The 57,671-nt window shown below is 60.8% G+C and carries 48 protein-coding genes, 1 tRNA gene, 2 rRNA genes and 1 pseudogene (2 of these 52 cut by a window edge); 38 read left to right on the forward strand and 14 right to left on the reverse strand.

Going from position 1 to position 57,671, the window contains the following annotated elements; translation table 11 throughout:
• From RB548_RS18830 to RB548_RS18865, 8 genes are all read left to right on the forward strand, one after another.
• Positions 1-2,605 (forward strand): 23S ribosomal RNA (locus RB548_RS18830) (it extends 296 nt beyond the left edge of the window).
• Between the two features lie 222 nt (positions 2,606-2,827).
• Positions 2,828-2,942 (forward strand): 5S ribosomal RNA (gene rrf, locus RB548_RS18835).
• Between the two features lie 89 nt (positions 2,943-3,031).
• Positions 3,032-3,108: transfer RNA gene (locus RB548_RS18840), tRNA-Met, on the forward strand.
• 352 nt (positions 3,109-3,460) lie between these two features.
• Positions 3,461-3,784 carry a transposase gene (locus RB548_RS18845; protein ID WP_040669324.1) on the forward strand — a complete coding sequence of 108 codons (324 nt, stop codon included), beginning with the start codon at positions 3,461-3,463 and terminating at the stop codon, positions 3,782-3,784.
• A gap of 23 nt (positions 3,785-3,807) precedes the next feature.
• Entirely contained in the window at positions 3,808-4,125 is a 318-nt protein-coding gene (gene tnpB / locus RB548_RS18850) for an IS66 family insertion sequence element accessory protein TnpB (protein ID WP_158539472.1), read from the forward strand.
• A gap of 74 nt (positions 4,126-4,199) precedes the next feature.
• Positions 4,200-5,798 (forward strand): IS66 family transposase, encoded by a 1,599-nt coding sequence (gene tnpC, locus RB548_RS18855; RefSeq protein ID WP_331371316.1) that lies wholly within the window; start codon positions 4,200-4,202, stop codon positions 5,796-5,798.
• 85 nt (positions 5,799-5,883) lie between these two features.
• Positions 5,884-6,165, forward strand: a complete 282-nt coding sequence (locus RB548_RS18860; protein ID WP_331372728.1) for a hypothetical protein — start codon at positions 5,884-5,886, stop codon at positions 6,163-6,165.
• 798 nt (positions 6,166-6,963) lie between these two features.
• Entirely contained in the window at positions 6,964-7,134 is a 171-nt protein-coding gene (locus RB548_RS18865) for a hypothetical protein (protein WP_331372729.1), read from the forward strand.
• 199 nt (positions 7,135-7,333) lie between these two features.
• On the opposite strand, the gene RB548_RS18870 is transcribed toward RB548_RS18865, so the two are convergent.
• The 3 genes from RB548_RS18870 to RB548_RS18880 all read right to left on the reverse strand — a co-directional run bounded on the left by RB548_RS18870 (position 7,334) and on the right by RB548_RS18880 (position 13,313).
• A complete protein-coding gene (locus tag RB548_RS18870) occupies positions 7,334-9,178 on the reverse strand; it encodes a peroxidase family protein (RefSeq protein WP_331372730.1) in 1,845 nt (614 codons plus the stop codon).
• Between the two features lie 510 nt (positions 9,179-9,688).
• Complete coding sequence (locus tag RB548_RS18875; protein WP_331372731.1) at positions 9,689-10,063, reverse strand: hypothetical protein; 375 nt, start codon at positions 10,061-10,063, stop codon at positions 9,689-9,691.
• Between the two features lie 64 nt (positions 10,064-10,127).
• The gene (locus RB548_RS18880; protein ID WP_331372732.1) at positions 10,128-13,313 is read right to left on the reverse strand and encodes an ATP-binding protein; all 3,186 of its coding nucleotides are present in this window, start codon (positions 13,311-13,313) and stop codon (positions 10,128-10,130) included.
• Positions 13,314-13,742: 429 nt separating this feature from the next.
• On the opposite strand from RB548_RS18880, the gene RB548_RS18885 reads away from it, so the two are divergent.
• The 5 genes and pseudogenes from RB548_RS18885 to RB548_RS18905 all read left to right on the forward strand — a co-directional run.
• The gene (locus RB548_RS18885) at positions 13,743-15,347 is read left to right on the forward strand and encodes an ABC transporter substrate-binding protein (RefSeq protein WP_331372733.1); all 1,605 of its coding nucleotides are present in this window, start codon (positions 13,743-13,745) and stop codon (positions 15,345-15,347) included.
• Between the two features lie 156 nt (positions 15,348-15,503).
• The gene (locus tag RB548_RS18890) at positions 15,504-16,520 is read left to right on the forward strand and encodes an ABC transporter permease (protein WP_331372734.1); all 1,017 of its coding nucleotides are present in this window, start codon (positions 15,504-15,506) and stop codon (positions 16,518-16,520) included.
• Entirely contained in the window at positions 16,517-17,359 is an 843-nt protein-coding gene (locus RB548_RS18895; RefSeq protein ID WP_331372735.1) for an ABC transporter permease, read from the forward strand. The genes RB548_RS18890 and RB548_RS18895 overlap by 4 nt, the downstream gene beginning before the upstream one ends.
• The gene (locus tag RB548_RS18900; protein WP_331372736.1) at positions 17,356-19,203 is read left to right on the forward strand and encodes an ABC transporter ATP-binding protein; all 1,848 of its coding nucleotides are present in this window, start codon (positions 17,356-17,358) and stop codon (positions 19,201-19,203) included. Before RB548_RS18895 ends, RB548_RS18900 begins: the two co-directional genes overlap by 4 nt.
• Positions 19,204-19,456: 253 nt before the next feature.
• Positions 19,457-21,070, forward strand: a pseudogene (locus RB548_RS18905) (PAS domain-containing sensor histidine kinase); the annotation flags it as partial.
• Between the two features lie 46 nt (positions 21,071-21,116).
• On the opposite strand, the gene RB548_RS18910 reads toward RB548_RS18905, so the two are convergent.
• From RB548_RS18910 to RB548_RS18945, 8 genes are all read right to left on the reverse strand, one after another.
• Positions 21,117-21,740 carry a TetR/AcrR family transcriptional regulator gene (locus RB548_RS18910; protein ID WP_331372738.1) on the reverse strand — a complete coding sequence of 208 codons (624 nt, stop codon included), beginning with the start codon at positions 21,738-21,740 and terminating at the stop codon, positions 21,117-21,119.
• A gap of 92 nt (positions 21,741-21,832) precedes the next feature.
• Complete coding sequence (locus tag RB548_RS18915) at positions 21,833-22,831, reverse strand: Ldh family oxidoreductase (RefSeq protein ID WP_331372739.1); 999 nt, start codon at positions 22,829-22,831, stop codon at positions 21,833-21,835.
• Positions 22,831-24,816 carry an oxidoreductase gene (locus RB548_RS18920; RefSeq protein WP_331372740.1) on the reverse strand — a complete coding sequence of 662 codons (1,986 nt, stop codon included), beginning with the start codon at positions 24,814-24,816 and terminating at the stop codon, positions 22,831-22,833. The genes RB548_RS18915 and RB548_RS18920 overlap by 1 nt, the downstream gene beginning before the upstream one ends.
• 70 nt (positions 24,817-24,886) lie before the next feature.
• Entirely contained in the window at positions 24,887-25,966 is a 1,080-nt protein-coding gene (locus tag RB548_RS18925; RefSeq protein ID WP_331372741.1) for a quaternary amine ABC transporter ATP-binding protein, read from the reverse strand.
• A complete protein-coding gene (locus tag RB548_RS18930; RefSeq protein WP_331372742.1) occupies positions 25,959-26,840 on the reverse strand; it encodes an ABC transporter permease in 882 nt (293 codons plus the stop codon). The genes RB548_RS18925 and RB548_RS18930 overlap by 8 nt, the downstream gene beginning before the upstream one ends.
• 96 nt (positions 26,841-26,936) lie before the next feature.
• Positions 26,937-27,938, reverse strand: a complete 1,002-nt coding sequence (locus RB548_RS18935; RefSeq protein WP_331372743.1) for an ABC transporter substrate-binding protein — start codon at positions 27,936-27,938, stop codon at positions 26,937-26,939.
• Between the two features lie 80 nt (positions 27,939-28,018).
• Positions 28,019-28,813: a pyrroline-5-carboxylate reductase family protein gene (locus RB548_RS18940; RefSeq protein ID WP_331372744.1), complete on the reverse strand. Its 795-nt coding sequence runs from the start codon at positions 28,811-28,813 to the stop codon at positions 28,019-28,021.
• A 6-nt stretch (positions 28,814-28,819) separates the two neighbouring features.
• Positions 28,820-29,458 carry a TetR/AcrR family transcriptional regulator gene (locus RB548_RS18945; RefSeq protein WP_331372745.1) on the reverse strand — a complete coding sequence of 213 codons (639 nt, stop codon included), beginning with the start codon at positions 29,456-29,458 and terminating at the stop codon, positions 28,820-28,822.
• Positions 29,459-29,604: 146 nt separating this feature from the next.
• On the opposite strand from RB548_RS18945, the gene RB548_RS18950 reads away from it, so the two are divergent.
• The 4 genes from RB548_RS18950 to RB548_RS18965 all read left to right on the forward strand — a co-directional run bounded on the left by RB548_RS18950 (position 29,605) and on the right by RB548_RS18965 (position 34,142).
• Positions 29,605-31,641, forward strand: coding sequence for an NADH:flavin oxidoreductase (locus RB548_RS18950; RefSeq protein WP_331372746.1), 2,037 nt, complete (start codon positions 29,605-29,607; stop codon positions 31,639-31,641).
• Between the two features lie 156 nt (positions 31,642-31,797).
• Complete coding sequence (locus RB548_RS18955; protein ID WP_331372747.1) at positions 31,798-32,400, forward strand: dimethylsulfoniopropionate lyase; 603 nt, start codon at positions 31,798-31,800, stop codon at positions 32,398-32,400.
• Positions 32,401-32,437: 37 nt separating this feature from the next.
• Positions 32,438-33,187 carry an electron transfer flavoprotein subunit beta/FixA family protein gene (locus RB548_RS18960; protein WP_331372063.1) on the forward strand — a complete coding sequence of 250 codons (750 nt, stop codon included), beginning with the start codon at positions 32,438-32,440 and terminating at the stop codon, positions 33,185-33,187.
• A gap of 25 nt (positions 33,188-33,212) precedes the next feature.
• Complete coding sequence (locus tag RB548_RS18965) at positions 33,213-34,142, forward strand: electron transfer flavoprotein subunit alpha/FixB family protein (protein ID WP_331372748.1); 930 nt, start codon at positions 33,213-33,215, stop codon at positions 34,140-34,142.
• A gap of 143 nt (positions 34,143-34,285) precedes the next feature.
• Here RB548_RS18965 and RB548_RS18970 read toward each other — a convergent pair whose 3' ends face one another.
• Together RB548_RS18970 and RB548_RS18975 are read right to left on the reverse strand one after the other, a co-directional pair.
• Entirely contained in the window at positions 34,286-35,374 is a 1,089-nt protein-coding gene (locus RB548_RS18970; RefSeq protein ID WP_331372749.1) for a hybrid-cluster NAD(P)-dependent oxidoreductase, read from the reverse strand.
• Complete coding sequence (locus RB548_RS18975; RefSeq protein WP_331372750.1) at positions 35,364-36,617, reverse strand: aromatic ring-hydroxylating oxygenase subunit alpha; 1,254 nt, start codon at positions 36,615-36,617, stop codon at positions 35,364-35,366. The genes RB548_RS18970 and RB548_RS18975 overlap by 11 nt, the downstream gene beginning before the upstream one ends.
• 115 nt (positions 36,618-36,732) lie before the next feature.
• On the opposite strand from RB548_RS18975, the gene RB548_RS18980 reads away from it, so the two are divergent.
• The 20 genes from RB548_RS18980 to RB548_RS19075 all read left to right on the forward strand — a co-directional run bounded on the left by RB548_RS18980 (position 36,733) and on the right by RB548_RS19075 (position 56,490).
• Positions 36,733-37,698: a LysR substrate-binding domain-containing protein gene (locus RB548_RS18980; protein ID WP_331372751.1), complete on the forward strand. Its 966-nt coding sequence runs from the start codon at positions 36,733-36,735 to the stop codon at positions 37,696-37,698.
• A 466-nt stretch (positions 37,699-38,164) separates the two neighbouring features.
• Positions 38,165-38,824: a GntR family transcriptional regulator gene (locus RB548_RS18985; protein ID WP_331375014.1), complete on the forward strand. Its 660-nt coding sequence runs from the start codon at positions 38,165-38,167 to the stop codon at positions 38,822-38,824.
• Positions 38,821-39,729 carry a dihydrodipicolinate synthase family protein gene (locus tag RB548_RS18990; protein WP_331372752.1) on the forward strand — a complete coding sequence of 303 codons (909 nt, stop codon included), beginning with the start codon at positions 38,821-38,823 and terminating at the stop codon, positions 39,727-39,729. Before RB548_RS18985 ends, RB548_RS18990 begins: the two co-directional genes overlap by 4 nt.
• Complete coding sequence (locus tag RB548_RS18995) at positions 39,722-41,239, forward strand: aldehyde dehydrogenase (protein WP_331372753.1); 1,518 nt, start codon at positions 39,722-39,724, stop codon at positions 41,237-41,239. Before RB548_RS18990 ends, RB548_RS18995 begins: the two co-directional genes overlap by 8 nt.
• Positions 41,236-42,582 (forward strand): NAD(P)/FAD-dependent oxidoreductase, encoded by a 1,347-nt coding sequence (locus RB548_RS19000; RefSeq protein ID WP_331372754.1) that lies wholly within the window; start codon positions 41,236-41,238, stop codon positions 42,580-42,582. The genes RB548_RS18995 and RB548_RS19000 overlap by 4 nt, the downstream gene beginning before the upstream one ends.
• A gap of 75 nt (positions 42,583-42,657) precedes the next feature.
• Positions 42,658-43,509 (forward strand): glycine betaine ABC transporter substrate-binding protein, encoded by an 852-nt coding sequence (locus tag RB548_RS19005; RefSeq protein ID WP_331372755.1) that lies wholly within the window; start codon positions 42,658-42,660, stop codon positions 43,507-43,509.
• Positions 43,510-43,617: 108 nt separating this feature from the next.
• Positions 43,618-44,706, forward strand: a complete 1,089-nt coding sequence (locus RB548_RS19010; protein ID WP_331372756.1) for a quaternary amine ABC transporter ATP-binding protein — start codon at positions 43,618-43,620, stop codon at positions 44,704-44,706.
• Between the two features lie 13 nt (positions 44,707-44,719).
• Positions 44,720-45,568, forward strand: a complete 849-nt coding sequence (locus tag RB548_RS19015) for an ABC transporter permease (protein WP_331372757.1) — start codon at positions 44,720-44,722, stop codon at positions 45,566-45,568.
• Entirely contained in the window at positions 45,565-46,416 is an 852-nt protein-coding gene (locus RB548_RS19020; RefSeq protein WP_331372758.1) for an ABC transporter permease, read from the forward strand. Before RB548_RS19015 ends, RB548_RS19020 begins: the two co-directional genes overlap by 4 nt.
• 12 nt (positions 46,417-46,428) lie before the next feature.
• A complete protein-coding gene (locus RB548_RS19025) occupies positions 46,429-47,427 on the forward strand; it encodes a 4-hydroxyproline epimerase (RefSeq protein WP_331372759.1) in 999 nt (332 codons plus the stop codon).
• Between the two features lie 81 nt (positions 47,428-47,508).
• Positions 47,509-48,573 carry a GlxA family transcriptional regulator gene (locus tag RB548_RS19030; protein ID WP_331372760.1) on the forward strand — a complete coding sequence of 355 codons (1,065 nt, stop codon included), beginning with the start codon at positions 47,509-47,511 and terminating at the stop codon, positions 48,571-48,573.
• Positions 48,574-48,693: 120 nt separating this feature from the next.
• A complete protein-coding gene (locus tag RB548_RS19035; protein WP_408642383.1) occupies positions 48,694-49,962 on the forward strand; it encodes an ABC transporter substrate-binding protein in 1,269 nt (422 codons plus the stop codon).
• 63 nt (positions 49,963-50,025) lie between these two features.
• Positions 50,026-51,003 carry a YVTN family beta-propeller repeat protein gene (locus tag RB548_RS19040; protein WP_331372762.1) on the forward strand — a complete coding sequence of 326 codons (978 nt, stop codon included), beginning with the start codon at positions 50,026-50,028 and terminating at the stop codon, positions 51,001-51,003.
• Positions 51,004-51,148: 145 nt separating this feature from the next.
• A complete protein-coding gene (locus RB548_RS19045; RefSeq protein ID WP_331372763.1) occupies positions 51,149-51,937 on the forward strand; it encodes an ABC transporter ATP-binding protein in 789 nt (262 codons plus the stop codon).
• 2 nt (positions 51,938-51,939) lie between these two features.
• Entirely contained in the window at positions 51,940-52,806 is an 867-nt protein-coding gene (locus tag RB548_RS19050; protein WP_408642424.1) for an ABC transporter permease, read from the forward strand.
• Positions 52,806-53,438: a hypothetical protein gene (locus RB548_RS19055; protein ID WP_331372764.1), complete on the forward strand. Its 633-nt coding sequence runs from the start codon at positions 52,806-52,808 to the stop codon at positions 53,436-53,438. Before RB548_RS19050 ends, RB548_RS19055 begins: the two co-directional genes overlap by 1 nt.
• 294 nt (positions 53,439-53,732) lie before the next feature.
• A complete protein-coding gene (locus tag RB548_RS19060; RefSeq protein WP_331372765.1) occupies positions 53,733-53,942 on the forward strand; it encodes a hypothetical protein in 210 nt (69 codons plus the stop codon).
• 25 nt (positions 53,943-53,967) lie between these two features.
• Positions 53,968-54,957 (forward strand): ABC transporter substrate-binding protein, encoded by a 990-nt coding sequence (locus RB548_RS19065; RefSeq protein WP_331372766.1) that lies wholly within the window; start codon positions 53,968-53,970, stop codon positions 54,955-54,957.
• 77 nt (positions 54,958-55,034) lie between these two features.
• Entirely contained in the window at positions 55,035-55,781 is a 747-nt protein-coding gene (locus RB548_RS19070; protein ID WP_408642425.1) for an ABC transporter permease, read from the forward strand.
• Positions 55,750-56,490 carry an ABC transporter ATP-binding protein gene (locus RB548_RS19075; RefSeq protein ID WP_331375016.1) on the forward strand — a complete coding sequence of 247 codons (741 nt, stop codon included), beginning with the start codon at positions 55,750-55,752 and terminating at the stop codon, positions 56,488-56,490. The genes RB548_RS19070 and RB548_RS19075 overlap by 32 nt, the downstream gene beginning before the upstream one ends.
• Before the next feature lie 39 nt (positions 56,491-56,529).
• On the opposite strand, the gene RB548_RS19080 is transcribed toward RB548_RS19075, so the two are convergent.
• Positions 56,530-56,877, reverse strand: coding sequence for a hypothetical protein (locus tag RB548_RS19080; RefSeq protein WP_331372768.1), 348 nt, complete (start codon positions 56,875-56,877; stop codon positions 56,530-56,532).
• A gap of 459 nt (positions 56,878-57,336) precedes the next feature.
• On the opposite strand from RB548_RS19080, the gene RB548_RS19085 reads away from it, so the two are divergent.
• Positions 57,337-57,671: the start of a methanol/ethanol family PQQ-dependent dehydrogenase gene (locus tag RB548_RS19085; protein WP_331375017.1), read on the forward strand. 1,537 nt of this gene lie beyond the right edge of the window; the window shows 335 of its 1,872 coding nt (coding positions 1-335); the start codon lies at positions 57,337-57,339; its stop codon lies off the right edge, out of view.

Below are 57,671 nucleotides of genomic sequence, written 5' to 3' on the forward strand. Positions count from 1 at the left end.
AAAGGTATCTTATCTTGAATACATAGGGATAAGAAGCGAACGCAGGGAACTGAAACATCTAAGTACCTGCAGGAAAGGACATCAACCGAGACTCCGCAAGTAGTGGCGAGCGAACGCGGACCAGGCCAGTGGCAATGAGGAATGAAGTGGAACGACTTGGAAAGGTCGGCCGTAGAGGGTGATAGCCCCTTACACGTAGAACACTCATTGTCCTTGAGTAAGGCGGGACACGAGAAATCCTGTCTGAACATGGGGAGACCACTCTCCAAGCCTAAGTACTCGTGCATGACCGATAGCGAACAAGTACCGTGAGGGAAAGGTGAAAAGCACCCCGACAAGGGGAGTGAAATAGAACCTGAAACCGGATGCCTACAAACAGTCGGAGCCCGCAAGGGTGACGGCGTACCTTTTGTATAATGGGTCAACGACTTAGTGTGACATGCAAGCTTAAGCCGATAGGTGAAGGCGCAGCGAAAGCGAGTCTGAATAGGGCGTTTAGTATGTCGCATTAGACCCGAAACCGAGTGATCTAGCCATGAGCAGGTTGAAGGTTGGGTAACACCAACTGGAGGACCGAACCCGCATCTGTTGCAATAGATTGGGATGACTTGTGGCTAGGGGTGAAAGGCCAATCAAACTCGGAAATAGCTGGTTCTCCGCGAAATCTATTTAGGTAGAGCGTCGACCGAATACCCCCGGGGGTAGAGCACTGGATGGGCTATGGGGACTCACCGTCTTACTGATCCTAACCAAACTCCGAATACCGGGGAGTACTAGTCGGCAGACACACGGCGGGTGCTAACGTCCGTCGTGAAAAGGGCAACAACCCTGACCTCCAGCTAAGGTCCCCAAGTCATGGCTAAGTGGGAAAGGATGTGAGGATCCCAAAACAACCAGGATGTTGGCTTAGAAGCAGCCATCATTTAAAGAAAGCGTAACAGCTCACTGGTCTAATTAAGGGTCTTTGCGCCGAAAATGTAACGGGGCTAAAGCCATGCACCGAAGCTGAGGATTTGATCGCAAGATCAAGTGGTAGCGGAGCGTTCCGTAAGCCTGTGAAGGGATACCCGTGAGGGGTCCTGGAGGTATCGGAAGTGCGAATGTTGACATGAGTAACGATAAAGAGGGTGAGAGACCCTCTCGCCGAAAGACCAAGGGTTCCTGCTTAAAGTTAATCTGAGCAGGGTTAGCCGGCCCCTAAGACGAGGCGGACACGCGTAGTCGATGGGAACCACGTTAATATTCGTGGGCCTGGTGGTAGTGACGGATCGCTTAACTTGTCTGGACTTATTGGATTGTCCAGGCCTGGACGCGGTCCCGGGAAATAGCTCCACCTTATAGACCGTACCCGAAACCGACACAGGTGGTCAGGTAGAGTATACCAAGGCGCTTGAGAGAACTGCGTTGAAGGAACTCGGCAAATTGCACGCGTAACTTCGGAAGAAGCGTGACCTCATTGTGGGCAACCATGATGGGGTGGCACAGACCAGGGGGTAGCGACTGTTTATCAAAAACACAGGGCTCTGCGAAGTCGCAAGACGACGTATAGGGTCTGACGCCTGCCCGGTGCTGGAAGGTTAAGAGGAGGGGTGCAAGCTCTGAATCGAAGCCCCAGTAAACGGCGGCCGTAACTATAACGGTCCTAAGGTAGCGAAATTCCTTGTCGGGTAAGTTCCGACCTGCACGAATGGCGTAACGACTTCCCCGCTGTCTCCAACGCAGACTCAGTGAAATTGAATTCCCCGTGAAGATGCGGGGTTCCTGCGGTCAGACGGAAAGACCCCGTGCACCTTTACTATAGCTTTACACTGGCATTCGTGTCGGCATGTGTAGGATAGGTGGTAGGCTTTGAAGCAGGGACGCCAGTTCTTGTGGAGCCATCCTTGAAATACCACCCTTATCGTCATGGATGTCTAACCGCGGTCCGTCATCCGGATCCGGGACAGTGTATGGTGGGTAGTTTGACTGGGGCGGTCGCCTCCGAAAGAGTAACGGAGGCGCGCGATGGTGGGCTCAGAGCGGTCGGAAATCGCTCGTCGAGTGCAATGGCATAAGCCCGCCTGACTGCGAGACTGACAAGTCGAGCAGAGACGAAAGTCGGTCATAGTGATCCGGTGGTCCCGCGTGGAAGGGCCATCGCTCAACGGATAAAAGGTACGCCGGGGATAACAGGCTGATGACCCCCAAGAGTCCATATCGACGGGGTTGTTTGGCACCTCGATGTCGGCTCATCGCATCCTGGGGCTGGAGCAGGTCCCAAGGGTTTGGCTGTTCGCCAATTAAAGCGGTACGTGAGCTGGGTTCAGAACGTCGTGAGACAGTTCGGTCCCTATCTGCCGTGGGTGTAGGAATATTGACAGGATCTGTCCCTAGTACGAGAGGACCGGGATGGACATATCTCTGGTGGACCTGTTGTCCTGCCAAGGGCATAGCAGGGTAGCTATATATGGAAGGGATAACCGCTGAAGGCATCTAAGCGGGAAACCCACCTGAAAACGAGTATTCCCTTGAGAACCGTGGAAGACGACCACGTTGATAGGCCGGGTGTGGAAGTGCGGCAACGCATGAAGCTTACCGGTACTAATCGTTCGATCGGCTTGATCGTTCCCATTGCTCATGCTCATCGAAGATGAGCTTTTTGTCCTCACGCTGTCGGCCTTCGGCCTTCGCTGCGGACGGCGCGCGCCAAAAGGCGCGACGCGCTCTGCGCTTGCGGCCTTCGGCCGAAGGCACAGACAAAGACGTGTTCAAAACGAAGTGAAAACTTCACCAGCTTCTCGATTAAAGTTTGCTCCCCGTCGGGGAGCAAATGCTTGCGCTTTGCCGACCTGGTGGTTCTGGCGGGGTGGCTGCACCCGTTCCCATTCCGAACACGGCCGTGAAACGCCCCAGCGCCGATGGTACTTCGTCTTAAGACGCGGGAGAGTAGGTCGCTGCCAGGTCTGCAAAACGCAAGATTAAACCAAACAAACATCTTCTCGCACATACGCCGGCAACCGGCATAACAACACCGAACCAATACCCAGGATAACGCGGGGTGGAGCAGCCCGGTAGCTCGTCAGGCTCATAACCTGAAGGCCGCAGGTTCAAATCCTGCCCCCGCAACCAATTCCTAAAAAGGCTGCCACACAAGTCGTCTCTCAGAGACGCTCCTCCACATAAGTGTCGAGGAGCTTTTGTTTTTTGGCCTCCGTGTCCAACTCCCCCAGCCCTGAACAGCTCTTCCAACCCGGTGTGATACGACCTTCCGACTTCTATATCTGGCAAAAGCGGTCGTGAGGCTGGCGCAATAAGGAGCTCCCGATGTGATTGTTTCACAGTAAGCGGTGCATTGACCGTAAGCGGTGCATTGACCCCGTCTGGCGATAGCGGTGGATCGGGTTTATTCGTGTGAGCTCAGGGAATGAGCTTGGTATGAATTGCTATGTCTGAACCTATGTCCGAACATAGAACGTTCCATATGATCGAAGCCGTTGCGGGTCGCCTGGAGGGCGCGCCGCGAGAGGTTCGACGTTGGTCAAATGAGTTGAAGGCTCAGGCGGTAGCCGAAAGCATGGAGCCAGGTGCGAGCGTTTCTGCGATAGCGAGGCGCATAGGGATCGACCCATCGCAATTGTTCACGTGGCGGCGCAATGCCCGACTGAAAGCGGAGGCTGTTGTTGATACGGCTCGGGGCGAAAGCTCCACCGCGGACATCATGATCGGCGACGCTGTGATCCGGGTGAATGTCGCGATCGACGAGCCACATCTCGTCAGGCTGATCCGCGCGGTACGCTCTGCATGATACCGGCTGGTACGAAGGTGTTCTTGGCCAGTCATCCCGTTGACTTCCGCAAAGGTCCAGACAGTCTTTTGGCGCTGGTGCGTGATGCTGGAAGTGATCCCTTCAATGGCTCGCTCTACGTTTTCCGCGCCAAAAGAGCAGACAGAATAAAGATCGCCTGGTGGGATGGCTCAGGCGTCTGCCTATATTCGAAGCGGCTCGAAAAAAATCAGTTCGTCTGGCCGAAGATCGGACCGGCCCGCGTGCAGCTCAATCACGCGCAACTGCTTGCACTCGTTGACGGCATGGACTGGAAACGGGTCCGCTCGGCTACGGTGAAACGACCGGAATTTGTTGGGTAAAAGCCCTGCGGCAGAGTGAATCAGGCGGCTGAAACTGAGGGTAAATCTCGCCGAAACATGCTCTACATAAGGGCATGAAACCAGCCGATCTCGAGCTTCCTGATGACGTTGATGCGCTGAAAGCCATGGTCATGGCGATGGCAGCAAAGGCTGCGCGCGCCGATGTTCTGGAAGACGAAGTCGCTGATCTGAAGGCCCGCAATACGGACGCGGACGAACAGATCGCCAAGTTGAAGCTGATCCTCAAAGCTTTCAATCGATACAGGTATGGCCGCCGTTCGGAAAAGCAGGGCAAGTCCATCGAGGCAGACCTGGACGAACAGGGCGCGTTTGTCTTCGAAGAAATCGACATTGGCATTGCCGCGATTGAGGCGCTGGTTTCCAAGGGCCGCAATCCAGGCGCTGCAAAGCGTGCGCCGCGCCCGCGCAAGGGCTTCCCGCCGCACCTGGAGCGGGTCCATGTAGTCATCGAGCCGGACGAACTGCCCGAACACGCTGGCAAACAGAAGGTCCTGATCGGGGAAGATACCTCCGAGCGGCTTGATGTCATTCCGCCGAAGTTCCGGGTGATCGTCACCCATCGCCCGAAGTATGCCTTCAAGAACGAAGACGGCGTCATCCAGGCCTCAGCCCCGGCGCATATCGTCGAAAGCGGCATTCCGACGGAAGCGCTGCTCGCCTATATCGCGGTCTCCAAATATGGCGACGGGTTGCCGCTCTATCGACAGGAGGCGATCTTCCTGCGCGACCATGTCGAGGTCGAGCGCGGTATCATGGCGCGGTGGATGGGTAAGCTCGGGTTCGAACTCGAGATCCTCGCGGACTACACCTTCAGCCAGATCAAACGAGGTGAACGAATATTCGCCGACGAGACGACATTACCGACACTTGTTCCCGGATCGGGGTCGGCAAAGACAGCGTATTTATGGGCGTACGCGCGGGACGATCGACCGTTCGGCGGCAGTGGTCCGCCGATGGTGGCCTATCGTTTTGAAGACAGTCGATCCGGCGATTGTGTCGCGCGGCATCTCGAAGGCTATCGCGGTATCCTGCAAATCGACGGATACACTGCCTATAACCGTGTTGCCCGCCCCGACCGCGGAAACGACGGCGCTCTATTGGCAGGATGCTGGGCGCATGGTCGCCGTCGGTTTTACGAACTGCACGCGAACGACAGTTCCAAGGTGGCAACGGCGACAATCGAAAAGATGGGCGCACTTTGGTCGATTGAGGAAAAGGTGCGCGGACAAAGCCCCGATGTTCGCGCAGCCGCCCGCCAGGAGGCCTCCGCTGCAGTCGTTGCCGATCTCTACAAACTCTGGCAGGACACGCTGCCCCGCATCTCTGGAAAATCAAAGCTCGCCGAAGCCATTCGCTATGCCCTTCATCGACGGGAAGCCTTCGAACAGTTCCTCCATGACGGGCGCATCGAAATAGACTCCAACATTGTTGAGCGTGCAATCAGACCCCAGGCAATTGTTCGGAAGAACAGCCTATTTGCCGGAAATGCAGGGGGCGGAAGGACTTGGGCCACACTCTCTACGCTCATCCAGTCCGCCAAGATGAACGAAGTTGATCCGCTGGCCTGGCTGACGCAGACGCTTGAGCGTATCGCCGCAGGTTGGCCATCAAGCGATCTCGACGCTCTGATGCCCTGGAACTTCAAGAAGTAACGGCCTCACGTCACCGCTTACGCTGGTGGCCGGGCGTCTTGCCGATCACCAGCTTCTGGATCAGATCGCGAACGACCGGCGTTAGATGCTGCTTCGCCAGCTCGTTGCTGTTGTTGCGTGCCTGAAAGGTCAGGCGGCGGATACCGATCTCGACATAGGCCGGATTGAACTGCACCCTTACCCTGGCGATCTTCTCCTGAAAATCTTCGGCCGGCTGTTCGGCGTTCGCGACTTCCTGCGCCAGCTTCTCCCGTGCGACTTCCAGCTCGTCGAGCTGATCATCGAGCGCCGGCAGGCGCGGCCCGCCCTCGGCACACTTATCGACCGCCTTGGCAGCTGGCTTAGGGGTTGTATTTATCTTTACTAAATTACCTCTTGATGTATCATCGTTGCGGTGTCGGCTGCTTGGGGGATAAGATGATGCGCAGCTCGCTTCCTGCAGGTTACTCCTGTTGCTACTCAGCCCAGACCAATCTCATTCTGAACAGCACAACATCTCTCGAGCCGTCTTATTCCTAGTGCAGAATTAGGCTCATTTGGCGCGAATGACATAGTCGACGAGCCGTTTGATCTCTTGCTCATGAACCCGGGGGAGTCGCCCGGGAGTGATTGGAGGTATGTCATGCCAGGCAGTTGGGATCTTAATCAGAATATCAACTTCGGCACGCATCGGGTCGAGTGGCCGACAGGTCCATTGGGACTCGAACCAGGCGAGACACCCAAGTGGGTCGAGGCGTGGGCTATGCAGAGCAGCACGGGCGCCAGTCAAAGGACCGCCCAGTGGACCGGTTGGGCGCCGAATTACGTGGTCTGGACTGCAGACGGTATCCCGCCCGGGTGGATAAACGGACAGTTCCAGCCCGGACCGGCATTGGGGATCTCGCTCCTGGCTTACGACTCCAGTGGTACTGATGAATTCTACTGGTGGCTTGAGGTAGTCAATTTGTATTAGCACCTCGCGGTAATTGGCGAGCGCGGCACTGCCCAAGCCGCAAAGCAGTTCTACAACGCCGAGTGATCCGGCATAGTAGGCTGCGGACGTGCATGACTCCCGCCGATCTCGTCGCATTCCTCTCGGAACGTGACGTTTCGCAAGTGCCAGGACATACGCATAGAAGTGACGTGGCCGTTCTACTTGGGTTTGATGATCAGATGGAGGGATGAAATGGCCGTTGACTATGAGTTTATCGAGCGTTTCGAGAAGGAGATCAAAGTCCTCAGGGACTTGCAGAAGGCGGCCGAAGACGCGATCGAAAGAGCCCAGAACCGGATCGAGAGAATGCGAAATGGGGAGTCTAAGGAGGACGTCTTTGGCCCTGTCCCGCCAAAAAAATAGGTCCGGCGGCTCAGGGTAGTGGTGGCTAGAGCGCCGTGCGTTCAAGTGAACGCACAAAGGACGCTCTAGCATTTTGATTCTGCCTCTAGCATTTTGATTCTAGAGCATCTTATCCGCTTTCAGTGATTCCACTTGAAAGCGGGATGCTCTAGCATCGCTCGGTGGAAGCGACCCAAAGGCAGTCGCAGTTGGGTTCTCTCTATGGTTGCGTTACCCCGGCGAAGGCCACCAGATCGGCCACAGTGAAGTTTCCAGGCGTGGACGAAGGAAGAATAGGTGTGAACCCGCCGGCGACGTTCAGGTAGGATGACGCATCCCGCTTCAGAATCCTGACAAACGTCTCCGCCACGATTCTGCCGCCGACTGGACCCAACTGATTTCCGCCGGCGAGGACGGCAGCCTCGCGAAGGACGTAATACCACAGAGGCGTCTTGTTCATCAGTAAACCGCCGCTGGAATTCAGCACAGCCACTTCGGCCGCCGGCAACCCAGATGTCAACTGCGCCGCGGTCATGGGCGCGATGCCGAATGAGTTGGCCATGCCCTGTCCGCTCGGCAGACCGAGAGCTAGAGCGCGCCGGAGGTTGCGCGTTGCCAGAATCGCCATCATTCCTGAGAATCCGGGCAACGATTCCAATCCGCCAGCCATGAAGCTGTCGATTTTCCGGGCCTTATTATGAACCGGTATTGGGACTCCTGTGTCAAAGAACGCGTTGAAGTCAACGACCCAGTTGGAAAAGACCGGCAGCCGCGGATTGCGATTGAACTCAAACACCTGCCCGAGTGTGGCGTTCGGGAAGTTGAAATTCACCCAGTACGTATCACGGACCATACTGTGGCCGAACCGATACGCTGCCACGGCGAACTCGACGGGCATTCGGAACGAGCTCCCGATGGGAGCAGAAACGCTCGCCATCGCGTTGTTCACGACAGCCGCTCCGCAGATTCTTTCCAGAAAGTCATGCACCACGGCCCATTGGTAGTGATGGGTCACGATTCGTTTGGCCTCTGCGAAGATGTCGCCCGCAAACGCTACTGCAACCAGCAGATCAACGACGGCATTATGGAAACGTAGCATAGCGTGCTGAAATTGCACGATGATCAGATTTTCGTCGTTGCGCGGATCACCGATCGCGGCAGTGTTCGTTCCCTGCATGCGGGGCACATCCCAGTTCGTCTGCTGGACCATGCCCGATGGGTTACCGCTGTTACTCGGGCCGCCTGGGCCAACAGGCGTGTTCGTACCCCTATGCAGCTTGATTGCAGTCGCTGGACCAGATGGAGGAAAAACGTAGAGAAACGGATCTAAACCAGGTCCGCGGCCGTAAACGGAATCCAGATCGAGCGCCGGGCTTCGCATGTTGTTGATCGTATTCGCATCGGTATCGGCGTCGAGAGTCGACGAGACGTCGAATGTGATGTCATGGTCCACAAATTGACCAAAATAAGTGAAGCCTGCCGGTATCGAAGACACGCCCGCATCAGCCGGATTGTGGGACCCAGGGTTGGGATCACGGCCGACATCTCCCATCATGTTACCGAGTTGGCCGAGGAGTGCTTGCGTCGCGACATTGAATGGCAACTTCGTTGCCGCGCGGGTCGCCGGTGACGACATGTATCCGAAACGGTCTGCACAGGCAGAACTCAGCCACGGAAACGGGAACCAGTTGAGCGGAATTTTAACGCCGTGAAAACGTCGAGTCCCGGGCTTTAGTGCGGGGATAGACTCTTTGACGTCTTCCGGTAACTCCTCCGCGTGAACGTCCGCTGGCTTGATGCGATTTGCGCTTGCCAAGAATTGCTCCAGCGCAACGGTGGGACTCAGATTCATTTCGGTCACGCGCTTTCGCAACTCCGACAGCACGATCGGCTTTGGGTTAACGAATCCGTTAGGAATCGATGTCTTCTCGAGAAATTCGCGAACTGGCTCGGGAATTTCGGAAGTTGCGGCGAGGTTGACTGTCTCAGCTTTTCGCTTAGTAGCCTTCGCTACACCGAGGCGCTTAGGGGCCTGTTTCGCGGGGGCTTTGTTTTTCGTGACCATGCCTGACCTCTTCGAAAATGATTTCAAGAAGTTGCATCCTCACCCAATGGGAAAGGGTCCTCAACAGATCGGGATTATCGGTTCGTGCTAGATATGAGAAAGGGACCTTCCAGCTCAGACTGGCGGGCGATGACGAAACGCGCTCCAGCGGACATCCCCTTGCCGCCTCCCTCTTGCCGCCTTCCAACAGTGTCACATCTTGACGAGCTTTCCGAGGCGGAGCCGGGTTGCGGCCGCGCCGCACGAGCACGCATGTGGGCGGCGCCAACGCACCTGTGTCACCAGGTTCCCGCTCGCAGTCAGCTGGACGCTGAGCCTAGCAAGTCCTCGGCCTCTTGGGAGACGCTGCCGACGTGACCAGCATCGACCTGTACCAGCGATCAAATCCGGATTCATCTCCGAGGTCTAAAGTGACTGCAGCCGTGGCGGTTGCAGAGCCATCGCCTATCGCAGTTCCGATGCAGCATCGTCGAATGTCCTGCACTCGACGCTACCAAATACCGCGATTGCCTATCCGTGCTCTTCGGCCGACGAGTGGTGGCCTGCGCCCGGGCCCCTTTCTTCGTCGCCCTTCAAGAGGATAGCCTCCGTCCAATGAAACGCCCTTGTCTCTCCGTTCGCTTTTCTCGTGACCATCAGCCCCATCGCGCTTGCCGCGCCGGACCGGAACCCGTCTCCAAAGTGATCATCATGGGGGTCCGGGTTCATCTCCCACCTTTTCCCCCGGAAGGGACCACCTAAGAAGGCCATGCAGGCGCCGCGCGGTTGCCAGACCCAGACATCGAGCTTCAACACCGTCTCGTCTGCCTCCAGCTCCAGGGGGCCGGCAGGTGAAATACATCCATGCTCGTCAATCGCCAATTCATCATCGAAGCTCCCGGGCATCGCATCCCCTCCGTTCCGAGTGGTCCACAGGATGTGCGGCTGAACCTGCCGCTGCCGTATGATCTCATGTTCTTACGATTTTCGCTAGGCGGAGGCGGGTCGCGGCCGCGGCGACCAGGTTTCCCTTCAGCTCGTAGAGATGCACCGCTTCGGACGCAGCGGCGACCGCCTCGTCGTATCGGCAGGACGCCTCGAGCACGTGCGACAGGTCGACCAGTGCATCCGCCCGCTCGTTAATGAAGTCGGTCGCTTCGGCGATCGTCAATGCTTCGCCCGCGAGCGCCTCCGCCTCCCGGATCTCTGCCCGCCGCGCGAGCACGCGTGCGCGCACGCGACGCCAGCGGATCTGCGTCAGTAGGTCGCCACTCGCACCCAGCCGGGCGCTAACCTCAGCAAGGGCCTCGGCCTCCGCGTCGCGTCCCTGTTCGAGGACCACCAAGGCGAGGGTCGCTGCCATCGTCGAACGGAACGCGCGCTCGCCCATCTCCTCGAGCGCGCGATACGCCGCTCGCGCGCTCTCCTCGGCCGCAGCCGGGTTCCCCGCGAGCAATTCGACGACGGCCTCGTGTTCAGAGCCCGCCAGGAAGAGCGTGCGGCCGAGGTCGACATAGATGGCCTTGCTCGTCGCGATCAGCTCGCGGGCGAGCGCGAAGCGGCCGACAATCGCGTTGAGGCATGCGAGCTGCCGGAGGATTACCCCCTCGGATTCGGGGCTCTCGCGCACCTCCGCGCACATCGCCTCGCAACGGCGGATACCCTCGGCGGCGGGCGTCGGCCCGAACCAGAGCATGGACGCAATCCACCTGAGGGACTCGTAGAGCTCATGCCGATCCCCTGCGCGCCGTGCATGTAGGGCCGCGCGCTCCCACGCCGCGGCAGCCGCTTCGCCGCGAGCCTTGTTAAAAAAATACCACGCCTCAAGCCGCCGTGCGCGGCACAGGCCGAGTTCATCCCCGAGACGCTCGAAAACCGGTGTCACCGTGGCCGCCGCCCGCGCCGCCTCCTCCAGCCCGCCTTCCTCGCCGTGCAGCGACCGGAGGAACTGCCGCTGAATGAGCACGTGCGACGCCAGGCGCTCATCCTTCGCGGCAGCAGCCAGGCGCTCCGCGTCATCGAGCGCGCGTCCGGCTTCGGCCAGCCGCCCGCTTTCGATCAGCGCGCCGCCCAGTTCGACGATCAGCGCTGCCCGCCGCGGATCGGCGGTTGGAAGTAGCCGGGAAACCCGATCGAGCAGGTTGATCGCCGCGGGCAGGTCGCTGCGGACGAGCGACCGCCGCCCGGCTGCCTCGAGCCGTTCGCACGCCCGGGCGGCAAGCGAGGCCGCGTGCACGTCGCGCGGGCCGAGCGCGACATGGTACAGAAAGGCCTGTTCGAGGTGATAACCGACAATCTCCTCGAACTCGCGTAGCCGGTCCTTGGCCGTTAGCTCGAGCCAGGCGGCGAAGCGCTCGTGCAGGTCGGCGCGCGCGTTCTTCGGCAGGGAGCGATACGCGGCGTCGCGGATCAGGACGTGACGGAAGCGATAGGCCTCATCGCCGACGAACGACGGCGCCTCCGGGCGGATTAGATCCCGGCGGACGAGTGCGAGCAAGCCGTCCTCGAGTGCGTCGAGCACGGGGCAGGCGAGCTCGTTGACAGCGCTCTTATGGAATACTGCGCCCTCGACCGCTCCAGCCGTCAGGATGACGCGCTCGACTGACGGGAGGCCGTCGAGGCGGGCAGCCAGAAGCGCGTTAATTGTCAAGGGGACCGGTAGCTCGGAAAGATCAGAGCGAGCGACCCAGCAGTCCTCATCGCGCCTAAGCAGCTCTTCATCAATGAGCATTGCCACGAGTTCTTCCGCAAACAGCGGGTTGCCGCCGACGGCGCGTGTGATCATCGACTCGACCGCGGGTGATAGCGGGAGTCGGTCGACCAGATTCGAGATCATGTCGCGGGATTCCGCTTTACTCAGTGGTTCAAGCGCGATCGTCGTCGCATTCGGCTTCCCACTTCCCCAATCGGGCCGCGTATCGAGCAATTCTGGTCGTGCAGTGCCGACAATCATGATGGGGAAACCGTGGGAGAAATCGACAAGATGCTCGATGAGGTCCAGGAATGTCGGCTCGGCCCAGTGGAGGTCCTCCACCACGATCACCAGCGGTCGTTCTCGTGCGACCACCTCGAAAAATCGCCGGACGGCCCAGAAAGTCTCTTCGCGGGTGCCTGGGTCTCCCTCGCCGAACCCGAGCAATGCAGCTATGCGCTCGGCGATGAGTTTGGCCTTGTTGACTCCGGCGAGGATTTCTGCAATCGCCGCCACGGACTGCTTGCCGGGGTCGTCGCCCCCAGCCCGCGTGATCTCCCGGACAATGTCCGCAAGCGGCCAATAGGTAATGCCGTCGCCGTAGTGCAGGCACCGGCCGTGCGCGACAATCATCTCGCTCGGAAGGTTTCCGGCGACTTCCGAAACAAGCCGCGATTTTCCCACGCCGGCCTCGCCCAGCACGGTCAACAGGTGGCAGGCTCTATTGCTGACCAAGTCACCAAATATCGTGCTGATCATCGCACACTGGCGCTTGCGTCCGACGAACGGCGTCTCGAAGCGGCGTTGAAAGCCAGCGGCTCTGGCGATGACGCTTACCACGATGATGGCGGGGAACGTCTCGCCGTGCTTGACCGCGCGCGGGCTGCTGGACTCTACCACAACGGCGTGGCGAACCAGCTTGAAGGTTGCTTCTCCAATCAGGATCTCGTTGGCCGCCGCGGCCTCCTGAAGACGCTTGGCAACACGCAGAGCTTCGCCAGTGAGAAATCGATGTCCCTCTCTGTCGATGCCGGTAAAGACCTCCCCGGTGTTGAGGCCAATCCGATGGGCCAGCTGGACGCTCCAAACCGTCTCAAAGTCATGGTTGAGCGTCGCAAGTGTATCGCGCATCTCGACAGCGGCGGATACGGCCCGCAGGGCGTCATCCTCACGAGCCCGTGGCACGCCAAACACGGCCATGATCTCGTCACCGACGTATCGCTCCACGACTCCACCGTGCCGTTGGATGATGGAGGTCATCTCGTCAAAGTAGCGGGCGAGTAGGTCCTGGAGTGCCTCCGGATCGAGGGTGAGGCTAAGACGTGACGAATCTACGATGTCGGCGACGAGAATAGTTATCGTCTTCCGAACGTCTTCTGCCGGCTTTCGCTCCGTCCCAGGCCCGGTCATCGCAATACCCTCGGCTCCCGTAAGACTCCGGCTTGGTCGTCTGATCACCGCCATGCCTCCAACTCACGCCGCTTCGGCTCCGGACGAGTGTTCAAGCTTGCATGGGTTCCGGGATGAACTCCATGTGAGCCTTCGATCTGTTCTGGGTTTTGGGTATGCTAGCACCTGTTCCCTCAGCGCTCCAGCCGCCCGCGTGACTGAGAGAAGCGCCCGCCGCGTCGGATAAACCAGAAGCCTCCTCCCCACTGCCAATAGGAAGGCGATCATGACCTCATCACCCTGACAACCATGCAGCATCCACCTCGATGCTATGTTTCGGAGCGCGAGGATCCGCTAGCTCGCCCTCGCCAAAATGGTTCACGGCCTAGCTAGGCTGTGGTCGCGGTGGCGAACGGCTACCTCCTTTGCACAAGCGACATTGATTGCGAATTGCGTAAAATTCAGTCAGCCTGTGCGTCAGGATTTTCACCAAGGGAGGGGCAAATGGCAATCGGGTTGACACGGCGTCGCATTTTAGTCGCTGGAATGACGCATGCCGCCTTCGTCTCCATCGCGGGAACCTTCGCGATAGCGCCTTCGGCAAAGGCAGACGAGCAGATTGAATCGATCACGTGGGCGCTGCCTAGCATCCCCGAAACGCTTTTCATTCCGCATGCTTGGATGACCTACGCTGGCGCGATCATGTCGCTTGTCCAGGAAGGACCGCTGGCCATCGGCGACGATCTCGCTCTTCAGCCCGCATCGGCCGACAGATGGGAGGAGGTTAATCCGACGACGGTCAAATATCACTTGCGAGGCGGCGTCAAATTCGGCGACGGAAGTCCGCTCACCGTTGACGATATTGTCGCCACGTTCAAGTATCACATGAGCCCGGATTCCGGCTCACAGCTTGCTTCGTTCTACAATTCGGTGGCGACGGTCGAGGCGACGGCTCCCGATGAGGTGACCGTCAAATTGAAGGCACCGAACGTGCAGTTCGCCTTTACGCCCGCCCATATGGCGGGTTTCGTGTTCAAGAAGGAACAGCTCGCAGACAAGAAGATCGGAACGCCCGAGGTTCTCCCACTTGGGACCGGCCCCTACAAGCTTGTTGAATTCGTTCCGGCAGATCGTGTCGTCCTCGAGGCTCGCGACGACTACTGGGGAGCGAAGCCAGTCGTTAAACGGATCACCTTCCAGGCGATCCCAGATCGCTCGGCTCGGCTTCTCGCCATGCAGCAAGGCGAGATCGACGGTACCTTCGATCTCGCCATCTCCGACATCGACCAGTGGAAGGCGCTAGGTAACGTCGACGTCGTCGCCACGCCGTCGCTCGGCGTATACTTGCTGACTCTGGACCATTCGGCGCCGCCGTTCGACGATATCCATGTGCGCCGTGCAGTTGCCTATTCGGTGGATCGGAAAGGCCTGGTCGCAGCCCTTCTCAAGGGTAACGGCGAGGCAGCGACGGCATTGAACCCGCCCGAAATCTGGTCGGGAGTGCTGCCTCTTGACGAGGTTCGCGCCTTCTACGCTACGTTGATGCCGAACTATGCGTTCGACTTGAAAAAGGCGAAGGCCGAGCTTGCGCAATCCAGCCATCCTGACGGCTTTGACGTCACCATTCCAGCGTCGACTGCCGATCCTTACATGGTCAACATCATGCAGTCAGTGACGGAGAATCTAAAGCAGATAGGTATCCGCGCACACATACAGGAGATCGACAACAACACCTGGTTCACGAACTACATCAACCACGACAAACTAGGCATGCAGATCATGGCGTACTATCCGGACTTCGCCCACGCGGCCAACTATCCCTCCCTCTTCTTTTCAAGTGCGAATGCTAAGAAGGACGGCATGAACGGCTCGAACTTCAACAACCCCGAAGTCGACGCGAAACTGGAGATCGCCAACGAGAACGCCGACCCGAACGCGCGTGCCGATGCGTTAAAGAAAGTGTTCAAGATCGCCAACGAGGAAGTCGCCGTTGTGCCGATCTTCTGGCCCGCCTCGGCAATGGCGATCAACAACAAATACAAGCTCACCGGCTACACTGCCTTTTGGTACAATATTCCGTGGGCGGTGCGAGGTTTCGGCCTAAAGTAAAGAGATCACGAGGCCACTTGGCGACGGCCATTTTCATCGTTTTCGCCGTAGCGACTGCTCGGCGTTCAGCAATTGCTCGGCTCGACAAGCCGACGACGCCGACATATAGTTCGTGGAGACAGGAACCGATGCACCCCGAACGGGAGCACCAGCTCGATGCATAGCGCCGCACCATCGACTGGTTCGACCGCTACCTCGGGTGGCGCAGGTAACGGCTCGAGTCTCGTCGTCTTCGTCATGCGACGGCTCGCCGTGACGATCCCACTCCTCCTTATAATCTCCTTCGGCGTCTTCGCCCTGGTTCACATCGCACCAGGCGACCCGGTGCGCTCCCTGCTTGGCGCACGCGCCCCAGACCCGGCAACGGTCGCAGCCATTCGCGCGCGTTACCATTTGGACGATCCGTTCCTTGTCCAATATGGCAAGTGGCTGTCGCAGGTGATCCGAGGCGATCTCGGCGTCTCCATCCAGGGCAACCGGGCGGTGACGAGCACCATTGCGGATCGGCTCGGCGTCACCATCTTCCTCAGCTTGATGAGCACTATTCTTGTTCTCGGCCTCGGTATCCTGCTCGGTGCGGTCGCCGCCTTCCGCCGTGGCACGCGGCTCGATCGGGCCGTCGTCATGTTCAGTGTTTTCGGCATCAGCTCTCCGGCCTTCGTCACTGGCATTTTCCTTCTCTATCTCTTCGGCGTTCTGCTGCACTGGTTCCCGATCTTCGGTCCGGGAAAGGGATTCCTCGACCGTGCCTGGCACCTGGCGCTTCCGGCGCTTGCGCTTGCGACCTCGGTCATGGCTATCGTCGTCAAAATCACGCGCGCGGCGATGATCGAGGAACTGGCCCGAGACTACGTCACGTTTGCGCGGGCGCGCGGACTAAGTTCGCGTCGCATTTTGTTTGCCTACGTGCTCAGGAACTCCCTCATTCCCGTGGTCACGGCCGCAGGGCTCATCGTCGTCGGCATCGTGGCCGGCGCGATCTACGTCGAGGTCACCTTTTCTTTGCCAGGTCTCGGCGCCTCGATGGTAGATGCGATCCAGAAGCGCGACATTCCGACGATCCAAGGGACCACTTTGCTTTTCTCTGCCTTCGTCTTGCTGGTCAACCTCGCGGTCGACGTGATCTATACGCTGATCGACCCGCGCATCCGTTTCGGCAGAGTCGAGTCATGAGCGCCCAAGCCACTGGCGCGACGCGACGGACGAAGCAGCCATTGCGCGTTCCAATGGGCATTCTCATTGCTGCGCTGATTATCACGGCGGTGGTGATCTGCGCCGTTCTTGGGGAAAGGATTGCCCCCGATTCGCCCTTCCTCCAGCGTCTCGAGGTCGGCGATACGCTGTCTTCCTCCGTCCACATTGCCGGAACGGATCTACTCGGCCGCGATGTGCTGTCGCGCGTGATCTACGGTGCGAGAACCGCCTTGGTCGGCCCAGTTGTTGTCGCCGCCGGAGCTTTCGCGATCGCGACCCTGCTTGGCCTTCTTTCGGGCTATCTCGGCGGTCTGGTCGATTCGGCGATCATGCGCTGGGTGGATTTCATGTTCGCGTTGCCGGTGCCGCTCGTGGCGATCGTCGTCGTCGGCGTTGTGGGAGGCGGATACTGGACCGCCGTCCTCGTCCTGGTCATCCTTTTCACCGCCCCTGATACGCGCATCGTGCGGAGCGCGGTCCTCGAGCAGCGGCCACTTCCTTATATCGACGCCGCGCGCACTCTCGGCATCTCGAAGACGCGTATTCTGTTCGTGCACATCCTCCCAAACATCGTGCCGATCATCCTCGCGTATGTAGTCCTCGACTTTGCCTTCGCGCTGGTCAATCTCGCCGGGCTGTCGTTCCTCGGCCTCGGCGTTGAGCCCGGGACCCCTGACTGGGGTCGGATGCTCTTCGAGAACCGCAATATCCTCTTCTCCAATCCGGTTGCACTGCTCCTGCCCGCAGCAATGATCATCCTGACCGCGGCCAGCATGAACCTCGTCGGCGACTGGCTGTTCGAGCGGTTTGCAGAGTGAACACGGCCGTGGCGCGCGCAGGTCAGGAAGGTCCGCTCCTCAAGGTCGAGGGGCTAGCGATCTCACATGGTGCCGTGCCCATTACGATGCCCTTGGACATCGTGGTGGAGCGGGGCGAGACCATTGCGATCGTCGGCGAATCCGGGTCCGGAAAATCGCTCACGGCACGGGCAATCGCCGGCATATTGCCGCCAGGCATAAATGCCACAGGCGCCGTCACGCTCGACGGCGTCCCCCTGATGCGGCTTGCCGAGAGCGAACTCCGCAAGATCCGCGGATCTCGCGTGTCGATGCTTATGCAGGATCCGTTCACGATGCTGAATCCGCTCATGCGAAGCGGCGACCACATTGACGAGATGCTGCGCGGCCGGCCCGAATTCGCCTCGCGCGCCGCAAGATCGGATGAAGTGAAAAGACGCCTCGCAGAAGTCGGCATAGTCGACGAGGATGTAGCCCGCCGCATGCCATTCCAGCTGTCTGGGGGCATGTGCCAGCGCGTCGCACTTGCCGCCGCTCTTGCTCGCGACCCGGAGCTGCTCATTGCCGATGAGCCCTCGACCGCGCTCGACGCAACGACTCAGGCGGAGATCATCAAGCTCCTGCGTCGTGTCCAGCGCGAGCGACATATGAGCCTCATTCTCATTACCCACAACCTGCGGCTCGCGTTCTCGACCTGCCAGCGCATCTATGTGCTTTACGCCGGCTCAATGCTCGAAGTCGGCGACGCAGCAGCTGTCGAGCGTCAGCCGTTCCATCCTTACACCTTGGGACTTCTGCTCTCGGAACCGCCGGTCGATATTCGCGTGCCTCGGCTCGTCGCGATCCGGGGCTCCGTGCCGCGCGCGGCCGATGTTGTCGACTGCTGTGGTTTCGCTGACCGCTGCGACTGGGCGAAGGAGAGTTGCCGCGCTGGCAAGCCGCCGCTGGCCGCTCGCGATGCGAGCCGGTTCACTGCATGCATCCGTCAGGACGAGATCCAGGCCGAACTCGACGCTCGGCGCACTGCGGCGCTCTCGGCGGCGCCGATAGCCCCGCGTCGGGGAGAAACCGCTGGGTCACTCGTTCGCGTCGACGCGCTCGTCAAGACATTCGTGGGCGGGCGGGGCCGTCCGATCTGCGCCGTAAAGGACGTGTCGCTGCACATTATGCCCGGGGAAAGCGTCGGCCTCGTCGGCGAATCCGGCTCGGGCAAGACCACGCTCGGGCGCTGCCTCGTCGGCCTCGAAACTCCGACTGACGGCGACATCCGTATCGACGGCATCCGGGCAGCGGATTTCGGCGCTATGGCCAAGGCGGACCGCGCCCGCGTTCGGCGGACAATTCAGATGATCTTCCAGGATCCGTATTCGACACTAAATCCCAAGCATAGCGTCGGTCAGGCCCTGAGCGAGGCACTCTGGGCGTCGGCGGGCGCTACCAGCCCAGCGACGCCGGAACGGATCGCGTCGCTGCTGGCGGAAGTCGGCTTGTCTGCCGCGTACGCCACGCGCCGTCCGAAGTCCCTCTCGGGCGGCGAGCGCCAGCGAGTCGCCATCGCACGTGCACTTGCTGTCAAACCGGCAATCCTCGTTTGCGACGAACCAGTATCTGCCCTCGACGTCTCGGTGCAGGCGCAGGTGCTCAACCTATTTAAGCGCCTGCAAGTCGAGCGCGGGCTCTCATATCTCTTCATCACGCACGACCTTGCTGTCGTCCGCCAGATCACCGAGCGCATTTATGTCCTCTACCTTGGCGAGATCGTCGAGGAGGGGCCGACGGAGAGGGTCATCGGCAACCCGCAGCACCCGTATACACGTCGCCTCGTTGAATCGATCCCGCGTTCGGCCATTCAACGTACCCCCTGACGCAACACTCGCAGATTGTCGACGACGCGCTCTCCGAAGGCCAATCAATGGCTGCCGTCACGGCGAGCGACAAGATCGGATTGAACCACCGCCGCACTCTGCAGCGCCGCCACGATCTTCTTGCCGTCTTCCCGACGGTCCGAGTTCCTCCGATCTCTCATGGCGTCGTCGCCTCTTGACTGGTAACGGTCATTACCGTACGTATTAAGGGTAACGCCAATTACCGGAGGTCGCCGTGGCGCAACCCGACAAGAAATGGCTCGGAACATCGATCGACATCGACGGCTGCAGACAAACCAAAGAGGCGTTGCGCGAGCGCGAGCGGGAGCTCTCGCAGCTGATCGACATGGTTCCGGGCCAACTCTGGCGATTGACGCCCGACGGCGAGCCAACCTTCTTCAACAGGCAGATGGTGGACTTTCTCGGCTTGGGCGTGGGGGACACGGACAGACCGGGCATGAGCCGACTGGATGCGTTCGTACAGGCCGTCGTCCATCCCGACGATGCCGCCAAGATGGCGGACGCGCTCGACCACTGCCTCGTCACCGGCGAGGACTTTTCCATGCGGCATCGCTTGCGCCGCGCCGACGGCGTCTATCGCTGGATGTTGTGCCGCGCGGAGCCGATGCGGGATGAGGGCGGCCGCATCGTCCAGTGGTACGGCCTTTGTCACGACATTGACGATCAGATGCGCGCCGAAGAGGCGCTGCGGCGCAGCGAAGGGAAGCTTCGGGAGCTGATCGACGCCTTGCCGGTCCACATCTGGAGCTGGACGCCCAAAGGAAAGCTGTCGTACGTCAACAAGCGATGCCTGACCTATCTCGGCCTCTCCGAGGCGAACTTCGAGGATCTCGCAGGAGTGGTGCAAGAACTGGTTCATCCCGAAGACGCTTCTGAGGCGCAGCGGACGGCAGCGAACTGCATCAAGACCGGCGACGTCTTCCGTATGCGGTATCGCCGGCGTCGAAGAGATGGCGTCTATCGCTGGAGTGAGGGCAGGTGCGAGCCTTTGCGCGATCAGGACGGAAAGATCGTGCAATGGTACGGCGTTACTGTCGATATTGACGACGCCGTGCGCGCGCAGGAGGAGTTGCGCCACGCCCGGGAAAATCTCGCCCGCGCGAGCCAGGCGGCGAGCCTTGCCGAACTCTCCGCGTCCATCGCGCACGAGGTCAGCCAGCCGTTGACGGCCGTGATTACCTCCTCCAACGTCTGCCAGCGGTGGCTTACAGCGGAACCGCCAAACATCGAGCGGGCGCTGAAGACCCTGGAGCGCATCGCTCGCGCTGCAAATGCCGCGGCCGACGTCGTAGGCCGCGTCCGCGCCCTGTTCAGACAATCCGTGGAAACGAGGGACCCGATGGCGCTTGCAAGCCTCGTCGCGGAGGCGCGCGACCTCATGGCCGAGGAGGCCGCGCGCCGTCGAGTCCGCATCGATATCGAGGTCGAAAACGAGCTTCCGCCCGTCGTAGTCGATCGCATCCAGGTTCAGCAGGTTCTGATCAATCTCGTGCGCAACGGCCTGGAGGCAATGGAGTCCGCTGCAAGCGACAGGGTCCTTCGGATGTGCGTGCGGCGATTGGGGGGCGTGGTCCGGACCGAAATCAGCGACCGCGGCCCGGGCATCGAGTTTCCCGACAGGATATTCGAGCCCTTCTTTACGACGAAGGGGCACGGCATGGGCATGGGGCTCGCGATCTGCCGTTCGATCGTCGAGTCCCACGGCGGGCAATTATGGGCGGAGAACAACGAACCGCATGGAGCGACGTTCATCTTCGCGCTGCCGGTCGACGCGACGATGGCGCCACTTTCTCAAGGCGGACCCGATAGCGTCGGGCGCCCTTCAGACGCAGAAAGGTCGCTGTAGCATCCCTGAGCCGGCTGCGATTTTAAGGACACCTTGAATAGACGTCCTAACCGTTGTGGCGAGGTCGGACTCCGTTCAGGAAGACCTCCACGGCGGAAGCGACCGCCTCCCGTGCCTCTTCGTCCGTCGGCGGCGGGCGGAGTGCAAGGATGACCTGAAGAAGGTTGTCGCGGATCATGCCGACAAAGTGCGCGGCCAGGCGCGGGCAATCGTCAGCCCGAATTTCCCCTCGTTCCCTGGCGAGTTCAAGGACCTCGGCAAGCCGGGACGTGGCCCGGCCCGGCCCCTGTTCATAGAACGCCTTCACAAGATCAGGGAAGCGATTGGCCTCGGTGATGGCGATTCGGTAAATGCCGATCAAGGTGGATGACATGTAAAGGCCCATGAGACGCTGACCAAACGCCGTAAGCGTCTCCTCCACGTCGCGTCCTTCGATTTCCTCGATGACCAGGGTCGACAGCAGCTTGTCTGCACTCTCGGCGACCAGGGCCGAGAACAGGCCCTCCTTGTTGCCGAATTCATTGTAGATGTTGCGCTTCGATCCGCCGGTACGTTCGATGATCGCGTCGATGCTCGTCGCTGCATAGCCTTGCTCGAAAAAGACCTCGGCCGCCGCTTGAAGAAGGGCTTTCCGGCGGTCTTTTACCCGCCCTGACTTTGCTTCAACCACAGATTTAAATCCCTCCCAATGATGCACCATTGTGAGTGGTAATGCGAATTACCGTCTATGTCAATGGTGACAGTCAATCGACACGAGCTCGACTAGATGTAGCTCCTGATGGCGGTCAGGATTTTTGCATCCAAAGTGATGAAGTCAGCACCGTTTTTCGCCGCCGGGGATGATCTTCGGCCCGGAATATAAACGCCGAACTGCTCGAGGCGCTTGACCTGTCCGGCGACGCGAGCGCCGAAGTCCTCTCCGATCGCGTCCGGCGACAGCGTGACAATGCTCAAGCCGGTACCAGGACACTCGGTTCCGGATCTGAAGTCTGGCGCGTCGAGTGACCAGGACGCGCCCGACAGGCCCGCCGCCAGGATCTCGACCATCAAAGCAATGTTGGCTCCTCGAGGCCCGCCAAAGGCGAGCAACGCGCCTCGCAGCGCCTTGTTCGGATCGATGGTGACTTCGCCGTTTTCATCGGTGGCCCATCCCTCGGGAATAGTGCGCCCCTCTGAAGCAGCCCGGACGATGTTGACAAACGCCGTTGCGCTCGACGACTGGTCGATGACCAGCGGTCGCTCTGATCCCGACAGCGGAACACCGAAGGCCAGCGGATTGGTGCCGTAGACAGCCTTTGCTCCCGGCGTCGCAGCCACCACCGCAGGACTGTTGGCCACCGCAAGCGAGACCAGCCCATCGAAGGCCAGGCGCCTGACGTAGTATCCCAATTCTCCTGCCGTATAGCTGTTCTTCTGTGTGAAGATTGCCGCGCCGAAGGTGCGGGCGCGGTTGACGAGATCCTCAAAAACGAGGTCGAAGCCGAGCTGGGCGATTCCTCCATTGGCATCCGAGTGAATAAGGGCCGGAAGCCGATGCACGATGCGGGGGCTGGCACTCCCGTCAATGCGGCCCTCTCGGAAGCTCTGCAGGTAGTCCAGGAAATGTGGAAACCCCAGTTCCTCGCGGCCGACCTCGATGGCAGACAGCGTCGCGTCCACGAGCGACTTCGTCATCAAATGGCTGGCACCTGCGGACAGGCAGGCTTCGGTCGCGAGCGACCGGGCCTCGGCAACGGACAACGTGATCCTCTCGACTGTCATTAGAGCTCCAATGCAACCTTCCTGCCTTCATAGAAGGCATAAGGCGCCTGTCGTGGGGCCGCGCAATCTCCGATTTGATGGAACGCCAGATCCTGACCCTCCAGATCTTGGGCCAGCCAGTTGGCCGACATATTTGTCGTGGCGAGGACGAGACAGTCTCCCGCGACGAAGGATTGTTGCCCGGTATTGTGGTCGACAACCGTTGCGCCGTTCCCGTGCCATTCGGCGACGCTGACTTCGAGCAGCCAGTTGACGTTGAGCCTGCTCAAGATTCGCCGAAGCGGCACGTCGGCCGTCGTTCGCTGGAGTTCCTTGCCGACGAACGGGTCCGGCGAGAGAATGGTCACCTCGTGGCCGTCCTCGGCAAGCTTCCAGGCCGTGCCGCAGCCCCGCCAGCCACCGCCTTCGTCGAGGAGCAGAACGCGCTTTCCGGGTCTTGCTTGACGCGCCATGACGGCCTCGACGGTGAACACGTTGCCTTTCTCCATTCCAGGCAGTGTCTCGACCGCGGGCAGGGCCTTCTGAAACCCGGTTTCCGGTGAAAAGGAGCCTGTCGCAAGGATGACGGAATCGGCCCCGTAGTCCGAAATCTCCGATGCCTCGAGATAACAGTTGAGACGCACCTCGACCTTCAGCTTGTCCAGTTGGCGTTCATACCACTGAATGAGATCGAGGATCTGCCCGCGACGCGGCTGCATTCCGGCGAGCAGGAAGTTGCCGCCGAGCCGGCTCGAGGCTTCCACAAGGGTAACCCTATGCCCTCTCTCCGCCGCGACCCGCGCGGCCTCCAACCCTGCCGGCCCACCGCCCACGACCAGGATCTTCTTCGGTTCGGCAGTCCGGGTAAAACGGTCGCCGCCCCATTCAAACTCCCGTCCGGCGGACGGGTTGATGAGACAGCTTATCCAGTAGTCGCGCGAGCGTCGGCCCCAACACATCTGATTGCAGGAAATGCATCCCCTGATGTCGTCCGGGCGATCGTCGCTTGCCTTTCGAGCGAGATGCGGATCGGCGATCTGGCCGCGGACGATGGACACCAGGTCCGCCGCACCTTCACCGAGTACGGTCTCGGCATTTTCCGGCGTTCTGATATGACTCTCGGCAATAACCAGCGCCTTCTTCACGGTCCGCTTGAGCGTCGCCGAGAGGTCGGCTCCGAGTTTTTCGGGGTAGAGGAAGGTGGGCATCAGCTTATGGAAGTCCAGGTAACCGCCGGACCCGCACGTGACGTAGTCGATCAGCCCGAGCTCGTCATGGATGCCGACGATCGCGGCAAGCTCCTCCCTGGAGAGCGCGACGCTGTAATCTGGCTCGTCGCTGACAGCGAGTCCGACGATGAAATCAGGCCCGCAGATCGCCCGGATCCGAGTTAGGATCTCTCGTGACATTCGCGTGCGGTTTTCCAAAGAGCCGCCCCAATCGTCGTCCCGGCGGTTCGACCACGGCGTCCAGAATTGATCGACCATGCCGAGGTAGGCGGCCCAGACCTCGACGCCGTCGAAACCCGCCTCCTGGCAGCGGCGTGCCGCCTGGACGAAGCCGTCGACCGTTTCCCAGATTTCCGCCTCGCTCATCGGATGCGAGCCATCGCTGTCATGATAGCTCGGAAGACCTGACGGCGACCAATGCGGGTGATAGGAATTGTCCGAATCGCCGTGAGCGCCGACATGATAGAGCTGCTGGATGGCGACAGCGCCATTGTCCTTGATGGCGGCGGAAACCTTTCTGAAATGCGGGATCACGCTGTCGTCCGAGGGGCGAAAGTTCCCACGCGTCAGCACGGCGGCGGGATGGACCGGCATGGGTTCCACAACGATCATGGCTGCCCCGCCGATCGCCCGCTCGGCGTAGTACGCCGCATGCCGCTCGGTCGGAAGGCCGCCTTCGGCCATGTTCGCCGTATGGGCTCCGAAGACGATCCTGTTTCTCAAGGTGCGCCCACCCAGTTTGATGGGGGAGGACAGGTGCGGGAAGAGCTTGGACATCAGGATTCTCCGGCAATGGGAATGGGAGGCGCGCTGGTCTTCGCGTCGGGTCTTGCGAGTGCTTGCCGGCCTACAAAGCCCTCGCCACAGAGCCGCCGTCCTGGGACGCCGCGCTATGGGAGTTGACCATCGCACCTGCAAGCTGGCGCAGGTTGACCGTCCCGATCGGTTTTCCAGTGGGGCCAACGACGGCGACATCGCCATCGGGGCCTTCGGCTATCACGCGCATGGCATCCTCGATGGTGGTTCCGGCCGGGATCGTGATGGCGCTCGGTGAAAAGCCCACCCGTGGAGGCACCATGACAGCCTCGACGTGGACGACGCGTCCGCGATTGACCTCCTTGACGAAGTTCGCGACGTAATCATCGGCGGGCTTGAGCACGATGTCCTGGCTGGTGCCCTGCTGGATGACTTCGCCATCGCGCAGGATGGCGATCTGGTCGCCCAGCCTGAGTGCCTCGTCGAGATCGTGGGTGATGAAGACGATGGTCTTCCGGATCTCCTTCTGCAGGTCGAGAAGGACCGTCTGCATATCCATGCGGATCAGCGGATCGAGAGCCGAATAGGCCTCGTCCATGAGGAGCACCGGTGCATCGTTGGCAAGCGCGCGTGCCAGACCGACGCGCTGCTGCATGCCGCCCGAAAGCTGGTTGGGGTACTTGCTCTCGAAGCCTTTCAGCCCGACCCGCTCGATCCAGCGCATGGCGACGTCGACCGCCTTCGCGCGCTCAATGCCCTGGACCTCGAGACCATAGAGCGTGTTGTCGACGACGTTGCGATGGGGAAGAAGCGCAAACTTCTGGAACACCATCGCGGTCTGGTGCCTGCGAAACTCCCGCAGTTCGGGCTCGTTCATTTTCACGACATCGACCCCGTTCACCAGCACCTCGCCGGCGGTCGGATCGATCAGGCGGTTGATGTGCCGGATCAGCGTCGACTTTCCCGAACCGGACAGGCCCATGATGACCTGAATGCAGCCCGAGGGCATCTCGATGTTGATGTCCTTCAGGCCCAGCACGTGGCCGAACTTCTCGTTCAACTCGGTCTTCGAGAGGCCATTTCTGACAGCCTCGACATGGGTTGCAGCGCTCGATCCGAAAATCTTGTAAAGGTTGCGGATCTTGATGCCGTCGAAATGGTGATCAGCCATGGACGATCTCCCGGTGCTTCTGGAGCCGCTTGCCATAGGCCTGGCTGACCCGGTCGAAGATGATGGCGATGCCGACGATGGCAACGCCGTTGAAGATACCGAGTGTGAAATACTGGTTGGCAATCGCCTTCAGAACCGGCTGGCCGAGGCCCTGGACACCGATCATCGAAGCGATGACGACCATCGCGAGCGCCATCATGATGGTCTGGTTGATGCCGGCCATTATGGTCGGCAGCGCCAGCGGCAATTGCACGTTCTTAAGCTTCTGCCAGCTCGACGAGCCGAAGGCGTCGGCGGCCTCGAGGACGTCCTTGTCGACCAGCCGAATGCCGAGATCGGTGAGGCGGATCATCGGCGGGATGGCGTAGATGACCACCGCGATCAGCCCTGGAACCTTGCCGATGCCGAGCAGCATAACCACGGGAATGAGATAGACGAAACTCGGCATCGTCTGCATGACGTCGAGCACCGGATTGACCAGCCGCTGCAGCCGGTCGGAACGGGACATCAGGATCGGGATGCCGATTGCGATCGACAGAAGAGTGCAGACGAAGATCATCGAGATCGTCCGCATCGTGTCGTCCCACATGTCGAAGTAGCCGATCGCCAGCAATGTGACGAGGCAGCCAAGCACCACTTTCCAGTTTCTGCTCGCGCCCCAGGCGATCCCCAGGACGATCAGCGTGATGATCGGCCAGGGCGTCTGCGTCATGAAGCGTTCGGAAGCGATCAGGAAGTGCTGCAAGGGCGAGAAGAAGCCCTCGATCGCATCACCGTACGCGCGCGTGAATGCCCGGAATCCCTCGTCGATCGCCTTCTTCAGATTGCGCAGGGAGTCGTCGTTCATGTGCGGGAATTCGTAAAACCAGTCCATTCGGTTCCCCTTTTTGAAGAAGCCGGCACACGTCTTTTTCTCATTTTTCGGCTGGATGAGCGCGGCGCGCCGTTGCGCGCCGCAGGTTGAGGTCTATCAGAGCGCCGCCTTGATCTTCTCGGCGGCCTCCGGAGAGACCCACTTCGTCCAGAGGTCCTCGTTCTCCTCGAGGAAGTGCTTGGCGCCTTCTTCGCCGCTCGCCTGGTTGTCCGTCATCCAGGCCATCAGCTTGCTGACGGTGTCGTTGCTCCAGGACCGTTTGTTCAGGTAGTCCATGACCTCCGGACCAGCCTTCTCCGAGAAGGGCTTGGCCACCAGCGTCACGATGGTGTCGACCGGCCACGCGGTTGGCTTCGGGTCAGGGCAATCGGCCACGGTAACGCACCGCTTCCACTCCGCTGAGTCTTCCGCAACGCCTGGTTCCAGCTTGACCATCTGATATTTGCCAAGCAGCGCGGTTGGTGCCCAATAGTAGCCGACCCAGGCTTCCTTGGACTCGTATGCCTTGGCGATAGAGCCGTCCAAGCCGGCGGCAGAACCGGTGTCGACGAGCTTGAATCCGGCTTTCTCGGCATCGAACGCCTTGAAGAGCTGAGAAGTGACGACGGTGCCGCCCCAGCCCTGGGGGCCATTGAAGATCGCACCCTTCTTGGGGTCTTCCGGATCGGGAAACAGGTCCGGGTGCTTCAACATGTCGGGAATTGTCTTGATGTCCGGATGGGCATCCGCGAAATATTTCGGGATCCACCAGCCTTGCACGCCGCCATCAGGCAGCGGAGAGCCGACCTTGATGATACGGCCTTCTTCCGTTCCCTTCTTGACAACGTCCGGCAGCAGATCGATCCACGCCTCCGGCGCGATATCCGGCTCGCCCTTTTCCGCCATGGAGGTGATCGTCGGCACGGTGTCGCCGATGGTGATTTCGGCGTCGCAGCCATAGCCCTCGTTCAATATGATCTTGTCGAGGTTGGAGAGCACTTCCGCGCTCTGCCAGTTCATGCTCGCGATTGTCAGCGATCCGCATTCCGCGGCGCTGCTGGCGGACGCGCCTCCCAGTACGCCCAGCATGAGGCAAGTCGATGCAAGTAGATACTTCATTGCCGTTCCCTTTATTCTGGATTGTGGCGGCACAATAAGTTGGCGAAGCTGACCTGCCGCGATCGTCGGCTTCGATCGATTCAGGAGTGCTCCCCCATATTCATCGATTTCTGAAAGGCTGCCGCGAGCCCGTCCCGGACGGCGGCGTCGAAGCCGGCGGCGCGCATGGCTTCGATCGCAGCGGCGGTGGTCCCGCGGTAGCCGACAAACGCCTCGACCGTATCGGCGGGACATTCGCCGTTCTTCTCGAAGAGACGCCCGGACCCGATGAGCACGGAGATAACCGCCCGTCGTGCCACGTCCGGCTTGATGCCGCGCGACACGGCATCGCGCATCATGGCGTCAGCCAGGAGCGCCGGGAAAGCCGGCCCGGAACCGGAAAGGCCGGTCAGATAGTCGATGTCGCTCTCGCTTGCGACCTCGTCCTGCGTTCCGCAGGCCCCGAAAATTGCGCGCACCGCAGCGCGGTCCTGGTCGTTCACGCCTTCCGTGCCGATCCAGGGTGTGTAGGACTTGCCGACCTCAGCCGCGGCGTTAGGCAAAGCGCGGACGACCCTCTTCGTGTTGTGGTGTTCAGCCAACTGGGTCAAACGAATGCCGGCCATGACGGATATTACGAGCCTGCCATCGGCATCGATCACGAGCGGCGGCCAATCGGCGGGCCGGACCGAGACAATGATCACGTCCGACCGGTCGGCCAGCTGTTGATTGTCGGTGGTCCAGAAAGAACCGTTAAAGCGGTTCGGTTGCGCCGTGCGATAAGAGAGGGAAAGATCACGCGGCTGCACCAGACCGGTATCGAGGAGTGAAGCGGCAATCGCCCCACCGAGCCAGCCGCCTCCACCAACTATGCCGATCCGCAATGAGCCGCTCATCGTCGGTTATCCTCTCCCCTCAGGCTTGTAGCCGTGCCGCGAAAAGAAACGATCCAGTTCCCTTTGCTCCGGCACCTGGCCTGTGTAGATGGCGATGTACTCGGGGATCCGCTTCATGCGGGTGGCGATATCCTCCTGAGTCTGCATCGTGATGTAGCCGATCTGAACCAGGTAGGTCGTGCGGGCGCGGACATCGGCGGTGATGTCCGAATGACCGAAACGGATAAACATCCGCTTGAGAGCCTCCAATCGGACCTGGTCGGCCCGCTGAACTTCGCTCAGAATGTCTTCGGACTGGAGCGCCCAGCTGCGCACGGCAAACTCGAATTTCGAGTCGAACAGGTCCTTGTTCAGCCAGCAATCGAAAACGTTAAGCATCGCTTCGGCCAGAGATTCCGCATAGGCCTCCGACTGCTTCACGATATTGCCGGTATTCTTGTCCCGCCAACGGCCAATGAGCGCTGCCAACAGTTCTTCCCGGTCCTTGAAGAACCAGTAGAAGCTCGTTCGCGACAGACTGAGCCTCTTTGCCAATGGCAGAATCTTTACCGAGTCCACGCCGCCTTCCAGCAGGGACTCGTAGGCCGCCTCCAGCCATCCCTCCTGCGATCCGCGCCAGCCGCTATCGTTCAAAACCTGCTCCATGGTGAGTTCCTAACAAATCGTGAGAAGATATACAAGGAAAATGTACATGTATGTCCATGAACTATACCTAACTGTTTTGCATCTTGACACATATGTACATTTCCGCGTAGCGTTCGACCTGAAATCTCTAAACCGGAGCCCGACATATGTCGAACGACCCCCTCCTTCAGCCCTATCAGCTCAAGCACCTGACGCTGCGCAACCGCATCATCGTGACCGCGCACGAGCCAGCCTATCCGGAGGACGGCATGCCGAAGGCGCGCTATCGCGCCTACACCGTGGAGCGTGCGAAGGGGGGCGTGGCGATGACGATGACCGCAGGCTCCGCGGCCGTCTCGAAAGACAGTCCTCCGGTGTTCAACAACCTGCTCGCCTACAAGGACGAGATCGTGCCTTGGATCAGGGAGATGACCGACGCCGTGCATGAGGAGGGTGCGGCGATTATGATCCAGCTCACCCATCTCGGCCGGCGCACCCGCTGGGACAAGGGTGAATGGCTGCCGGTTGTCGCGCCCTCGCATCACCGCGAAGCATCGCACCGCGCCTTCCCCAAGAAGATCGAAGACTGGGACATCGAGAGGATCATCAAGGATTTCGCCGATGCGGCGGAGCGCATGAAGGCGGGCGGCATGGATGGTGTCGAGCTGGAGGCCTACGGTCACCTCCTCGACCAGTTCACGTCGCCGCTGACGAACGAGCTCGATGGCCCTTACGGCGGCTCGCTCGACAACCGGATGCGCTTCTGTTTCGACGTCCTGAAAGCGATCCGAGCGCGCGTCGGAGACGAGTTCATCCTGGGCGTGCGATACACGGCCGATGAATGTCTTCCCGGCGGGACGGGCAAGGAGGAAGGCCTAGAAATCTCGAAGCGCCTCAAGGAAAGCGGGCTTATCGATTACCTGAACGTCATTCGCGGCCATATCGATACGGACGCCGGCCTCACCGACGTAATCCCGATCCAGGGCATGGCCAATTCGCCGCATCTCGATTTCGCCGGCGAGATTCGCGCCGCCACGAACTTTCCGACCTTCCACGCCGCAAAGATTCCCGATGTCGCGACCGCGCGCCATGCAATCGCGTCCGGCAAGGTCGACATGGTCGGGATGACCCGCGCCCACATGACGGATCCGCATATCGTCCGAAAGATCATCGAGAAGCGGGAAGAGGACATTCGGCCCTGCGTTGGGGCGAACTACTGTCTCGATCGCATCTATCAGGGCGGTGCCGCCTACTGCATCCACAACGCCGCGACCGGACGTGAGCTCACCATGCCGCACACGATCGCGAAGGCGGAGCGCCGCAAGAAGGTCGTCATCGTCGGTGCCGGGCCTGCCGGCCTTGAGGCTGCGCGTGTCGCCGGCGAGCGCGGCCATGAGGTCGTCGTCTTCGAAGCAGCCAACGATCCCGGAGGACAGATCAGGCTCACGGCTCAAAGCGAGCGGCGCCGGGAAATGATCAGCATCATCGACTGGCGCATGAGCCAGTGCGAGAAGCTGGGCGTCACTTTTCATTTCAACACCTGGGCGGAAGCGGAAACGGTTCAGGCGGAAAATCCAAACGTCGTCATCATCGCGACGGGCGGGATGCCGCATACGGAGGTGCTCACCAAGGGCAACGAGCTCGTCGTCTCTGCCTGGGACATCATATCGGGCGACGTCAAACCGGGCACCAACGTGCTGATCTTCGACGACGCCGGCGATCATGCCGGCCTGCAGGCCGCAGAGTTCATCGCCAAGGCAGGGGCCAAAGTCGAGATCATGACCCCCGATCGCTCCTTCGCGCCGGAGGTCATGGCAATGAACCTCGTCCCCTACATGCGCTCGCTTCAGAAGCTCGATGTGACCTTCACCGTCACCTACCGCTTGGAAGCGGTCGAGAAGAGCGGCAACGAACTCGTCGCCCATGTCGGCAGCGACTATGGCGGGGTTGCCAAGCGGCGTACATTCGATCAGATCGTCGTCAATCACGGCACCATTCCGCTCGACGAACTGTATTTCGAGCTGAAACCGGCGTCGAGCAATCTCGGGGAGATGTCGCACGACCAGTTGATCGCCGGCAGGCAGCAAACCGTCTGGCGCAACCCCGATGGCAAATTCCAGCTCTTCCGCATCGGCGACGCGGTCGCGGCGCGCAACACACACGCAGCGATCTACGACGCGCTTCGGCTTCTCAAGGATATCTGAGCAAACACGGGACGCCCGACCGGCGGCCCGCTACTGCATGTTTCCTAAAATCGCAGCCGATTTAAGGATAAAAACATGCAGCAATTCAAAGTGCTACAGCGTCCTTGGCGCGTCTAACGAGACGCGCGGCGCTGTAGTCATCCAGGGGGATACACAATGACAGCTCGAAGCGAAGCCCTTCAGTTGTTCATCGACGCCGTGATCATCGCCTTCGACCAGTTCGCGCTTGCCCCGGAATCGCGTCGGTCGATCCGGCAGATCTTTTCTGCGCTGGAAGTGCCCGGCGCGCAAAGGTCCGGGCCCGGAAGTCGGCTGCCCGTATGTTCTCATCTCGACACCGCGCTGGCGATGGAAACGGAACACGACTCGCTCCGCCGCTTGGCGAATCGCTTCGAGGCGATCGAGCCGCTGCTCGAATGGCGGCGGCGCTCGAATTATGACGGTTCGGCGAGTGATAATTTCCACGACGGCCATGCGAATGCGATGATCATCGGACCCGGTGGCCTCGAAGCGCGCACGGATGTGTGGATCGGCGTAACGCTGATGGCACCTCACGTCCGCTACCCAGACCACAATCATCGACCGGAGGAAGTCTATCTCGTCCTTTCGGACGGGGCGTTTCGTCAGGGCGACGGGCAATGGTTCAGGCCGGGTTTTGGCGGCTCATTTTACAACGAGCCCGGCATCAAACATGCGATGCGCTCCTTCGAAAAGCCGTTCCTGGCTTTCTGGGCGCTGCTTGCAGACCGCCCGGCATGAGCGCCCTCGGTCAATCAACAAAGAGATGGGAGCACCCATGAAAATCCTAGTCACGGTGAAGCGTGTGGTCGACTACAACGTCAAGATCCGGGTGAAGGCGGACGGGTCGGGCGTCGAGCTGGCCAATGTCAAGATGTCGATGAACCCGTTCGACGAGATCTCGGTCGAAGAGGCGCTGCGCTTGAAGGAAGCCGGCAAGGCGAGCGAAGTGGTGGTCGTCTCGGTCGGCCCGGCCAAGGCCGAGGAGACGCTGCGGACCGCGCTCGCCATGGGCGCCGATCGGGCGATCCTGGTCGAGACCGAGGACCAGGTCGAGCCGCTCACTGTGGCCAAGATCGTCAAGGGCGTGGCGCAAGCGGAACAGCCGGGGCTGATCATCGTCGGCAAGCAGGCGATCGACGACGATTCGAACCAGACCGGCCAGATGCTCTCGGCGCTCTTGGGCTGGGCCCAGGGCACGTTTGCCTCCAAGGTCGAGATCGGCGACGGCAAGGTCGACGTCACCCGCGAGGTCGACGGCGGCCTGCAGACGGTGGAACTGAAGCTGCCGGCGGTGGTGACCACCGATCTGCGCTTGAACGAGCCGCGTTATGCCTCGCTGCCGAACATCATGAAGGCGAAGAAGAAGCCGCTCGACAAGAAGAGCCCGGCCGATTTCGGCGTCGACACCGCGCCGCGGCTGAAGGTGCTGAAGACGGAAGAGCCGTCCGGCCGCAAGGCCGGCATCAAGGTCAAGTCGGTCGCCGAGCTCGTCGAGAAGCTCAAGGGCGAAGCCGGCGTATTGTAAGGTTCAGGAAAGGGAGAACACCACCATGGCCATTCTGCTTCTGGCTGACCACGACACCACCCACCTTTCCGATCAGACCGCGAAGGCGCTGACGGCGGCCACCAAGATCGGCGGCGATGTGCATGTGCTGGTCGCCGGTTCGAACGTCAAAGGTATTGCCGAACAGGCTGCCAAGCTTTCCGGCGTCGCCAAGGTGCTCGTCGCCGACGACGCCAGCCTCGCCAACAATCTCGCCGAGCCGCTCGCCGCCACGATCGTCGCGCTCGCCGGCTCTTACGACACGCTCATTGCCGCCGCCACCTCGGTCGGCAAGAACGTCATGCCGCGCGTTGCGGCGCTGCTCGACGTCGCACAGGTGTCGGAGATCATCGAGGTGGTTTCGTCCGATACGTTCAAGCGGCCGATCTATGCCGGCAACGCCATCCAGACGGTGCAGACGAGCGAGCCGAAGAAGGTGATCACCGTCAGGACCGCCTCCTTCGCGTCGGCGCCGGACGGCGGCGCGGCATCGGTCGAGACGGTCTCGGCCGCCGCCAATCCGGGCGTTTCGAGCTTCGTTGCCGATGCGCTGTCGTCGTCCGACCGGCCGGAGCTGACCTCGGCGAAGATCATCATCTCCGGTGGCCGCGCGCTCGGCTCGTCGGAGAAGTTCAAGGAAGTGATCCTGCCGGTCGCCGACAAGCTCGGCGCCGCCGTCGGCGCCAGCCGCGCCGCCGTCGATGCCGGTTATGCGCCGAACGACTGGCAGGTCGGCCAGACCGGCAAGGTGGTCGCCCCCGACCTCTACATCGCCTGCGGCATCTCCGGGGCGATCCAGCATCTCGCCGGCATGAAGGATTCCAAGGTGATCGTCGCGATCAACAAGGATGAGGAGGCGCCGATCTTCCAGGTCGCCGACTACGGCCTCGTCGCCGACCTCTTCGACGTCCTGCCGGAACTCGAAAAGGCGCTTTGAGGCCTCGATGAGTGGAGCGGGATGCGGAAGAAACCGCACATGCTTTTCCTCGTCCCGCCCTGTCAGGCCCGCACCTGCGGCCATTCCAACAAAAAGGGCAGCCTTACTTGCGAGGCTGCCTTTTCGCGGCTTACCCCGGCCTGCTATCGGTCGATGACGAGGTCGCTCAGGGGCTTGGAGCAGCACGGGAGGAAAAAGCCGGCGTCGATTTCCCTCTGCCTGATGCCGCCGGAGTGCTTCATGTCGACCGAGCCGCTGACAAGCTTCGACTTGCAGGTTCCGCATAGGCCGTTGGCGCAGGAGGACGGTATCCTGACGCCCGATTTCTTGGCGCAGGAAAGCACGGTCTGTTCGGCAGCCACCTCGATCGTGCGCGATTGCTTGGCGAATTCGACCTTGAACGTCTTGATTTCCGTCAGGTCCGATACCGGGAGTGCTTCCTCTTCGAGGACGGTGGCATCGAAGCTTTCCTCGATATAGTTCGGCGCGGGTACGCCGAGCTCCGCCGTCAGCCTCCGCGCCGCGGCCATGAAGGGCGCCGGCCCGCAGCACATGACCACCCGCTCGGCGAGATCGGGAACGGCGAGGCCGAGATATTCGCGAGAAATCCGGCCGGAGAGACCCGGCCAGGAGCGCTCGCCGATGACGTCTTCGGGAAGGAAATGAAGCCGAAGGCCTTTCATCCTGTTCGCCAGGTTCGTGAGCTCCTCGCGGAAGACAAGGTCTTGCGGCGTTCTGCCCGCATGCATGAACACGATGTCGGCCGGCTCCGAAGTATCGGCGAGTTCTCGTACCATGGACATCACGGGCGTGACGCCTGACCCGCCTGACAGGAAGAGAAACTTCCTGCTTGGGCCGGATGGCCGGACGAAGCGGCCAAGCGGACCATTGGCCCGCACCGCGGCGCCGGCAGCGAGATTGTCGTGGAGCCAGTTCGACACCTTGCCGCCGGGCACGCGCTTGACCGTGATCGAGACCGCGTTCTTCCTGCAGGGCGATGACGAGATGCTGTAGCAACGGCTCTCGGCATCGCCGCCGAGCGCCACGTCGAGGAGGAGATACTGGCCGGCAAGAAAGGCAAATTGCTTGCCGTCCGGAGCGGCGAACGTGAAGGTCTTCACGTCGTGGGTCTCCTGATGGACGTCGACACAGACCAGCGTGTCGTCGATCTCGGGATTCCATTCTCCGGTCCCGCTCGTGTCGGCGGTCGATGTTTGTGGCTTAAAATCCATGGGCGCGCATCCGGTTGATGTACCACGTTGCGAAATCGTCGAGATGACCTTCGGCGAAGCGGGAATAGGCGCCCGGCTCGTAGGCGGGATCCTGGATGCCGGCGTGAGAGCGTGCGACGAGTTCGGCGTCCTGGTCGGTGGTCGCGAGCCAGACGCTCGTCAGTTTATCGAGATCGTAGTCGACGCCTTCGACCGCATCCTTGTGGACCAGCCACTTGGTTCGAACCAGCGTCGTGTCGGCAGAAAGAGGGATGACGATCGACGTCACGGCATGATCGCCCATGAAGTGGTTCCAGCTGTTGTGTCCCCAGAGATGCGTGTCGCCGAGATCCTTGCGCGTGACGGAGCCGAGCAGCTTGGCCGATGCGGCGGTCGCATCCGGCGTCTGAGACTCGCCAGCACCGGCGATGATCAGTCGCTGAGTCCGGAAGTTGGTTGCTCCGTCGACGACCGGCTCCACCGCCGATGATGGATGCCCCGCAGCTTCCCAGGCGGTCGTACGCTCCTGATAGAGGGCCTGGTGCGATTCAGCCTCTTCCCGGTCCTCCGGGCTCAGACCCTCGGGGTCAAAGCCGAAATCGAGGTCGACGAACGACACGCAGAGTTCCGGATGATTGGCCGAGCAGTGATAGCACTCGCGATTGTTCTCGATGGTCAGCTTCCAGTTACCCTTCTCGATCACGTCGGACTGGAATGCGACCTTGGCGCTGCGAATGTCGTAGGGGGCGAGCCGCTCCTCCATGACCTCTTCGAGGCGCGCAATGTCCTCAGGCGGATTGTCGGAAAGGCATACATAGATCAGACCGCCGATCGACTTGAAGTTGACCGGCTTCAGGTTCTTGCAGCTCTTGTCGAAATCGACGCCCATGTGCGGGGCATAACTCAGCTCGCCGGACAGCTCATAGGTCCATTGATGGTAGGGACAGACGAGCTTCGACACCACCGTCGTTCCGGCGTCCAGCAGCCGTGCACCACGGTGGCGACAGACATTGTGCACGACGCGGATCTCACCATCGTCGTCGCGAAGCAAAATCAGGCTGGAGTTTCCGATGTCGACGACAGTCGCGTCGCCGGGTTCCGGGACGTCGCATTCGAGGCCTATGCAGATCCAGTGTCTGCGGAAAAAGACCTCGAGATCCGCTTCGAAGACGTCGTCCCGGGTGTAAAGACCCGCCGGCAACGAATGACCGTCTGCGCGTGCGTCGAGCAGTGGCGATATGGAGGAAGAGAAGGTCTGAAGCATAAGGCACCCTTATCGTTGGATGACCGAATGATCGGGGGAAAATGCCGCTTTCTCAACGGCAGAAATGGGCGCGCTTGACATAATGAAAAGTAATGCAAGATTCGGTGTCTGACGAATGGAACGGCGCCGTTTCGCCACCGCTCTTGTGCAAGAACAGCTCACGGGGTTGCTTGTGGCCGGTTTGAGGAAAAAGTTACCGCCACTCACCGGAATGACCGTCTTCGAAGCGGCTGCGCGTCTTCTGAGCTTCACCAGGGCGGCGGCTGAGCTCGGCGTAACGCAGGCAGCCGTCAGTCGACAGATCCACCTGCTCGAGGAAGCGTTCGGCTTTCCCCTGTTTCGGCGGCTGCATCGAAGAATAGAGTTGACGGAGAAGGGAAGGCTGCTGTCGTCTGCCACGACGAGCGCCTTCAACCTCATCGCGGACACGGTTTCTGATATCACGAAGGACGAATCCAGCGGTGAACTGGCCATCTCCGCGACGGTGGCGTTCTCGCAATTCTGGCTGCTCCCCAAGATTTCCGCGTTCTCGCGGGCCTATCCGCAGGTGAAACTGCGGATTATCACTCAGGACAAATCCGCCGATGTTGAAAGCGACGACATCGATCTTGCCATAAGGTACGGAAACGGAATGTGGCCCGACGGCCAGGCCGAGTTCCTGTTTGACGACGAGATATTTCCTGTTTGCAGCCCCGAGTACTTCCGGGAAATCGGAGAGATTTCGACATTGGCCGAACTCGTCCAATATCCCCTTATCGCCAACGATACCGATGATCCGACCTGGACCGGCTGGAATGAATGGCTGGCGGCATTTTCTGTAGAGGGCCCGAGAAGATCCACGGGGCTGCGCTGCAGCTTCTACACCGAGGCGATCTATGCGGCGCTGAACGGGCAGGGCATAGCACTGGGTTGGAAGCGCCTGGTCGAGGACTTGCTTAACCAGAATCGCTTGGTCCGCCTCACCGATGCGTCGATCAGCACCAGGAACGGCTACTTCGTCGTGCTTCCACGAAGGCAGAAGAAAAAGGAACACGCAGAGCTGCTTGTTCGATGGTTGAAAACGTCATCCGGGGCGTCTTAGAGCGAGCCCCTCGGCCGCTCCATGGCGAAGCTGCGATACTCGGAGAATCGTAGTTCTCCTTGTCAGGGACATGCCGATCGCGGCGGATGTCGCGGGTTCTGATCTTGATCAAAAGTTCCAACCGACGCTGGCCTCATCACTCTGTGTCGGCGGTGGAGCTCGCATGCCTGCCAGAAGCTCGTTGATCCTCACGCTTGACGCGCGCGACGCGCGTCGGCTTGGAGCGCAGCTTCGGCCCGAGGCTTCGGGGCTAACCAGCCGATTTTCTGTGACTTTCTTCGCTGAAATCACCGGATTGTATTTCCTGCGCATAACGAATGTATAATGCTGTAATACAATTTTCTTGACTCGCCGCCCCTCGAATGCGACCTTGTGCGAACCGAGCCAACTTCCGACGTTCGAGGAGGTCCCTGTGAAGAGCGGCAAAAACGGTCTCTACGAAGATTTGAAACGGCAGATCCTGACGATGGAGCTCGATCCCGACGAGGACCTGGACGAGCTGGCCCTCAGCGAGCGGTACGGCGTGTCGCGCACTCCGGTGCGCGAAATCATCCGCCGTCTTGAGGGCGAGGGCTACGTCGAGATTCGCGAGAACCGGGGCGCGCGGGTGGCGCCGATGAACCACTCGACGCTCAGGAACTTCTTTCTGGTCGCGCCGATGGTCTACGCGGCGATCGGCCGGCTCTCCGTACAGAACTTCAAGCCCAGGCAGCTCGTAGACCTTAAGGACACCCAGGAGCGGTTTCGCACTGCGGCCAGTTCCAAGGACGCCCCTTCGATGGTGCTGGAGAACAACCGTTTCCACGAGATCATGGGCGAGATGTCGGGCAACGTCTACCTGCAGCCCAGTCTCAGCCGCCTCCTGATCGATCACGCGCGCATCGGCCACACCTTCTTCCGCCCGCGCAACGAGGACATGGAAAAGCGCCTGCGCATCGCCGTCGAGCATCACGACGCGTTCATTGCGGCGATCGCGGCACATGACGAAGACGCGGTCGTCGACCTTGTCTTCGAGCACTGGGAACTCTCGCGAGAGAACATGCAGATGTTCATAGCGCCGCAAGGCCTCAAGGCGGACGCCTTGGTCGATGGCCCGGTCACACTGTCGATGGAGAAACTGTCTTGAAGTTCGAAGGTATCTACGCCCCGGCGGTCACGCCTTACACCAACGGCACGATCGACAAGAAGGCGTTCGCCGAGGTTCTCGAATCTCTGATCGAAGCCAAGGTCCACGGGATCATCGTCGGCGGATCCACCGGGGAATACTACGCGCAGACAGCGCAGGAGCGCCTCGAACTTGCCGCCCACGCCAAGGACGTCATTGGCACGCGGCTGCCGCTGATCGTCGGCACCGGTGCGACGCGGACGGAAGACTCGGTCGAATACGCCAAAGCGGCCAAGGACATCGGCGCCGATGCGATCCTGGTGTCGTCGCCGCCCTACGCGCTGCCGACCGAGCGCGAGAACGCCGTCCATGCGCTCACCATCGACCGTGCGGCCAACCTGCCGATCATGCTCTACAACTATCCGGCCCGGATGGGCGTGATGATGGGCGACGAATATTTCTCCCGCGTCGGCAAGTCCAGGAACGTCGTGGCGATCAAGGAAAGCTCCGGCGACATGGGCAACCTGCACCTGCTCGCCCGAAAATTTCCGCACATCTCGCTCTCCTGCGGCTGGGACGATCAGGCGCTCGAATTCTTCGCATGGGGAGCGAAAAGCTGGGTCTGTGCCGGGTCCAACTTCCTGCCGCGCGAACACGTCGCCCTCTACGAAGCGTGCGTGGTCGAGAAGAATTTTGACAAGGGCCGCCAGATCATGACGGCGATGCTGCCACTGATGGATTTCCTCGAATGCGGCAAGTTCGTCCAGTCGATCAAGTTCGGCTGCGAACTGAACGGGCTGAATGTCGGCGAGGTGCGCGCACCGCTGCGTCCCCTGAATTCTGAAGAAAAGCGAACCCTCCAGACCGTCGTCAGCAACCTGAAGCGGTCCGTCGCGCACATCACATCGGGAGCCAACTATGCATGATCTTCTGACCGCAGCGGAATATACGGCGATCGCGAAGTCGATGTCCTATCCGTCGAACGCCTTTATCGACGGAGCCTTCCGCCCGGCTCAATCCGGTAAGACCTTCAGGACGACCAATCCGGCGACCGGAGAGGTCCTGACGGAAATCGCCGCCTGCGACACTGCGGATGTCGACTATACCGTTGCGAAAGCGAAGGAAGCGTTCGAGGATGGCCGCTGGCATCTGCGCTCCCCCGGTGAAAGGAAGGAAGTCCTTCTCAAATTCGCGAGGCTGCTCGAGCGCAATCGGCACGAACTTGCCGTTCTGGAAAGTCTCGACAGCGGCAAGCCGATCCGCGAGGTCCAGACGATCGATGTGCCGGATACGATCCACACGATCCGCTGGCATGCCGAACTGATCGACAAGATTTACGACAACACCGCGCCGGTCGGATCGAACGCGCTGACACTGGTCGTGCGCGAACCGATCGGCGTCGTCGGCTTGGTGCTGCCATGGAACTTTCCGCTGCTGATGCTCGCCTGGAAGATCGGCCCGGCGCTCGCGGCCGGCTGCTCCATCGTGGTGAAGCCGGCACAGGAAACGACGCTGACGGCACTCAGGGTGGCGGAACTGGCCCATGAAGCCGGGGTTCCCGCAGGCGTCTTCAACGTGGTGACCGGCAGCGGCAAGGACGTCGGCGAGCCGCTCGGCATGCACATGGACGTCTCCATGGTCAGCTTCACCGGCTCGACGGCGACCGGCCGGCGCTTCCTGCGCTACGCGGCGGATTCGAACCTGAAGCGGGTTGTCCTGGAATGCGGCGGCAAGAACCCGGCCGTGGTCATGAATGACGTCGAAGACCTCGACCTGGTCGCCGAACAGGTGGTCAACGGCGCCTTCTGGAACATGGGCGAAAACTGCTCCGCCACCTCGCGTCTGATCGTTCACGCCGACGTCAAGGACGAGCTGTTGAAGCGCATCGGCGCTTACATGCGGGAATGGAGGATGGGCGATCCGCTCAATCCGGAAAATCGTATCGGATCGTTGGTCAGCAAGGCTCATTTCGAGAAGGTGAAGTCCTATCTCGAAACGGTCGAGACCGAGAAGTTGTCGCTGCTCTTTGGCGGAGACACGCGCGAAGGCAACTTTGTCGAGCCGACCGTCGTCGACGGCGTCGGCCGCGACAGCCGCCTCTTCCAGGAGGAGATCTTTGGTCCGGTCCTTTCCGTCACCACGTTCAACAGCCTGTCGGAGGCGATCACCCTCGCCAATGACACGGTCTACGGCCTGACGGCGTCGGTCTATACCGGCAGTCTCCGGAATGCGATCAAGCTGTCACGCGAAATCCGTGCCGGCGTCGTCACCGTCAACTGCTTCGGCGAGGGCGACGCGACGACGCCCTTCGGCGGCTACAAGGAATCTGGTTTCGGCGGTCGCGACAAGTCCATCTGGGCCCACGATCAGTACACCGAACTGAAGACGATCTGGATCGATGTCTCGGATCGCTCCGTTGACGAGACGGTTCGATGAACCAGCACTCGGTCAGGCGACTGCCCGTCGATACCGGAACATCCGGCTGGGAGGCAATCAGCACCCGCGGATTCCCGACGCAGACGCTTGAGAACGACGTACGCGCCGACTGGCTTGTCATCGGCGCGGGCTTCGCCGGTCTCTCGGCCGCCCGGAGACTGTCGCAGCTGAGGCCCGGCGAGAAGATCGTCGTGCTCGATGCAACGGAGGTTGCAAAGAGCACGGCGGGACGCAACTCGGGTTACATGATCGACGTGCCGCACAATCTTTCGTCCGGCGAATATTCGGTCGCCGACGAGAAGTCGACACTCCTGGAAATCGAGCAGAATCGGCTGGCAATCTCCTTTGCCGCGGAGGCTGCCGCCGAATACGGCATGTCGAAGGAGACATTCGATCCATCCGGCAAGATCAATGCCGCGGCAAGCGAACGCGGACTGAAACTCAACGACAACTATAGCCGGTCGCTCGAGCGCATAGGCGAGAAATCCGAGCTCTTCGACGCGAAGCAGATGCGCGAGATTACCGGCTCGGACTATTACCGCGGCGGGCTCCACACGCCCGGCGCCGTCATGATTCAGCCGGCGGACTACATCCGCGGTCTGGTGAGCGGCCTGGGACCGAAGATCGAACTTTACGAGCGATCGCCGGTCCTCGAACTGACCCGGCAGCAAAAACACTGGAAGGCACGGTCCGGTCGCGGCACGGTAACGGCTCCGAAGGTGATCCTTGGCGTGAATGGCCATGTCGAGAGCTTCGGCTACTTCCGTCATCGGCTGATGCATGTCTTCACCTACGCATCGATGACGGCCGCCTTCTCGCCGGACCAGATCCGAAAAGGGGTGACCGGCGTCGACCGGTGGGCGCTGCTGCCGGCAGATCCGATGGGCGCCACGGTGAGGAAGATCAGCAGCGGCGGACGTTCGCGCATCGTGATCAGAACCCGCTTCACCTATGACCCGAGCCTTGAAGTATCTGCGAAGCGTGTCGCCGGAATAGCGGCCGAGCAGAGACGGTCGCTCGACGCCCGTTTTCCCGGACTTGAGCGCCTGCCGTTCGAGTTCAGCTGGGCCGGTGCGCTTTGCCTCAGCAGGAATCATGTTCCGGCCTTCGGCGAACTCGAGGAGGGGCTGTATTCCGCCTGCTGCGAAAACGGCCTTGGCACGGTCAAGAGCACCCTGGCCGGCATGATGGCGGCGGAACTCGCCACCGACACCGAGAGTCCGAATCTCGAGAAATACAAGTCACAACCGAAACCGAGCCGGTTGCCGCCGGAGCCTCTGGCCTGGCTCGGCATCAACTCGGTCATCCGCTGGCAGGAATTGCGAGCTGGCCGGGAGGGCTAAGCCCGTGGCCACGCAATGACGAAGACTGAATGAGCGGTCTTCGAAGAACAATGGGAACAAGAACAGGAGTGAACCGTGAAGACACTTTGGAAAGCATTGTGCGCCGCTGCAATGGTCGGCCTGACCATGATGCCCGCTCGCGCCGAAGAGAAGACCATCGAGATGGGAACCCTCTCGTGGGAGGACCTGACGCCGATCACCGGCATTACGAAGAAGGTTCTGGAAGACGCCGGCTATACCGTGAAGGTAACCGAGTTTTCGGAGTGGGGCATCGCCTATGCGGCGCTCAGCAAGGGCGATATCCAGATCCTCGCCTCGCAGACCGACTATGTCGCCCAGGACTACTGGGACAAGAACAAGAACCGACTCGAGAAGATCTCGCCGGTGTCTCACGGTCTCTACCAGGGCGTCGCGGTGCCCAAATACGTCAGCATCGACTCCGTCGACCAGCTCAATGACAACGCGGACAAGTTCGGCGGAAAGATCATCGGGATCGAGCCGGGCTCGGGCCTGATGCGCGACACCGCGTCGGCAGTCAAGGAATATGACCTCAAGCTTCAACTCGTGGAAGGCAGCACCGCGGCCATGACCGCAGCGCTCAAGTCGGCAATCGACAGACAGGAGTGGGTCGCCGTCACCATCTGGGAGCCGTCGTGGATGATGCAGAAATACGACGTGAAGTTCCTGAAGGACCCGAAGGGCGTCTTTCCGCCGCCGCAGAGCTACTACTGGATCGGCCAAAAAGGCTTCTCGGAGGAAAACCCGCAGGCACGCGAGGTGCTGGCAAGCGTCTACGTTCCTCTGGCGGACATCACCGCGATCAATAGTGCCGTCAGCGACGGCAAGAAGATGGATGAGGCCGTCAAGGACTGGACGGATCGCCACGCCGACCTCCTGAAACGGTGGGCAAACATCAAGAACTACTGAGTCCCAACCGCAACTGGCCGTCTGGAGATCCGTCCGGGCGGCCACCGCCAAGGCTTGTGAAGACTTGAGAAATGCCAGCACAAGATTGGCTCCAAGGGGAACGAAAAGATGACAAGCATCCATACGAATGAAGTGCTGATCGACTGCCAATCGGTGTGGAAGATCTTTGGTGACAAGGCACCCGCCGCGATGGAAGCAGTTGCGAAGCGCGGTTTGTCGAAAAAGCAGATCCTGCAGGACTACAATTGCGTGGTCGGCGTTTCCGACGCCAGCCTGCAGGTTCGTCGCGGCGAAATCTTCTGCATCATGGGATTGTCGGGCAGCGGCAAGTCTACCTTGATCAGGCTTCTGAACAGGTTGATCGCCCCAAGCTTCGGCAAGGTGCTGGTGAAGGGCAGGGACCTGTCGGCCCTCGACGCGACTGAACTCCGGCAGATGCGAGCCCAGAACATCGGCATGGTCTTCCAGAGCGTGGCGCTGCTTCCGCATCGAACGGTGCTCGAGAATGCGGCCTTCGGTCTCGAGGTGCAGGGCATTGCGAAAGCCGAGAGGAACCGGACCGCTCAAGCAGCGCTTGAGAAAGTCGGACTTGGCGACTGGCTCGGTCGCTATCCCGCAGAACTATCCGGCGGCATGCAGCAGCGCGTCGGCCTGGCGCGTGCCATCGCCTCGGATCCGGAAATCATCCTCATGGACGAGCCGTTCAGCGCGCTTGACCCGCTCATTCGCCGGCAGTTGCAGGACGAATTCCGGCAGCTCACGAAAGAGCTCGGCAAATCAGCGGTGTTCATCACGCACGACCTCGACGAGGCCATCCGCATCGGCGACCGCATCGCGATCATGAAGGACGGCGTCATCATACAGGTGGGGACCGCCGAGGACATCGTTCTCAATCCGGCGGATCAATATGTCGCCGACTTTGTGGCCGGTATTTCCCGCCTCCACCTTATCAAGGCCCATTCGGTCATGGTCCCGGTCGCCGACTATCAGCGACAGCATCCGGGCAGCGACATCGGCACCCTCGGCAGAACGACGCCCGAGGCCGATATCGATGAGCTGATCGGGCTCACCATGCAATCGGACCGCGACGCGATCGCCGTTCTGGACAGCGGAACTGTCGTCGGAGTGGTGACCGCGCGGAGCCTGCTTGCCGGCGTCAAGGGGACGCCGATCGGCGAGCAGGCCGCGGCAGCCTAGAGGAGCGTTCGACATGGAGACTGCGGCTTTCGCGGATACGTTCGACGCGTGGACGGACTCGGCTCTGGAGTGGCTGAGCGACAATGGTGAATTCCTCTTCGACCTCGTGCGAACGATGCTTGAAGGATTCTACGAGGGCATTCTATGGCTGCTCGAGCTACCGCCCTTTTATGTGATGGCGATTGTTCTCGCCATTGCCGGATGGCGGCTGGTCGGTGCGTGGTTTGGCGCACTGACCGGCACAGCCCTCGTCATTTGCTCGCTCATGGGGCTGTGGCCGGAAACCATGAGCACCTTGGCCCTGGTGATGACCGCGACTTCGTTGGCGCTTTGCGTTGGATTGCCGATCGGCGTGCTTGCCGGCTTTCTGCCGGCGCTCGACCGATTGCTGGAGCCGGCCCTGGATCTCATCCAGACCCTGCCGCCGTACATCTACCTCCTGCCGGCGATTGCGCTTTTGGGCTACGGACCAGCGACGGCGCTCATCGCGACCTTTGTCGTCGCCATGCCTCCGGCCGTCCGACTGACGTCGCTCGGCATCCGCATGACCCCGCACGAGTTCATCGAACTGGGCCAGGCAGTCGGGATCACGAAATGGCAGATGTTCTTCAAGATCCGTCTGCCCTTCGCGATGCCGAGCATCATGGCGGGCATCAACCAGAGCCTGATGATGGCGTTCGGAATGGTCGTCATCGCCGGCATCGTCGGGTCAGGCGGCCTTGGCGAGACGATCTACGGGGCAATCCGCACGCTCGATATCGCCAGGTCGATCGATGCCGCCATCGCAATCGTCGTGCTGACCATGGTGCTTGATCGCATCACGCAGAGTGCGGCCCGCTTCGGCAAGGGAGGGACACCATGAATCCGGATAGCTTTCAGTTTTCGCCGGGAACATACTTGGCGCCCGCTGTCGACTGGCTAAACGCCAACTTCCATCCGCTGTTCGCCTTGATCACCAATGTCGTCGAGGCTGTGCTTTCGGGGATCGAGGCGGCGCTGCTCTCGCTGCCAGCCATCATGCTGATCACAATCGTGATGCTTCTCGCTTTCTTCCTCGTGAACATTCGGGCGACCATCCTCGCGGGCCTGGCACTCGGTTTTTGCCTTCTCATGGGTCTCTGGGACGCTTCGATGCAGACGATTGCTCTTGTCACCGTGGCCGTGGCGATTTCCGTCCTGATCGGCTTCCCGCTTGGCATCCTTGCCTCTCGCGTCAAGGCGGTCGAGGCGGCGATCCGCCCGGTTCTCGACATTATGCAGACCGTGCCTCCATGGGTCTATCTCATTCCTGCGGTCATGATCTTCAGCCTGGGGCGGGTACCCGCGATCATTGCGACGATCGTCTACGGCATACCGCCGATGCTGCGCCTGACGACACTCGCCTTCAACCAGGTTCCGAAGGACATGCTCGAACTCGGCCAGGCGATCGGCGCCTCGCCGCGCTCCATTCTGTTCAAGATCGAAATTCCCGCGGCAAAGCCAACCCTGCTTGTCGGCCTCAATCAATGCATCCTGCTGTCGCTTGCCATGGTCGTCTTGGCTGGCCTCGTCGGCGCGGGCGGGCTCGGCGCCGAAGTGACACGCGGATTGACGCGAATGGAGATGGGCCTTGGCCTGCGCGCCGGGCTTGCGATCGTTGCGGTCGCGCTTCTTCTCGACAGGCTCTCGCGCGGCGCGCTTCAGCGTGACCGAAGCAGAGCCACAGGCTGATTGGATCTGATCATGCGGCACAGTTTCTTCTGCATCGATTCACACACCTGCGGCAATCCGGTCCGTGTCGTCGCCGGGGGCGGGCCTCTGCTTCCGCATCTGCCGATCTTCGAGCGCCGCGAGATCTTCGTCCGCGACCATGACTGGATCCGCAAGGCGCTGATGTTCGAGCCGCGCGGCCACGACGTGATGTCCGGCGCTATCATCTATCCGGCCTTCAGGGACGATTGCGACTTCGCGGCGCTCTTCATCGAGGTTAGCGGCTGCCTGCCGATGTGCGGCGCAGGCACCATCGGCCTCTCGACCGTCGTGCTTGAGGAAGGTCTTGTCCGATCCAGGACGCCCGGCACCCTCTCGATCGAGACGCCGGCGGGACGGGTGGACGTCAAGTACGGGATGGACGGCGATTTCGTTAAAAGCGTCCGCCTGTTCAATGTCGCGAGCTACCTGCATGACGCGGACGTCGAGGTCGATGTTCCCGGTGTCGGGCGCCTCGTGGTGGACATCGCCTACGGCGGCAACTTCTACGCGGTCGTCGAACCTCAGCGGAACTGGCCGGGCCTTGACGGCACGACGGCGTCCGAGCTCGTCGGCCTCAGCCAGAAACTCCGCACGGCACTTGCAGACGCTTGCGATCCCGTGCATCCCGAGGATGAGCGGATTCGTGGCGTCCACCATGTCATCTGGTGCGATCGGGCAAGAGACGAAAACGCCGACGGTCGCGGCGCCGTCTTCTATGGCGATAAGGCGATCGATCGTTCGCCGGGCGGGACCGGAACGTCCGCCCGCATGGCTCAGTTGCACGGAAAAGGGCGATTGAGGATCGGCGAGACCTACCGAAGCGAAAGCCTGATCGGTACGATTTTCGAAGGGCGGGTCGACGCGGCCGCCAAGGTCGGGACGCACGAGGGCATCATGCCGAGCATCGGCGCATGGGCGCGGATCACCGGGCACAACACGATCTTCGTCGATGATCGCGATCCATTGGCCCACGGGTTTCAGATCAAATGAACCGGCGTGACCGAGGCACCGTGAGACTGCCGACCGATACGCACGTTCACTACCGCGCATGACCAGAAAAGTGCGAGCGAAATGGGACACTCCATTCAATCATCGTCGTCGGGGGTCGCCCCGCAGCTGCAGCGGCTGAAAATCGGCTTCATCCTCGCCCGATCCTTCACGTTGTCGGCCTTCGCGTTGTTCGTCGACACCCTGCGGCTGGCGAGCGACCAGCTCGACCGATCGGGCCGGGTCCTCGCCGATTGGCAGGTCCTCGGCAGCACGAGGCACCTGATCACCTCGAGCTGCGGTGTTCAGGTCGCTCCGACTTCCGACTTCGTCGATCCCTGCCAATTCGATTACATCGCCGTTGTCGGCGGCCTGCTGACTGTCGAACAACCGGTCGACCATGAAACCATCCGCTTTCTCAGACAGGCCGCTTCGAAAAGGGTCCCGTTGATTGGCCTGTGCACCGGTTCCTTCATTCTCGCGGAAGCGGGCCTGATGAAAGAGCACGCGACCTGTGTGAGCTGGCTTCACTATCACCAGTTCCGCGAACGTTTTCCTGATCATGAAGTCCGACCGGACCGGCTGTTCAATCTGGACCGCAAGCGCGGCTCTTGCGCAGGGGGAAGCAGCGCCGCCGATCTCGCGGCCGCCCTGGTGAGGCGGCACATCAGTTCGGACGCCGAGCGTAACGCGCTTGAAGTGCTGCAGATTGAGAAGGCCCGTTCGCAGTTCGACAATCAGACGCGACAGCCGCTGCGCGATTACGTCAACGACTCCCGGGTTGCGGCCGTTCTGATAACCATGGAACAGCATCTTGAAGGTGGAATCACCATTGAGGGGCTTGCGGCCTCGGTCGGGCTTTCAAGGCGCCAACTCGAGCGGCTGTTCACTGAAAAAACGAGGATGTCTCCCGCTCTGGCTTTCCGTCGTCTCCGACTGGATCGAGCGAAGCAGATTTTGCTGACGAGCAGGAAACCCATAATCGAAGTTGCCCTCGACGTCGGGTTTGTGAACACCTCGCATTTTACCAAGGAGTTTCGGCGCACCTACGGTCGAACGCCCGCAGAAATCCGGGATTCCGCGGCGCGCGATCGGGAAGCGCCTGGCGAGAAAGGGTCCCCCGCGATGAAACACGCGGGTTGGCTGTAACGTCCAAGCCGCCATCAAAAGCGTAGGCAATCTCTTCCCAATTTACGGTTGAAATCAGGGACATCTCGGTTAAGCTGTTTGCGGCACCGAGGCATTACACAGATCCGGCTGGCGTCGGAGATGGCGTATTCTGTCGACCAAGCGGGATGTGCGGTGCTCCGTATACTCATACTGTTTATCTCTGTTCTTCTCGCGGCTCCAAGCCTATCGAGCGCCGTTGCGCAGGAGTCTTCACCCGCGCCGGCCGACAAGACGGCTCCAGCTAAACAAGTATCGGAGATCAAGCTCGGTTATCTTCGTGCCTATGCTCCGCAACTCGCCCTTTCGGTGCTGGACGTGCCGCCGCGCGACGAAGGTGTCGCGGGGGCGAAGATCGCGATCGGCGACAACAACACGACCGGTAGGTTTCTCGGACAGAAGTTTACGCTCGATGTGTCCGAGGTGAAGCCGGATGCCGACGTCGTGCCGGCTTTCAATGACATGGTGTCGAGGGGCGTTCTCTACATTCTGACCGATCTCTCCGCGACGCAGCTCCTGTCGATTGCCGACCTCGCTCGCGAAAAGCGTGTCCAGATCTTTAACGTCGGCGCCACGGACGACCGTCTGCGCGAGGAGGACTGCCGGGCGAACGTCTTCCACACAGCGCCGACGCGCACCATGCTCGCCGATGGCCTGGCGCAGTATCTGGTCTGGAAGCAGTGGCGGCGATGGGTGCTGGTCTACGGCTCCCATGAGCCGGACAAGCTGTTTGCCGATGCGCTCCGCCGTGCCGCGACCCGCTTCGGCGGCCAGATCGTCGCGCAAAAGGAGTTCACCGACACCGGCACCGCGCGGCGGACGGATACAGGAGTGGTTCAGATCCAACGGCAGATGCCGGTCTTCACGCAGGATTTCCCCGAGCACGATGTGCTGCTCGTGGCAGACGAAAGCGAGGTTTTCGGAACCTATGTGCCGTTCCGGACCTGGATTCCGCGCCCGGTAGCCGGAACCGCCGGTCTGATCCCTTCCGCTTGGCATCCGGCCAGCGAGCAATGGGGCGGCACGCAGATACAAAACCGTTTCGCCAAGGCGAATGGCAGACGAATGTTGTCGAAGGATATGGCCGCGTGGACGGCAGCGAGGATTGTCGGCGAGGCGGCCACGCGCACGCAAAGCTCCGATTCCGAAAAGCTCGCGGCCTTCATTCGCGCCGACGATTTTTCGATCGCCGCCTTCAAGGGGCAGAGGCTGACCTTCCGCAAATGGAACTTGCAATTGCGCCAGCCGATCTTCCTTGGAGACGGCCGTTCCGTCGTATCGACGTCGCCGCAGGAAGGATTCCTGCATCAGGTCTCCGAACTCGACACGCTCGGGATCGACCAGCCGGAGACGCAATGTGCGCTGAAGTAGACTACAGCGCCGCGCGTCCAACGGACGCGCTAAGGTCGCTGTAGCAGACAGGGAGAGAGCCAGATGCTGCGAAGACCGACCCTTCTTTCGGCTGGACTTGCTGCGGCGGCAAGCATGGCTTCGCCGGCGTTCGCTTACATGGTCTATGTCTCCAACGAGAAGGACAACACGGTAACTGTCGTCGACTCGACCACGATGGAGGTGGTCCGCACCATCGATGTCGGCCAGCGGCCGCGCGGCATCACGATTTCGCACGACGGCAAGTTCATCTATCTCTGCGCAAGCGACGACGACACGATCGAGATCATCGATACGGCCACCTACGAGATCGTCGGGTCGCTGCCGTCCGGACCGGACCCCGAGTTGTTCGTCCTTTCTCCCGACGGCAAGACACTCTACGTCGCCAACGAGGACGACAATCTGGTCACCGTCATCGACCTCGAGAGCAAGAGTGTGGCGATGGAGGTACCGGTTGGCGTGGAACCCGAGGGAATGGGTATCAGTCCGGACGGCAAATCATTGGTCAACACCTCGGAAACGACCAACATGGCGCACTTCATCGATACCGAGACCCACGAGATCACCGATAATGTCCTCGTCGATGCCCGGCCGCGCTTCGCCGAGTTCAAGCCCGACAATTCCGAGGTCTGGGTGAGCGCCGAAATCGGCGGCACCGTCTCGGTTATCGACAATGTCAGCCGTGAGGTGAAACAAAAGATCACCTTCGAGATTCCCGGTTTGCGCTCGGAATCGATCCAGCCGGTCGGCGTCCGCATCACCGCCGATGGCAAGAAGGCCTATGTGGCGCTTGGCCCCGCCAATCGCGTCGCCGTGGTCAATGCGGAGACCTACGAGGTCGAAAAATACGTCCTCGTCGGGCAGCGGGCCTGGCAGCTGGCCTTCACGCCCGACCAGAAGACGATCATCAGCACCAACGGCGTTTCGAACGACATCACCTTCATCGACGTTGCTACCGATGAACCCGTTCAGTCGGTGATCGTCGGGGCGCTGCCGTGGGGGGTCGTCGTCAGCCCGAACTGACGTACAGGGCAAGAACGCTTCAGTCACAAAGTAAGAGGCTACACGTCGTCCGTTCCCGATCTGCCGAGAAAGGTTTGCAAGGAACGATCACCATCAAATAGGCTGGGATGCGGGCTAACCTTGCTTCGCGGAGGAACACGACACCATGCAGCATGTTAAGGCCAACGATGGAGTGAGCTTGCCTGCCGCACTTGATGTGGCGGGGGTCAATCATTCCTACGGCCGGAAGCAGGTTCTGTCCGACATTTCCTTCTCAATCGCCCCGGGGCGCTTTACCGTCTTGCTCGGCCTCAACGGCGCGGGCAAGACGACGCTGTTCTCCTTGATCACCCACCTCTACAGCACCCGCCACGGCACAATCCGCATCTTCGGCCACGACGTCGGCCGGGAACCGGGCGAGGCACTGCGCCGGCTTGGCATCGTGTTTCAGGCGCGCACCCTCGATCTTGACCTGAGCGTCTACCAGAACCTCTCCTACCACGCATCGCTGCATGGCATTGGGCGAAGAGACGCCTTGTCACGGATCAAGTCACTGCTTGCCCAGATCGACATGAGCGACCGGTTGTATGACAAGGCACGCAGCCTCTCCGGCGGCCAGATGCGTCGCATCGAGATCGTGCGGGCTCTGCTGCATCGTCCGCCGCTTCTCTTGTTGGACGAGGCGACCGTGGGGCTCGACATCCAGTCGCGTGCCGAGATCCTTGCCACCATCCGTAAGCTCGTGATTACCGATGGCATCAGCGTCTTCTGGGCGACCCACCTCATCGATGAGGTCGAGGAAACCGACCATGTCATCATACTCGACAAGGGCCGGGTGCTCGCGGACGGCAGGGTCGATGACGTCGTCCGTTCCTGTGGCTCAAGCAGCATTCGTGGGGCCTTCGCGACGCTGACCGGGGTCGCTTCGGTTCCGGCCAGTGGAGAACGTCGATGACTATGCAATCTGCCGCAGGACCCATTTCGGCAGGCCCCGCCATGGAGCGTGGCTTCGGCGTCCGTCAATACCTCGTGTGCCTCAAAGGCATCCTGGTCCGGGAAGGGCTCCGTTTTCTCAATCAGCGAGAGCGCTTCATCTCGTCGCTGGTTCGCCCGCTCCTGTGGCTCTTCGTTTTTGCAGCCGGCTTCCGCCAGGTGCTTGGCGTCTCCATCATCCCGCCCTACAAGACCTACGTGCTGTACGAGGTCTATATCACGCCGGGCCTCTGCGGCATGATCCTGTTGTTCAGCGGCATGCAGTCATCACTGTCGATGGTCTACGACCGGGAGATGGGCAACATGCGGACCCTGCTGGTCAGCCCGTTTCCGCGCTGGTTCCTGCTGGTGTCGAAGCTGCTCGCGGGCGTCACCGTATCGATCCTGCAGGTCTACGCCTTTCTCGCCATCGCCTGGTTCTGGGGCGTCAAACCGCCATGGACCGGCTACCTCGTGGTCCTGCCGGCGCTCTTCCTCTCAGGAATGATGCTGTGCTCACTCGGGATGCTTTTGTCGTCGATGATCAAGCAACTGGAGAATTTCGCGGGGATCATGAACTTTGTGATCTTCCCGATGTATTTTGCCTCCCCCGCGCTCTATCCGCTCTGGCGGATTCAGGAATCGAGCCCGCTTCTCTACAAGATCTGCCTTGTAAACCCTTTCACTTACGCCGTCGAGTTGGTTCGCTTCGCCCTTTACGGACAGGTCGACTGGGGATCGCTGATGCTCGTGGTTGCGTTCACCATACTGTTTCTGGGCGGTGCAATCCTCGCCTATGACCCGTCGACCGGCCTGCTCGGCCGCAAGCAGGATGCCGGAGGAAATGCCTGATGCGGTGGCTATCCCTGGCACGCCTCATGCCCGCCGCGGCCGTCGCTGCAATCGCCGCATGGCCGGCCTTTGCAGCGCAGGGAGACGACCCGGACTGGCCGTGTATCCAGCGCAAGGTTCCGGACCTTTCGCTCGGCCAGATATGGACCGGTGGCGAACTGCCGCAAACGGCGGCCGACTGGTCCAAAGATGCGGCCATTTCAGCCTTGGTGACGGAACTGTCGGCCCGTCGCGTTCCGCTTCCGGAGGCGCAGCAAAAGATCAAAAGTTATGCGGAAGGCCTGCCTGAGGGCGAGAGAGAGCAGCGCATGACCATGCTCGTGCAGGGTCTGTTCGACCATATGAACCGGGAGCGCTCGGACGTTATCGCCGGTATTGCGCGCTACGCCCACAGGCAGAGGGACATGGCGACGCTCCTGCGGCAGGAGGCGTCTGCCGTGGACGCCTTGCGGGCCAAACCCGATTCTAACCCGAACGAGCTGGCAGTGCGGAGCGATCGGCTGGTGTTTCAGACGCGCATTTTTCAGGAGCGGGCGGAATCACTGAGCTTCGTCTGCGAGGTACCGACGCTGATCGAGCAGCGCTTGTACGCTCTGGCCAAGGCGATTGCGGAAACGCTGAAAGACCAGTGAGTCCCGGAGCTGTCGCCGTGGCACCTTGCAGTCGGCGGAGTTTCGCGAACGAATTGACGCTCGTTTGTCGCACGCGTATCCTCCTCGTGGGCTTTCCGTCGGGCACCTTGCGAAGGCTACTGCACGTTTCCTTAAATCGTAGCCGATTTAAGGATAAAAACATGCAGCATTTCAAAGTGCTACAGCGTCCTTTGCGCGTCTGATAAGACGCGCGGCGCTGTAGTTGTCGAAGCGGCATGCAGCACATCAGCGAACGTGATTGCCGTGCGCGTTCGCACAGGGAAAGGTGCTCCATTGAACCTCGTCGACCTCGTCCTGACCGTCTGCATGTTGGCCAACCCTAGCAGTTGCCGCACCGAGCACCTGTACTTCGAGGCGCGGGGATCGCTTTTCCAATGCATGGTGTTGGCTCCGACCGAGATCGCGAAGTGGTCCGAGAGCCATCCGACGCTGAAGATCGTGCGATGGAAATGTGCGTTCCCCGACAAGAGCCTGGAAACGTGACATTGCGTTGTTGGGAGGTGGCATCATGAATATATCGCGGCGCGCGCTTTGCGGGATGGCTTTGCTGGCCGCTGCCAGTCCTCTGGGCTTCCAGGCCTCGGCAGCCCCATCCCCGAAGATACGGGTGGGTGTGCTGAAGTTCGGCACGGTGAACTGGGAGCTCGACACCATCAAGCACAACAAATTCGATGCGGCTAACGGCATAGACGTGGAGGTCGTCTATTTCGCCGGCGAGGACGCCACCAACGTGGCCATGTTGGCGGGCGACCTGGACGTTATCGTTTCCGACTGGTTGTGGGTGTCGCGCCAGCGCTCTGAGGGCGAGGATCTCACACTAGCGCCCTACTCGACCGCCGTTGGCGCCATTATGGTCAGGCAGGACGCGCCGATCCGTGCCATCCCCGATCTCGTGGGGAAGAAAATCGGCGTGACCGGCGGATCGCTCGACAAGAGCTGGCTTCTGATCCAGGGGCTTGCGCGGCGTGATCACAAGATCGATCTGCCCAAGGAGAGTGAGATTGTTTTCGGTGCCCCGCCCTTGCTGTCGGAAAAGGCTGTCTCCGGCGAGCTCGATGCGGTCTTGAATTTTTGGCATTTCTGCGCACGGCTGGAGGCAAACGGCTTCCGTCGCCTGATTGGCGCCGACGACGCGGCAAGGGCGCTCGGGGCATCTGGGCCGGTCTCGGCCTTGGGATATGTATTCCACGACAAATGGGCGAACGAAAACACGGATGTGGCGATGAGCTTCGTCAAGGCAAGCGCTGAGGCCAAGAAGCTTCTGGCTCAGTCCGACGCCGAATGGCAGCGTCTGGCACCGATCGTCCGGGCCGAGGGCAGGGAACTCGAGGTGCTGCGCGATCGCTATCGCGAAGGCATTCCAAGGAGGCCGCTCGCCGAAGAGGAAAGCGATGCCGCCAAGCTTTACGAAGTTCTTGCGGAGATCGGCGGCGAGAAGCTCGTCGGGGAGGCGCGGCACATGGCTCCCGGGACGTTCTGGGCTGCATTGAAGACATGACGGCAGAATTCGGATCGGAAAACGGCGTATCCGCAAGCCGGCGCACGCGCACGGTCCCCCGTGGGATCGGCAGCACGCTGCCTGCGGTGACGGCCGTGGCATCGCTCGTCGGATTGTGTCTGCTCTGGAGCCTTGCGGCCGAGATCTGGCCGAGCCGCGCGTTTCCGCCGCCGCTCGACGTCTGGCGGGTGCTTGTCAAGGAGGCGGCGAGCGGCGACCTTGGCTATCACCTGGCGATGACGCTTTGGCGGGTCGCAGCCGCCTACGTCGTTGCCATGGTCGTCGGGTCCGTCATCGGTGTCCTGCTCGGCACGCACAGGCGGACGGATTCCTTCTTCAATCCGTGGCTTGTCCTCTTTCTCAACCTCCCGGCCCTGGTCGTCATCGTCCTCGCCTACATCTGGTTCGGGCTGACCGAGGCCGCCGCGATCGGCGCCGTCGCGATCAACAAGATACCCAATGTCGTCGTCACCATGCGCGAGGGCGCGCGCGCGCTCGATCCCCGTTTCGCGGAAATGGCCACCGTCTACCGGCTCGGGCGGCTCGACCGTCTCCGCCACGTCCTGATGCCGCAGTTGCAGCCCTATATCGCCGCCGCCTCGCGCTCCGGCATTGCGCTGATCTGGAAGATCGTGCTCGTCGTTGAACTGCTCGGCCGCTCGAGCGGCGTCGGCTTCCAGATCTATCTCTATTTTCAGATATTCGATGTTGCCGCCATCCTTGCCTACACGCTAGCTTTCGTGGCCATCATGCTGTTGATCGAACTCCTTCTGGTGCAGCCACTTGAACGACATGCAACCCGCTGGCGTCGCCGCCCCGCTTAAGGTCGACATTACCGAGAAGACGTTCCGGTCGGCGGAGGGCGTTACGATTGTCGCGTTGCGCGGACTTTCCTTCGAGGTGAGGCAGGGCGAATTCGCCTGTCTGCTGGGGCCGTCTGGCTGCGGCAAGACCACGACACTGCGAATCCTGCTGGGCCTCGATCGGCGATTCGCGGGCAGCTATCAGTTGCCCGAAGGCGGCTCCAAGCGTATCGCTGCGGTCTTCCAGGAGCCGGTGCTTCTCCCCTGGCGGACAGTGGAGCAGAATGTCCGCCTTGCGCTGTCTCCGCGGTTGAGGGGCAAGGACCTGGACTCGCTGTTCGAAATCCTGGGTCTCTCGGCAATGCGGTCGCTCTACCCTTCGGAGCTTTCGCTTGGCCTTGCGCGCCGCGCCGCCCTGGCACGGGCCTTCGCGACAGAGCCCGCCATTCTTTTCCTGGACGAGCCTTTCACCTCGCTCGACGAGCGCACCGCCGACAGATTGCGCCGTCTCCTGATGACGGTGTGGGCGGCGAGGCCCACCACCGCCCTGATGGTGACCCACAATCTGCGCGAGGCCCTCCTGCTTGCCGATCGCATCATCGTGCTCTCACCCCGCCCGGCGCAGGTGCTCGGTATCTTCGACGTAGGCCTCTCGCGCCATTCGCGCGACACGCCGGCGCTCGACAATCTCGTTTCGGATTTTCACAAGCGGTATCCGGACGCCGTGTGATCGCGCGCCAAAACCGCCATCCGCTGATTGGGCGACGGCTCAGAAGCAGCGGACGTCCGCTTCGGCCTGCGCGCGCCTCAGTTCGGCGATGGCGGATTTCGCCGGGGCAGTCTGTCGGAATAGAGCTCCTCTTTCGCCCGTCTCGAGTCCCAGGCTCCTGAACGTTGCGGCCGCCTCGTAGTGTTCGTAGGGCATGATCGAGGCTATGACGTCGATGGAACAGGAACAGCTCTCGAGCGCGGCGCGTGTTTCGCCATTGGCTTTCATGCAGCCATACACATAGTCGACGATTGCAACGGTCGGGTAGCTTCCGGCTGCCGATGCGGTCGCAGCATAGGCGAACGCGGCGAGGAAGGCGATCACGTCCAAGTTACCAGTCGTCACCATGAAAATCTCCAGGTATTAATGCGTAGATGGGGGCCAGGTTACGCCGATCTGCACGCTGTATTATTATAGTAACTACCTTGGCGAAAGAAATCTAAAGCTTATAAATATTAGTAATATATGTGTTGCACAGCAGCATTTTTTTGTTGTTGCGCTGCAAGCATATCGTATATTTAATCTTGCCTTAACCGGTCTAATCGCCTATTCTGCTAGGTGTTTCCGGCTTCAAGCCTTGTCTCTTGGGAGCGTAAAAGTCGCGTCGGTCAAGAGGACGGGCAATAACGGTGCCCTCTGCCCATCCAACTGAACCGTGAAACGCTGAAGGAAGCAGATATCCCACGACAAGCATGACAGAGCTTGGGCTGGCCTTGTGGTCTCCCGAGGATTGTGTTGACGCGCCTCGGATCCACATCGACATCGGGAGGAATCCGCATGCGCATACTCGGAAAACTATATCTGCCGATGACCGCCGCTGGACTTCTGACGGCGGCTCTCGCCGGAAATGCGTTCGCCAATGACGAACTGACGAAACTGGCGGCCGACGCGAAGAACTGGGCGATGCCCACGGGCGACTATGCCAATCACCGTTATTCCAAGCTCAACCAGATCACAAAGGACAACGTCAAGGACCTGCAGGTCAAGTGGACCTTCTCGACCGGTGTCCTGCGTGGCCATGAGGGCGGACCGCTGGTGATCGGCGACGTCATGTACATTCATACGCCGTTTCCCAACAACGTCTATGCCCTTGATCTCAACAACGACGGCAAGATCCTCTGGAAATACGAGCCAAAGCAGGA

It is taken from the genome of Sinorhizobium chiapasense, from assembly GCF_036488675.1.
GTDB classification, from domain to species: Bacteria; Pseudomonadota; Alphaproteobacteria; order Rhizobiales; family Rhizobiaceae; genus Sinorhizobium; species Sinorhizobium chiapasense.

Bases quoted from the DNA above. Each gene is read 5' to 3' on its own strand.
- RB548_RS18845 (WP_040669324.1), top strand. From the start codon at position 3,461: ATGATCGAAGCCGTTGCGGGTCGCCTGGAGGGCGCGCCGCGAGAGGTT.
- tnpC (WP_331371316.1), top strand. From the start codon at position 4,200: ATGAAACCAGCCGATCTCGAGCTTCCTGATGACGTTGATGCGCTGAAA.
- RB548_RS18860 (WP_331372728.1), top strand. From the start codon at position 5,884: ATGCTGCTTCGCCAGCTCGTTGCTGTTGTTGCGTGCCTGAAAGGTCAG.
- RB548_RS18865 (WP_331372729.1), top strand. From the start codon at position 6,964: ATGGCCGTTGACTATGAGTTTATCGAGCGTTTCGAGAAGGAGATCAAA.
- RB548_RS18870 (WP_331372730.1), bottom strand. From the start codon at position 9,178: ATGGTCACGAAAAACAAAGCCCCCGCGAAACAGGCCCCTAAGCGCCTC.
- RB548_RS18875 (WP_331372731.1), bottom strand. From the start codon at position 10,063: ATGCCCGGGAGCTTCGATGATGAATTGGCGATTGACGAGCATGGATGT.
- RB548_RS18880 (WP_331372732.1), bottom strand. From the start codon at position 13,313: ATGGCGGTGATCAGACGACCAAGCCGGAGTCTTACGGGAGCCGAGGGT.
- RB548_RS18885 (WP_331372733.1), top strand. From the start codon at position 13,743: ATGGCAATCGGGTTGACACGGCGTCGCATTTTAGTCGCTGGAATGACG.
- RB548_RS18890 (WP_331372734.1), top strand. From the start codon at position 15,504: ATGCATAGCGCCGCACCATCGACTGGTTCGACCGCTACCTCGGGTGGC.
- RB548_RS18895 (WP_331372735.1), top strand. From the start codon at position 16,517: ATGAGCGCCCAAGCCACTGGCGCGACGCGACGGACGAAGCAGCCATTG.
- RB548_RS18915 (WP_331372739.1), bottom strand. From the start codon at position 22,831: ATGACAGTCGAGAGGATCACGTTGTCCGTTGCCGAGGCCCGGTCGCTC.
- RB548_RS18920 (WP_331372740.1), bottom strand. From the start codon at position 24,816: ATGTCCAAGCTCTTCCCGCACCTGTCCTCCCCCATCAAACTGGGTGGG.
- RB548_RS18925 (WP_331372741.1), bottom strand. From the start codon at position 25,966: ATGGCTGATCACCATTTCGACGGCATCAAGATCCGCAACCTTTACAAG.
- RB548_RS18930 (WP_331372742.1), bottom strand. From the start codon at position 26,840: ATGGACTGGTTTTACGAATTCCCGCACATGAACGACGACTCCCTGCGC.
- RB548_RS18935 (WP_331372743.1), bottom strand. From the start codon at position 27,938: ATGAAGTATCTACTTGCATCGACTTGCCTCATGCTGGGCGTACTGGGA.
- RB548_RS18940 (WP_331372744.1), bottom strand. From the start codon at position 28,813: ATGAGCGGCTCATTGCGGATCGGCATAGTTGGTGGAGGCGGCTGGCTC.
- RB548_RS18945 (WP_331372745.1), bottom strand. From the start codon at position 29,458: ATGGAGCAGGTTTTGAACGATAGCGGCTGGCGCGGATCGCAGGAGGGA.
- RB548_RS18950 (WP_331372746.1), top strand. From the start codon at position 29,605: ATGTCGAACGACCCCCTCCTTCAGCCCTATCAGCTCAAGCACCTGACG.
- RB548_RS18955 (WP_331372747.1), top strand. From the start codon at position 31,798: ATGACAGCTCGAAGCGAAGCCCTTCAGTTGTTCATCGACGCCGTGATC.
- RB548_RS18960 (WP_331372063.1), top strand. From the start codon at position 32,438: ATGAAAATCCTAGTCACGGTGAAGCGTGTGGTCGACTACAACGTCAAG.
- RB548_RS18965 (WP_331372748.1), top strand. From the start codon at position 33,213: ATGGCCATTCTGCTTCTGGCTGACCACGACACCACCCACCTTTCCGAT.
- RB548_RS18970 (WP_331372749.1), bottom strand. From the start codon at position 35,374: ATGGATTTTAAGCCACAAACATCGACCGCCGACACGAGCGGGACCGGA.
- RB548_RS18975 (WP_331372750.1), bottom strand. From the start codon at position 36,617: ATGCTTCAGACCTTCTCTTCCTCCATATCGCCACTGCTCGACGCACGC.
- RB548_RS18980 (WP_331372751.1), top strand. From the start codon at position 36,733: ATGGAACGGCGCCGTTTCGCCACCGCTCTTGTGCAAGAACAGCTCACG.
- RB548_RS18985 (WP_331375014.1), top strand. From the start codon at position 38,165: ATGGAGCTCGATCCCGACGAGGACCTGGACGAGCTGGCCCTCAGCGAG.
- RB548_RS18995 (WP_331372753.1), top strand. From the start codon at position 39,722: ATGCATGATCTTCTGACCGCAGCGGAATATACGGCGATCGCGAAGTCG.
- RB548_RS19000 (WP_331372754.1), top strand. From the start codon at position 41,236: ATGAACCAGCACTCGGTCAGGCGACTGCCCGTCGATACCGGAACATCC.
- RB548_RS19010 (WP_331372756.1), top strand. From the start codon at position 43,618: ATGACAAGCATCCATACGAATGAAGTGCTGATCGACTGCCAATCGGTG.
- RB548_RS19015 (WP_331372757.1), top strand. From the start codon at position 44,720: ATGGAGACTGCGGCTTTCGCGGATACGTTCGACGCGTGGACGGACTCG.
- RB548_RS19020 (WP_331372758.1), top strand. From the start codon at position 45,565: ATGAATCCGGATAGCTTTCAGTTTTCGCCGGGAACATACTTGGCGCCC.
- RB548_RS19025 (WP_331372759.1), top strand. From the start codon at position 46,429: ATGCGGCACAGTTTCTTCTGCATCGATTCACACACCTGCGGCAATCCG.
- RB548_RS19030 (WP_331372760.1), top strand. From the start codon at position 47,509: ATGGGACACTCCATTCAATCATCGTCGTCGGGGGTCGCCCCGCAGCTG.
- RB548_RS19035 (WP_408642383.1), top strand. From the start codon at position 48,694: ATGGCGTATTCTGTCGACCAAGCGGGATGTGCGGTGCTCCGTATACTC.
- RB548_RS19040 (WP_331372762.1), top strand. From the start codon at position 50,026: ATGCTGCGAAGACCGACCCTTCTTTCGGCTGGACTTGCTGCGGCGGCA.
- RB548_RS19045 (WP_331372763.1), top strand. From the start codon at position 51,149: ATGCAGCATGTTAAGGCCAACGATGGAGTGAGCTTGCCTGCCGCACTT.
- RB548_RS19050 (WP_408642424.1), top strand. From the start codon at position 51,940: ATGCAATCTGCCGCAGGACCCATTTCGGCAGGCCCCGCCATGGAGCGT.
- RB548_RS19055 (WP_331372764.1), top strand. From the start codon at position 52,806: ATGCGGTGGCTATCCCTGGCACGCCTCATGCCCGCCGCGGCCGTCGCT.
- RB548_RS19065 (WP_331372766.1), top strand. From the start codon at position 53,968: ATGAATATATCGCGGCGCGCGCTTTGCGGGATGGCTTTGCTGGCCGCT.
- RB548_RS19075 (WP_331375016.1), top strand. From the start codon at position 55,750: ATGCAACCCGCTGGCGTCGCCGCCCCGCTTAAGGTCGACATTACCGAG.
- RB548_RS19080 (WP_331372768.1), bottom strand. From the start codon at position 56,877: ATGGTGACGACTGGTAACTTGGACGTGATCGCCTTCCTCGCCGCGTTC.